This window comes from Pseudomonas pudica (assembly GCF_015680405.1).
GTDB classification, from domain to species: Bacteria; Pseudomonadota; Gammaproteobacteria; order Pseudomonadales; family Pseudomonadaceae; genus Aquipseudomonas; species Aquipseudomonas pudica.
The window spans coordinates 1-57,275 of sequence record NZ_JADLJS010000036.1 but is presented as its reverse complement, the minus strand read 5'-3'; the positions used below and the strand labels follow the sequence as shown (position 1 = coordinate 57,275).

The window sequence follows — 57,275 nt, the reverse complement described above, 5'->3', positions numbered from 1 at the left end:
CCCACACAAAATATTTCTTCCCCCCCCGCCCCGCGGCCGGCGCCCCCCCCCCCGCCCCCCCCCGGGCCTGCCTTACTCGGCCTTGGCCGGTTCGGCCTGCTGCGACAGGCTGTAAACATACGCCGCCAGCAAGTGCACCTTGTCATTCCCCTGCAACTGCTCCTGGGCCGGCATCTGCCCCTGGCGACCGTAGCGGATGGTCTGCTGCAACTGGGCAAAGCTCGAACCGTAGATGAACGCCTGCGGATGGGTCAGGTTCGGCGCGCCCATGGCTGGCGTACCCTTGCCCTCTGGCCCGTGGCAGGCCACGCAGTTGGCGGCGAAGATCTTTTGCCCGTTCTCGGCATCGGCCTTCACGCCCTCTGGCAGGGTGCGGCCATCGAGCTTGCTGACCACGAATGCGGCCACATCGGCCACGCCCTGGTCACCGATCACTTCGGCCCAGGCCGGCATCACGCCGTGGCGACCGCCCATGATGGTGGTCTTGATGGTGTCTGGCTCGCCGCCCCAGCGCCAGTCGTTGTCGGTGAGGTTGGGGAAGCCGAAGGCACCCTTGGCGTCGGAGCCGTGGCACACCGAGCAGTTGGAAGCGAACAGCCGCGCGCCCATCTTCAGTGCCTGTGGGTCCTTGGCCACCTCGGTGATGGGCATGGCGGCGAACTTGGCGAAGATCGGCCCGAAGCGGGCGTCGGCCTTGGCCATTTCCTTTTCCCATTCGTGCACGCCGGTCCAGCCCGGCTGGCCGTTGGAAAACTCTGTCTGCTTGTCGTTATCCAGGTACGAGTAGCCCGGCAGGACGCCTTTCCAGTTGCCCAGGCCTGGGTACAGCACCAGGTAGCCGAGGGCGAAGACGATGGTGCCGACGAACAGCCAGAACCACCATTTCGGCAGCGGGTTGTCGTACTCCTCGATGCCATCGAAGGCATGCCCGACGGTTTCGTCGGTGACCTCTTCGCGCTGGCCCTTGCGGGTCGACAGCAGCAGCCAGGTCAACGAGAAGATGGTGCCCAGGGTCAGGACGGTAACGTACAGACTCCAGAAGGTTGTCATTGTTTTTTGCTCCCAGAAGCTTTTGCTTGCTCGACGTGCCGGCTGGCTTCGGGGTCATCCGCGAAGGGCAGTTGGGTCGCTTCGTCGAAGTCCTTCTTGCGCCGGGGGTTGAATACCCACAGCGCCAGGCCCACGAAGGCCACCATCACCACGACGGTGCCCAGGCCGCGAATCATCCCGATATCCATCAGCGTCACCGTTTGCTCTTGATGATGGTGCCAAGACCCTGCAGGTACGCGACGATGGCGTCCATTTCGGTCTTGCCCTTGACCGCGTCGCGGGCCCCGGCGATGTCGGCGTCGGTGTACGGCACGCCGAGGGTGCGCAGCACTTCCATCTTCTTCGCGGTGTCCTTGCCGTCGAGCTTGTTCTCGACCAGCCACGGGTACGACGGCATCTTCGATTCCGGTACGACGTTGCGCGGGTTGTACAGGTGCGCACGGTGCCAGTCATCGGAGTAGCGGCCACCGACCCGCGCCAGGTCCGGCCCGGTGCGCTTGGAACCCCACAGGAACGGGTGGTCCCACACGCTCTCGCCGGCCACCGAGTAATGGCCGTAGCGTTCGGTTTCGGCACGGAACGGGCGGATCATCTGCGAGTGGCAGCCCACGCAGCCTTCGCGGATGTAGATATCGCGGCCTTCAAGTTCCAGCGCGGTGCGCGGCTTCATGCCTTCCACGGGTTTGTTGGTGACGTCCTGGAAAAACAGCGGGACGATCTGGGTCAGGCCACCGACGCTCACGGCGATGACCATGAAGAAGGCCAGCAGGCCTATGTTCTTCTCGACGGCTTCATGCTTCATCAGTGCGCTCCCACTACGACGATCTTGGCGGCTTCCTCGGCCTGTGCCGGGTTGGCGGCACGTACGGTACGGAACACGTTGTAGGCCATCAGCAGCATGCCGGTGGCGAAGAACGCACCGCCCAGGGCGCGGACGATATAGCCAGGATGGCTGGCCTGCAGGGCTTCGACGAAGGAGTAGGTGAGGGTGCCGTCATCGTTGATGGCGCGCCACATCAGGCCCTGGGTGATGCCGTTTACCCACATCGAGGCGATGTACAGCACGGTACCGATGGTAGCCAGCCAGAAGTGCGCGTTGATCAGGCCTACGCTGTGCATCTGCTCGCGGCCATACAGGCGCGGGATCATGTGGTACACGGCGCCGATCGAGATCATCGCCACCCAGCCGAGGGCGCCGGCGTGGACGTGGCCGATGGTCCAGTCGGTGTAGTGAGACAGCGAGTTCACGGTCTTGATGGCCATCATCGGGCCTTCGAAGGTGGACATGCCGTAGAACGCCAGCGATACCACCAGGAAGCGCAGGATCGGGTCGGTGCGCAGTTTGTGCCAGGCACCGGACAGGGTCATCATGCCGTTGATCATGCCGCCCCAGCTTGGCGCCAGCAGGATGATCGACATGACCATGCCCAGCGACTGTGCCCAGTCAGGCAGGGCGGTGTAGTGCAGGTGGTGCGGGCCGGCCCAGATGTACAGGGTGATCAGCGCCCAGAAGTGCACGATCGACAGGCGATACGAGTAGATCGGGCGTTCGGCCTGCTTGGGTACGAAGTAGTACATCATCCCCAGAAAACCGGTGGTGAGGAAGAAGCCCACGGCGTTGTGGCCGTACCACCACTGAATCATAGCGTCGGTGGCGCCGGAGTAGGCCGAGTACGACTTGAACAGGCTTACCGGCAGCGATATGTGGTTGACGATGTGCAGCATCGCCGTAACCACGATGAAGGCGCCGTAGAACCAGTTGCCGACATAGATGTGCTTGGTCTTGCGCTTGACGATGGTGCCGAAGAACACCAGCCCGTAGGTGACCCAGACGATGGCCAGCAGGATCGCCAGCGGCCACTCGAGCTCGGCGTATTCCTTGGTGGTGGTATAGCCCATCGGCAGGGTGATCAGCGCCCCGACGATCACCGCCTGCCAACCCCAGAAGGTGAAGGCGGCCATGCTGTCGGAAATCAGCCGGGTCTGGCAGGTGCGTTGCACCACGTAGTAGCTGGTGCCGAACAGCGCACAGCCCCCGAAGGCGAAGATCACCAGGTTGGTGTGCAGCGGGCGCAGGCGGCCGAAGCTGGTCCAGGGCAGGTCCAGGTTCAGTTGCGGCCATACCAGCTGCGAGGCGATGAAGACGCCGAGGCCCATGCCAAGGATCCCCCAGACCACCGTCATGATGGCGAACTGGCGGACGACCTTATAGTTATAAGCAGTCGGACTGATTGCTGTGCTCATTGCTAAGGTTCCACGGTTTTGATGTTCTTGTTGGTCGAAAAATCGGCGCCAGTATTGATAACCACCGAGGTTACCGCAACGCAACTTTGGTACGCCGACCCGTGCCCGAGCCCGTTCACTGATGTCCCGCAGTAATCGGGTCTTGGCGATTGTACACAAATAAATATTTGTAATGTGTACCGTTTTTCGCCTTTTTCTGATCGATCGGTCAAGCTTTTTATCGGGACGGCGACAGGCTACGCGCCGCGTCTGCTTCGGTCCTTTCGGAGCGAGGCCCACTGAGGCAACAAGCTTAGTTCTGTTCGGAGGGGGTGCAAGGAGGGGTAGAGCGGGGAGAGGGGCTGCTTTGCAGCCCTTCGCGGGCTTGCCCGCTCCCACAGGTTCACCACAATACTTGAAATCTGTGGTTAACCTGTGGGAGCGGGCGAGCCCGCGAATGGGTGCTACTTGGCAGTCAGGTCTGGCGAAGCTTGATCCTGCGACAGGCTATACACGTACGCCGCCAGCAGGTGCACCTTGTCGTTGCCCTGGATCTCCGCCTGCGCCGGCATCTGACCCTGGCGACCATAGCGAATGGTCTGCTGCAGCTGGGCAAAGCTCGAACCGTAGATGAACGCCTGCGGGTGGGTCAGGTCTGGCGCGCCCATGGCCGGGGTGCCCTTGCCTTCAGGCCCGTGGCAGGCCACGCAATTGCCGGCGAAGATTTCCTTGCCCTTGGCGGCGTCGGCCTTGACCCCTTCCGGCAGGGGGCGGCCATCGAGGTTGGTGAGCACGAACGCGGCCACATCCGCTACACCCTGCTCGCCGATCACTTCGGCCCAGGCTGGCATCACGCCGTGACGACCGTTCATGATCGACGCCTTGATGGTTTCCGCCTCGCCGCCCCAGCGCCAGTCCTTGTCGGTGAGGTTGGGGAAGCCATAGGCACCCTTGGCATCCGAGCCATGGCACACCGAGCAGTTGGAGGCGAACAGGCGGCTGCCCATCTTCAGTGCCTGCGGATCCTTGGCCACTTCTTCCACGGGCATGGCGGCGTACTTGGCGAAGATCGGGCCGAATCTTGCGTCAGCCTTTTCCATCTCCTTCTGCCATTCGTTGGCGCCGGTCCAGCCATTTTCATAGCCCGGCAGGATGCCCTTCCAGTTGCCCAGGCCGGGGTAGAGGATCAGGTAGCCGACCGAGAACACCAGGGTGCCGACGAACAGCCAGAACCACCACTTGGGCAGCGGGTTGTCGTATTCCTCGATGCCGTCGAAGCTGTGGCCCATGGTCTGGTCGGTGGTGTTGCTGCTCTGGCCCTTGCGGGTGGCGAGCAGCAGCCAGGTCAGGCCAATCAGGCTACCGATGGTCAGTACGCAGATGTACGTACTCCAGAAGGTGGTCATTGCCCGTTACTCCTTTTTGCAGCAGGTTCCTGTCCGGCAGAGGGCAGGCGGTCGTCGACGAAGGGCAGCAGGCGCGCTTCGGCGAAATCACGGTCGCGGCGGCGATTGAATACCCACAGGGTGAGGCCGATGAAGGCGATCATCACCACAAGGGTGCCCAGGCCGCGGATCATGCCGATGTCCATTCCCATCGCATTCACCTCTTGTTCTTGATCGCGGTGCCGAGCACCTGCAGGTAGGCGACCAGGGCGTCCATTTCGGTCTTGCCCTTGACCGCGTCGCGGGCCCCGGCGATGTCATCGTCGGTGTACGGCACGCCCAAGGTGCGCAGGGTGCGCATCTTGGTGTCGGTATGGCTGTTGTCGACCTGCTGGGCGACCAGCCATGGGTACGACGGCATCTTCGATTCCGGTACCACGTTGCGCGGGTTGTACAGGTGCGCACGGTGCCAGTCGTCCGAGTAGCGGCCACCGACCCGGGCCAGGTCCGGCCCGGTGCGCTTGGAACCCCACAGGAACGGGTGGTCCCATACGCTTTCACCTGCCACCGAGTAGTGGCCATAGCGCTCGGTTTCGGCACGGAACGGGCGGATCATCTGCGAATGGCAGCCCACGCAGCCTTCGCGGATGTAGATATCGCGGCCTTCCAGTTGCAGCGCGGTGTAGGGCTTCATGCCCTCCACCGGCTTGTTGGTGACGTCCTGGAAGAACAGCGGGACGATCTGGGTCAGGCCGCCGATACTGACGGCAAATACCATCAGCAGGGCCAGCAGGCCGACGTTTTTCTCGATGACTTCATGTTTCATCAGGCAGGTCTCCTCAAGCCAGCTGGGCGTTCGCAGGGGCGACATCGAGCGCCGGCGAACGCACGGTGCGCCAGGTGTTCCAGGCCATCAGGAACATGCCGCTGAGGAAGATCGCACCGCCGACGAAGCGCACGATGAAGCCTGGGTGGCTGGCCACCAGGGTTTCCACGAATGAGTAAGTGAGCGTGCCGTCGCTGTTGACCGCGCGCCACATCAGGCCCTGGGCGATGCCATTGACCCACATCGAGGCGATGTAAAGCACGGTGCCGATGGTGGCCAGCCAGAAGTGGGCGTTGATCAGGCCGATGCTGTACATGCGCTCCTTGCCGAACACTTTCGGGATGGTGTGGTACAACGCACCAATCGAAATCATCGCCACCCAGCCGAGGGCGCCGGCGTGCACGTGGCCGATGGTCCAGTCGGTGTAGTGGGACAGGGCGTTGACCGTCTTGATGGCCATCATCGGGCCTTCGAAGGTGGACATGCCATAGAACGCCAGCGACACCACCAGGAAGCGCAGGATCGGGTCGCTGCGCAGTTTGTGCCAGGCGCCGGACAGGGTCATCATGCCGTTGATCATGCCGCCCCAGCTTGGTGCCAGCAGGATCAGCGACATCACCATGCCCAGCGACTGCGCCCAGTCGGGCAGCGCGGTGTAGTGCAGGTGGTGCGGGCCGGCCCAGATGTACAGGGTGATCAGCGCCCAGAAGTGCACGATCGACAGGCGATAGGAATACACCGGGCGTTCGGCCTGCTTGGGCACGTAGTAGTACATCATCCCCAGGAAGCCCGCGGTCAGGAAGAAGCCCACGGCGTTGTGGCCGTACCACCACTGCACCATGGCATCGGTGGCGCCGGCATAGACCGAGTAGGACTTGGTCAGGCTGACCGGCAGTTCCAGGTTGTTGACGACGTGCAGCATCGCCACGGTGAGGATGAAGCCGCCGAAGAACCAGTTACCGACGTAGATGTGCTTGGTGTTGCGCTTCATCAGCGTGCCGAAGAACACGATGGCGTAGCTCACCCAGACGATGGTGATAAGGATGTCGATCGGCCATTCCAGTTCGGCGTATTCCTTGGAGCTGGTGTAGCCCAGCGGCAGGCTGATGGCCGCCAGCAGGATCACCAGTTGCCAGCCCCAGAAGGTGAACGCGGCCAGGCCCGGTGCGAACAGGGTGGTCTGGCAGGTGCGTTGCACCGAATAATAGGAGGTGGCGAACAGCGCACAGCCGCCGAAGGCGAAGATCACCGCATTGGTATGCAGGGGGCGCAGGCGGCCGAAGCTGGTCCAGGGGAGGTCGAAGTTGAGGGAAGGCCAGGCGAGCTGGGCGGCGATGAAGACGCCGAGCCCCATCCCGACGATTCCCCACACCACCGTCATGATGGTGAATTGGCGGACCACCTTGTAGTTATAGGCGGTACTGCTGGTTGTGTTCATGTATGGGTTCCCATCCACGGTTATTTGGCAGGCTTTACAGCGAGGCAAGCATGATTAATGGGCAATGTGCCGGTATTGACGGGGATCAATGGGCGAAGGTCGGAAATGTCCCAGGCTTGCGCTGCAATCCCCCGCACGTTCGGGGCAAGGACGGCTACAGGGGCTGCCTGATCCTGGCGCATGGCGCAGGTGCGCCGATGGACAGCGGGTTCATGGACGAAATGGCGCAAAGGCTTGCGGCGCTTGGGGTGGCGGTAGTGCGCTTCGAATTCCCGTACATGGCCGAACGCAGGGTTACCGGCGGCAAGCGGCCGCCGAACCCGCAGAAGGTATTGCTGGAATGCTGGCGCGAGGTGTACCGGCAGGTGCGACCTTTGGTCGCGGGCAAGCTGGCGGTGGGTGGCAAGTCCATGGGCGGGCGCATGGCCAGCCTGCTGGCCGATGAGCTGGGGGCGGATGCATTGGTGTGCCTGGGCTATCCGTTCTATGCGGTGGGCAAGCCGGAGAAGCCACGGGTCGAGCACCTGGCCGAATTGAAGACGCCGACGTTGATCGTGCAGGGTGAGCGAGATGCGCTGGGTAACCGCGAGGCGGTGGCAGGGTATGCGTTATCGCCGGCGATCGAAGTGAGCTGGCTGTTGGCAGGGGACCATGACCTGAAGCCGCTGAAGGCCTCGGGGTTCAGCCATGAGCAGCATTTGCAGGCGGCGGCTGAGAAGGTTGCGGCATTCCTGTCCCGATAGTGCTGGGTTCTTCGCGGGTGAACCCGCTCCCACCGGCTCACTGGAGCTCAGAAAGCCGTACAGTACCTGTGGGGGCGGGTTTACCCGCGAGAGGCCGGACCAGGCTGATGCTTAGTCGCGGTACTCGCACAGGTAAGCGGTATCCACCTTCACCTGCAGCTGGAACTTGCTGTCAGCCGGCACGTTGAACTTGTCGCCCGCCTTGAAGGTTTCCCAGTTGTCGCTACCTGGCAGCTTCACGGTCAGCGCACCCGAAACCACGTGCATGATCTCGCGCTTGGCAGTGCCGAACTCGTATTCGCCCGGGGCCATCACGCCGACAGTGGCCGGGCCTTCTTCGCCCGCGAATGCGATCGACTTGACGGTGCCGTTGAAGTACTCGTTGACCTGGAACATGGGCGACTCCTGAAAAGGGGGGGGAGGAAAAAGGGCTGGCCAGTATGCCCAAGGCCACGGGCCCCGTCATCTGCTTTCAGGTAGCGTCCACCGGCAGGCTCAACGGCAGCAGCCGCGCAGTATTGCGCGCATCTTCCAGGGCCCGGTGCTGCTGCCCGCAAAAGTGCATGCCGGCCAGCTGCAGTGCACCATTGAGCCCGGCAGGGCGCTGCAGGTGGCGGGCCTTGGCGAAGCGTTGCTTGAGGTTGATGTGCGGCAGGGTCCGCAGCATGCTGTCCAGCCCATGCTGCTGCCACTCCTGGTGCAACTGCTGGCGGTCGTAGTCGCCCCAGCTGACCCAGGCCTGAAGCTGCCCGCGGTGGTGCCCGAGCCAGTGCTCGAAGCTTGCCCACACCTCGCGGAACGGCGCGGCACTGTCCACGCTGGCCTGGCTGATGTGGGTCAGTTCACGGCAGAATGGGGTCAGCTGCGGCCGCCGTCGGGGCTTCACGAAGCGCTGGAAGTGGTCGACCTCGCGGCCGTCGCGGGTAACCAGGCTTGCGCCGATTTCAATGACTTCCATCTCTGTGACCGGCCACCCACCATCGTCGGTGGTGGCTTCCAGGTCGATCACCAACCAGTGGCCCATATCAGGCTCCCTTGCAGATCCTGCTAGAGCGTAGCCAAACTCAGGGCATCCGGCACCCCCTGGCAATTTGCCCGCAGCTTTGGCGCAAAGGGCCATTAACCGGCAGTTGTGCCCGGCCCCGAAAACGCCTAGCTTAGGCGAACCCAGGCATGAACCGTGATGAGTGTCCGTCTTGACTCCAGCGCCCGGCCTCAAGGCCCTGTCTTCCCTGATGCTGCTGGCCGTGTTCTGGCTGGCGGTGCCGGCATGGGCGGCAAGTACTGTTGAAGTGAAGATTGGCGCGGCGCATTTTCCGCCCTACACCGTGCGCCCGGAGCAGGGTGCCGACACCGGTCTTCTGCCGCAGTTGGTCGACGCGCTCAACCGCGCGCAGCAGCACTACCGTTTCGTTCTGGTACCCACGTCCATTCAGCGGCGTTTCGGCGACTTCCAGCAAGGCCGTACCGACATGGCCATTTTCGAGAACCCGCAATGGGGCTGGCAGCAGATTCCCCACAAGACCGTGGACATGGGCCTGGAAGATGCCGAGGTGTTCGTCGCTCGCCAAGCCAATGGCGGTGACCCGCATTACTTCGACGACCTGAACGGCAAGCGCCTGGCGTTGTTCAATGGTTATCACTATGCGTTCGCCGGCTTCAACTCCGACCCTGAATACCTGCGCACCGCCTACAACGCGACCCTGACCTACTCCCACGACAGCAACCTGCTGATGGTACAGGCAGGGCGCGCCGACATCGCTCTGGTCACGCGTTCCTACCTCAGCGATTTCCTGGCACGCAACCCGGCCAGCCGGGAGCGGTTGGTGCCCTCGCAACGCATTGACCAGGTCTACCATCACTACGCCTTGTTGCGCCCGGGGGCGCCCATCGGCGAGCAGTCGTTCGCGGCGCTGCTGCGGGCCCTGCGCGACAGTGGCGAGCTGGCGCGCATCTTCGAGCCCTACCGCATCACGGTGGCGGCCCCACGCGAGTAAATTCCCGTGGTGCGGCAACGTTCACAGCAGTGAGCCTTTTCTTCATTGCCGTGAGTAAAGCCCATGCCGTTCGATAACGCTTTGCAGCCCCGGTCAGCGCCACGCTGGCGCAGCCTCAGTGCCGAGGAGGGCGACAGCTGGCTGAGCCTTTCCCTCGAAGGCCGCCCGCTGATCCAGTTGCGCCTGGAGGTGGGCGCTTCCCTGCATGTTCACCTGGAGCGGCTGTGCCCCGAGCGCCCCTATCAGGCCTTGTGGGCCGCCTGTTATTGGCTGCTGGCCCGCGACACCGCCTGCCAGCGCCTGGCCTGGTACCTGCCCGAGGCGTTGCCCCAGGCATTGACCAGTGGCTTGCTGCTGGCCGGCGAGCAGCCTGGCCAATACCTGTGCGAGCGGGCGCTGTTCTGGCAGTTGCCGCAGCCATGGCTGGGTGAATCAGCCAGCGTGGCTTACCCGCAGCAGATGCAGATCAGCAACGGCAAGCGCCACCCACGCCGCGCGCCCAAGCCTCGTGGCGAGGTGTACCGGCGCTTCGATACGCGCCTGGGCAGCTGGGTATCGCTGCGTACCTTGGAAATCGAGCATGACCTGGAGCGCTTCAACCGTTGGCAGAACAACCCACGGGTGGAGGCGTTCTGGCAGGAGGCTGGCACCCTGGCGCAGCACCGCGAATACCTGGGCAAGCTCGAGGCCGACCCGCATGCCCTGACGCTGATCGGCTGCTTCGATGACCAGCCGTTTGCCTACTTTGAAGCGTATTGGGCCAAGGAAGACCGCATTGCGCCGTTCTACCCGGCCAATGACTACGACCGTGGCATCCACATGCTGGTAGGGGAAGAGAGCCACCGCGGGCCGCACAAGGTGGCCAGCTGGTTATCGGCGCTGGTGCACTACCTGTTCCTGGATGACCCGCGCACCCAGCGGGTGGTGGCCGAACCGCGTGCCGACAACGGCAAGATGATCGGCTACATGCACGACCAGTGCTTCCATTGCGACAAGGAGTTCGACTTCCCGCACAAGCGTGCGGCGTTGATGATTCTGGGGCGGGAGCGGTTTTTCGATCGCTGCAAACTGGCTTGATATCGAGGTGGCTTCTTCGCGGGCGCGCCCGCGAAGAAGCAGACTCTGCCTGATCAGGCCTGCCGACTGGCCGTCTTGCGGCAATGCACCAGCGCATCGCGGATCATGAAGTTGACCAGTGTCGGCGACACTCCCAGCTCCTTGGCAATGTCCTTCTGCGGCACGCCATGCAGGCGGTACATCTCGAAGGCATAGCGGGTGCGCTGGGGCAGTTCGTTCAGCGCCTTGGCAATGTCATCCAGCGCGGCAAGGTTGATGTGGGTGGCTTCGGGGGAGGCGTTTTGCACAACCACGTTCAGGCCTTCCTCCTCGCTGCCGGAGTACTTCAACTCCATCGCCTGCTTGCGATAGTGGTCGATGGCCAGGTTGCGCACGATCTGGAACAGATAGCTCAGCTGCGCCTTGAACGACGAGGTGATCTGCGGGGCGGCGCTGAGCCGGAAAAAGGCGTCCTGCACCACATCTTCGGCGCGCGACCGGCAGCCGGTGATGCGGGCAGCGATCTTGACCAGGATGCTGCGGTTGTCGACGAAGGCCTGCAGTAATGGTGAATCGCACTTACTTGTGGATAGTTGTTCCGCCATGGAAATCACCTTGTCACAGAGGGGAAAGGACGCACCCAAATTTGGGAAGCTTCCTACGACGGGCGACAAGCTATTCAGAATGATAATGATTGTCAAATGCGAAATGTAATTGGTTTCATGTGATTTCAGTTCTAAGGCGTGAGGGTGGCTGGGTGCATGTCAGGGCGTTTTCATCGCCTGGGAGATCGAGCGCTGCCCGGGCGGCGCTCGGTCTCACAGGCGCAACATCTCTCATGGCAAACACCTGGCAACCCTCACGCGCCCCCAAAGCCTCACCGCCGCTAATTTCTCCCCCCGCCCATCCGTTCCCCTGTGTACACCTCAGGCCGCCACATGCCGCTGCGCCCACGTTCGTGCAGCAGCCGGCCCGACCCAACCAGACACTGGCAGGAACACCCCATGACGGACGCCTTCGAACTCCCGCTCTCGCTGGTCCAGGCCCTGGCGCAACGCGCCGTGCAGACCCCGGACAAAGTCGCCTTGCGCTTTCTGGCCGACGCTCCCGGCGAGCAGGCCGTGCTCAGCTACCGGGACCTCGATCAGCGTGCGCGCACCATCGCTGCTGCCTTGCAAACCCGTGCTGGCTTCGGCGACCGCGCGGTGCTGTTGTTCCCCAGCGGGCCTGACTATGTGGCGGCATTCTTCGGCTGCCTGTATGCCGGCGTGATTGCGGTGCCGGCCTACCCACCGGAGTCCGCGCGCCCGCACCACCAGCAGCGCTTGCTGTCGATCATCGACGACGCCGAGCCGCGCCTGCTGCTGACCGTCGCGGCCCTGCACGACAGCCTGCAGGGCCTGGAGGCCCTGACGGCGGCCAACGCCCCTGAACTGCTGGCGGTGGATGGTCTGGACCCGGCACTGGCTGCAAACTGGCGCGAGTCCGCGCTCAAGGGTGATGACATCGCCTTCCTGCAGTACACCTCTGGCTCCACCGCGCTGCCCAAGGGCGTGCAGGTCAGCCATGGCAACCTGGTGGCCAACGAACAACTGATCCGCCAAGGCTTTGGCATCGACCTCAACCCCGACGACGTGATCGTCAGCTGGCTACCGCTGTACCACGACATGGGCCTGATCGGCGGCCTGTTGCAGCCGATCTTCAGCGGTGTGCCCTGCGTACTGATGTCGCCGGGCTACTTCCTGGCCCGGCCGCTGCGCTGGTTGCAGGCCATCAGCGAATACGGCGGCACCATCAGCGGCGGCCCCGACTTCGCCTACCGGCTGTGCAGCGAGCGGGTCAGCGAGGCCTCCCTGGCCGGGCTCGACCTAAGCCGCTGGCGGGTGGCCTATTCGGGCTCCGAGCCGATCCGCCAGGACAGCCTGGCGGCCTTTGCCCACAAGTTTCAGGCCTGCGGCTTCGACCCGCAGAGCTTCTTCGCCAGTTACGGCCTGGCCGAGGCGACCCTGTTCGTCAGCGGCAGCCGCCGGGGCCAGGGTATCGCCGCGCTGGAGCTGGACGCCGAAGCCTTCGCCGCCAACCGTGCCGAACCTGGCAAGGGCAGTGTGCTGATGAGCTGTGGCTACCCGCAGCCCGGGCATGCCGTGCGCATTGTCGAACCACAAAGCCTGCAGGTGCTGGGCGACAACCAGGTGGGCGAGATCTGGGCCGGTGGCCCGAGCATCGCGCAGGGCTACTGGCGCAACCCCGAGGCCAGCGCTCGCACCTTCGTCGAGATGGACGGCCAGACCTGGCTGCGTACCGGCGACCTGGGCTTCATGCGCCAAGGCGAAGTGTTCGTCACCGGGCGCCTGAAGGACATGCTGATCGTGCGTGGGCAGAACCTGTACCCGCAGGACCTGGAAAAGACCCTCGAGCGCGAAGTGGATGTGCTGCGCAAAGGCCGCGTGGCAGTGTTCGCCGTCGAGCAGCAAGGCGAGGAGGGCATTGGCGTGGCGGTGGAAGTCAGCCGCAACGTGCAGAAGGCGATCAAACCCCGGGAACTGATCAGGACCCTGCGCCAGGTGATCGCCGACGCCTGCCGCCAGGCCCCGGCCGTTGTCCTGCTGCTGAACCCGGGGGCGCTGCCCAAGACCTCCAGCGGCAAGCTGCAGCGTTCGGCCTGCCGCCTGCGCATGGACGATGGCAGCCTGGACTGCTACGCCCGCTTCCCTGAGGTGGGCGAGCCCGTTGCCGCGGATGCCGCCGGCGGTGAGCTGCAGGTGCGCATCGCCGGGGTGTGGCGCGACATCCTCAAGGTCGAGGCGGTAGCGGCAGACGACCACTTCCTGCTGCTGGGCGGCAACTCCATCGCCGCCACCCACGCCACTGCACGCCTGGCCGATGAACTGGGCATCGAGCTGGGCCTGCGCACCCTGTTCGAGGCGCCGATACTGGCTGACTACGCCAAGGCCGTGGCCGCGATCATCGCCGAAGGCGGTGGCCGGGTCGGCGCCATCGCTACTCTGGAGCGCACCCAGGCGCTGCCCCAGTCGCTGGCGCAAAACCGCCTGTGGCTGCTATGGCAATTGGACCCGCAGTCGGCGGCCTACAACATTCCGGCTGGCCTGCAGTTGCGCGGCGAGCTGGACGAAAACGCACTGGAAGCGGCCTTCCAGGCGCTGGTGGCGCGCCATGAATCGCTGCGTACCCTGTTTGCCGAAGAGAACGGCCAGGCCCTGCAGCGCATCCAGGCGCAGCAGCCGTTCGACCTTCGCCGCCTGGACCTCGAAGGCCAGGCCGCCGAACAGGTCGCCGCCCAACGTGAAACCGAAGCTCGCCAGCCGTTCGACCTGACCCGGGGGCCGTTGCTGCGCGTGACGCTGGCGCGTCTGGACGATGAACACCATCAACTGTGGGTGACCCTGCACCATATCGTCGCCGACGGCTGGTCGCTGAACATCCTGCTCGACGAATTCGCCAAACTGTACGCCGCCCATTGCCAGGGCATCGAGGCCAACCTGGCACCGCTGACCCTGGGTTATGCCGACTACGGTACCTGGCAGCGACAGTGGCTGGCCGCAGGCGAAGCCGAGCGGCAACTGCAGCACTGGAAGGAGTGTCTGGGGGATGAACTGCCGGTGCTCGACCTGTGCACCGACCACCCGCGCACCAGCCAGCGCGACCACCGCGCCGTCCGCTTCAACCTCAAGGTACCGGCCAGGCTAACCGAAGCACTCAAGGGCCTGGCCCGCGAACAGCAGGCCAGCCTGTTCATGGTGCTGCTGGCCGGCTGGCAGGCGCTGCTGCATCGCTACAGTGGGCAGGCAGATATCCGTGTCGGCGTGCCCAACGCCAACCGCCCGCGCCTTGAAACCCAAGGCATGGTTGGCTTCTTCATCAACACCCAGGTGCTGCGTGCGCAACTCGATGGCCGCCTGCCGTTCGACCAGTTGCTGGCCCAGGTGCGCCAGGCCACCCTGGATGCCCAGGCCAACCAGGATCTGCCGTTCGAGCAACTGCTCGAAGCCTTGCCCGAGGCTCGCGAGCAAGGTCTGTTCCAGGTCATGTTCAACCACCAGCAACGTGACCTGTCCGCCTTGCGCCGCTTGCCGGGCCTGCTCGCCGAAGAGCTGCCTTGGCACAGCCGTGAAGCCAAGTTCGACTTGCAGTTGCACAGTGAAGAAGACCACCAGGGCCGCCTGAGCCTGGCCTTCGACTATGCCGCCGAACTGTTCGATACCAGCACCATCAAGCGCCTGGCCCAACACCTGCTGGCCCTGCTCGAGCAGGTGTGCGCCAGGCCGCAGCGGGCGTTGGGCGAGGTGCAATTGCTCGACGAGCCTGGCCGCGCGCAATTGCTGAGCTGGGGCGAGGCACCCGCTGCGGCGCCCCAGCGCCTGCTGGTCGAGCAGCTCAATGACCAGGCATGCCTGACCCCGCAGCGTACCGCCCTGGTGTGGGACGGTGGCAGCCTGGATTACGCCGAGTTGCACCAGCAAGCCAACCGTCTGGCCCACTACCTGCGTGACAAAGGCGTGGGCCCCGACACTTGCGTGGCCATCGCCGTCGAGCGTTCGCCGCAACTGCTGGTGGGCCTGCTGGCCATTCTCAAGGCCGGTGGTGCCTATGTGCCGCTGGACGTCGATTACCCGGCCGAGCGCCTGGCCTACATGCTCGCCGACTGCAACGCAGGCCTGCTGCTGAGCCACAGCACCCTGCTGGGCAAGCTGCCACAGGTTGACGGCGTCAGCGCCATCGCCCTCGACCAGCTGCACCTGGACAGCTGGCCAAGCCATGCCCCTGGCCTGCACCTGCATGGCGACAACCTGGCCTATGTGATCTACACCTCCGGTTCCACCGGCCAGCCCAAGGGCGTGGGCAATACTCATGCGGCACTGGCCGAGCGCCTGCAATGGATGCAGGCCAGCTATGCGCTGGACGACAGCGACGTGCTGATGCTGAAGGCGCCGATCAGCTTCGACGTTTCGGTGTGGGAATGCTTCTGGCCACTGGTGACTGGTTGCAAGTTGGTGCTCGCCGGCCCTGGCGAGCACCGCGACCCGCAGCGCATCGCCGCGTTGGTGCAGTCCCATGGCGTGACCACGCTGCACTTCGTGCCGCCGCTGTTGCAGGTGTTCGTCCAGGAGCCGCAGGCGGGTGCCTGCAGCAGCCTGCGTCGGCTGTTCTCCGGTGGCGAAGCGCTGTCCGCTGCGCTGCGTGACCGGGTGCTGCAGGTGCTGCCACAGGTGCAACTGCACAACCGCTATGGCCCGACCGAAACCGCCATCAACGTCACCCACTGGCACTGCCAGGCCACCGATGGCGAACGCTCGCCGATCGGCCGCCCGCTGGGCAATGTGCTGTGCCGAGTGCTGGACGACGAACTGGAGCTGACCGCCCCCGGTGTACCGGGCGAGTTGTACCTCGGCGGTGCCGGCCTGGCCCGTGGCTATCTGGGTCGTCCGGGGCTCACCGCCGAACGTTTCGTGCCCCGCGCCGACGGCAATGGCGAGCGCCTGTACCGCAGTGGCGACCGCGCCCGCTGGCAGGTACAGACCGAGGCGCTGGAGTACCTTGGCCGCCTCGACCAGCAGGTCAAGGTGCGTGGCTTCCGTGTCGAACCCGAGGAAGTCCAGGCCTGCCTGCTGGCGCAAGCTGGGGTCGAACAGGCACTGGTGCTGATTCACAGGGATGCCATCGGCGCGCAACTGGTCGGCTACTACAGTGGCAGCGCCCAGCCTGATGCATTGCTGACGGTGCTGGCTGAACAACTACCGACCTACATGGTGCCGGCACAACTTATCCCGTTGACGCAGATGCCACTGGGCCCCAGCGGCAAGGTCGATCGCAAGGCGTTGCCGGCCCCGGTGTGGCAGCAGCGGGAGCACGTCGAGCCGCAAACCGGGTTGCAGCAGCAGGTCGCTGCCATCTGGCGTGAGGTGCTGAACCTGCCGCGCGTTGGCCTGCAGGACGACTTCTTCGCCCTCGGTGGCCATTCGCTGCTGGCCACTCAAATTGTTTCGCGCACACGCCAGGCCTGCGATGTCGAGCTGCCGCTCAAGGCCTTGTTCGAAGCCAGCGAGCTGGGCGCCTTCTGTGCCGAGATCGCGCGTATCCGCGCTGCCGGTGAGCGCAACCTGCAAGGTGCAATCGCCCGCGTCGACCGCCGCCAGGCGGTGCCGCTGTCGTACTCGCAGCAGCGCATGTGGTTCCTCTGGCAAATGGAGCCAGGTAGCCCGGCGTACAACGTCGGCGGCATGGCGCGCCTGCGCGGCACCCTGCATGTGGATGCCTTCGAGCGTGCGCTGCAGGCGCTGGTGGTACGGCATGAAACCCTGCGCACCACCTTCCCAAGCATCGATGGTGTGCCGTATCAGTGCGTAGCCGAAGACAGCAGCCTGCACCTCGATTGGCAGGACTTCAGCGCCTTGCCCGCCGATGCCCGCCAGCAACGCCTGCAACAACTGGCCGACGACCAGGCGCACCAGCCGTTCGACCTGGAGCGCGGTCCGTTGCTGCGTGCCTGTCTGGTCAAAGCCCAGGAGCGCGAGCATTTCTTCGTGCTGACCCTGCACCATATCGTCACCGAAGGCTGGGCCATGGACATCTTCGCCCGCGAACTGGGCGAGCTGTACGAGGCCTTCGTCGATGACCGCGAATCGCCGCTGGCGCCGCTGCCGGTGCAGTACCTGGACTACAGCGTGTGGCAACGGCAATGGCTGGAAAGCGGCGAGGGTGAACGACAGCTGGCCTACTGGCAGGCCCGCCTGGGTGATGAGCATCCGGTACTGGCGCTGCCTGCCGACCGCCCGCGCCCGGCAGTGCAGAGCTACCGTGGCGGGCTGTACCGCTTCGAGCTCGACCCGGCGCTGGTTGCCCGCGTACATGCCTTCAACAGCCAGCGCGGCCTGACGCTGTTCATGACCATGACTGCCACCCTGGCCGCCATGCTGCACCGCTACAGCGGCCAGCGTGACTTGCGCATTGGCGCGCCGGTGGCCAACCGCATCCGCCCGGAAAGCGAAGGGCTGATTGGCGCGTTCCTCAACACCCAGGTGCTGCGTTGCGAGCTGGACGGCCAGATGACCGCCGCACTGTTGCTGGAGCAGGTACGGCAGGCTGCCATCGAAGGCCAGTCGCACCAGGACCTGCCGTTCGACCAGTTGGTGGAAGCCCTGCAGCCACCGCGCAGCAGCGCCTATAACCCGCTGTTCCAGGTGATGTGCAACGTGCAGCGCTGGGCCTTCCAGCAAAGCCGTCAACTTGCCGGCATGCAGGTGGATTACCTGGTCAACGACGCCAGCGCCACCAAGTTCGACCTGTACCTGGAGGTGACCGACCTCGACGGCCGCCTGGGTTGCTGCCTGACCTACAGCCGCGACCTGTTCGACGAACCACGTATCGCACGCATGGCCGAGCACTGGCAGCAACTGCTGGCCGGCATGCTCGACAACCCGCACCAGCGCCTGTGCGAGCTGCCGATGCTGAGCGGCGCCGAGCAGCAGGTGCTGGCGGGCCAGTTGCAGGGCGAGCTGGATTTCGCTCTCGACCAGACCGTGCATGGCCTGTTCGCCGCGCAGGCTGCGCGCACGCCACACGCTGGCGCGTTGACCTTTGCCGGCCGGCACATGACCTATGCCGAACTCGACCAGCAGGCCAACCGCCTGGCCCGCGCCCTGCGCGAGCGTGGCGTCGGCCCGCAGGTGCGCGTGGGCCTGGCGCTGGAGCGTTCGCTGGAAATGGTCGTCGGCCTGCTGGCCATCCTCAAGGCCGGTGGCGCCTACGTGCCGCTCGACCCCGAGTACCCACTCGACCGCCTGCGCTACATGATCGAAGACAGCTGCATCGGCCTGCTGCTCAGCCAGCGCGCGCTACTGCAAACCTTGGGGCAGTTGCCTGAAGGCGTGGCGCTTTGGAGCCTGGAGGACGACAGCGCCAGCCTGTCGGCCTACAGCGATGCGCCGCTGGACAACCTCAACCTGCCGCAGCACCAGGCTTACCTGATCTACACCTCTGGCTCCACCGGCAAGCCCAAGGGCGTGGTAGTCAGCCACGGCGAGTTCGCCATGCATTGCCAGGCGGTGATCGACGCGTTCGGCATGCGCAGCGAGGACTGCGAGCTGCACTTCTATTCGATCAATTTCGACGCTGCCAGCGAACGCCTGTGGGTGCCGCTGCTGTGCGGCGCCCGCGTGGTGCTGCGCGCCCAGGGGCAGTGGGGCGCCGAAGACATCTGCCAGCTGGTGCGCGAGCAGCAGGTGAGCATCCTCGGCTTCACGCCCAGCTACGGCAGCCAGTTGGCGCAGTACCTGGCCGGGCAGGGCGAGCAGTTGCCAGTGCGCCTGGTCATTACCGGTGGTGAAGCGCTGACCGGTGAACACCTGCAGCGCATCCGCCAGGCCTTCGCGCCGCAGCAGTTCTTCAACGCCTACGGGCCGACCGAAACCGTGGTCATGCCGCTGGCCTGCCTGGCACCACAGACACTGCCGGCGGAGTTGGGCAGCGTGCCGATCGGCCGCGTCATCGGTAAGCGCACGGCCTACATTCTCGACGAAGACCTTGCCCTGTTGCCGCAAGGCGGTATTGGCGAGCTGTATGTCGGCGGTGCCGGCCTGGCCCAGGGCTACCACGACCGCCCGGGCCTCAGCGCCGAGCGCTTCGTCGCCGACCCGTTCGGCAGCGAAGGCGGACGCCTGTATCGCACCGGTGACCTGGTGCGCCTGGGCAGCGATGGCCTGGTCGAGTACGTCGGCCGCGCCGATCAGCAGGTGAAAATCCGCGGTTTCCGGATCGAGCTGGGCGAAATCGAAAGCCGCCTGCAGGCGCATGCCGATGTCGACGAGGCTGTGGTACTGGCCCTCGACCTGCCGGGCGGCAAGCAACTGGTGGGTTACCTGGTGTGCAGGCAGGCCGCTGCCGACAGCGAGGCCCAGGGCCTGCTGCGCGACGCGGTGAAAGCCGAAGCCCGCCAGCACCTGCCGGACTACATGGTGCCGGCGCACCTGGTGCTGCTCGACAGCCTGCCACTGATGGGCAACGGCAAGCTCGACCGCCGTGCGCTGCCGCTGCCGGACCTGGAACAGGCACGCCAGCAGTACCAGGCGCCTGGCAACGAGGTGCAAGCGCAACTGGCGCAGATCTGGCGCGACGTGCTCAACGTTGCCCAGGTCGGCGTGCAGGACAACTTCTTCGAACTGGGCGGCGACTCGATCCTGTCGATCCAGGTGGTCAGCCGGGCTCGTCAGGCCGGCTTGCAGTTCACCCCGCGCGACCTGTTCCAGCATCAGACCATCCAGACCCTGGCCGCCATCGTTCAGCGCAGCGAAGCCGCCAGCAGCATCGAACAGGGCCAGCGCCAGGGGCAGGCCGGCCTCACGCCGATCCAGCACTGGTTCTTCGACAGTGAAGTGCCACAGCCGCAACACTGGAACCAGGCTGTTCTGCTGGAGGCGCGAAAGCCGCTGGATGAGGGGGTACTGGAGCGCGCCTTGGCCGCCCTGGTGCAGCACCACGACAGCCTGCGCCTGCGCTTCAGCCGGGCCCAGGGCCGCTGGCAGGCCGAATATGCTTCGCCTGCCTCCGGGCAGTTGCTGTGGACAGCCACCGTCGCCGATTTCGCCGATTGCCAGCCGCTGTACACCGACCTGCAACGCAGCCTCGACCTGGAGCAGGGCCCACTGTTGCGTGCCTTGCTGGTAAATGACGGGCAGGGCGGCCAGCGCCTGTTGCTGGCGATCCATCACCTGGTGGTCGATGGCGTGTCGTGGCGCGTGCTGCTGGAAGACCTGCAGGCGCTGTACCGCGGCCAGCCGCTGCCGGCCAAGACCCACGCCATGGGCGACTGGGCCGCACGCCTGGCCAGCTATGCCGGCAGCGATTCGCTGCGCGACGAGCTGGGCTGGTGGCAGGGCCAGTTGGGTGGCGTGCGCCGCGAACTGCCATGCGATCACCCGCAGGGCGGCAACCTGCACCGCCACGCCCGTACCCTGGCCATCGGCCTGGATGTGGCGCAGACCCGGCAGTTGCTGCAACAGGCCCCGGCGGCCTACCACACCCAGGTCAACGATCTGCTGCTGACCGCGCTGGCGCGTGCCTTGTGCCGCTGGAGCGGCGATGAAGAAGTGCTGGTACAGCTTGAAGGCCATGGCCGTGACGGGCTGTTCGAAGACATGGACCTGACCCGCAGCGTCGGCTGGTTCACCAACGCCTACCCGCTGAGCCTGCGCCCGCTGCCTGGCGAGGACGACGCGGCGCGGGCCGGTTCGATCAAGCGCATAAAGGAGCAGCTGCGCCAGGTACCGCACAAAGGCCTGGGTTACGGCGTGCTGCGCTACCTGGCCGATACGGCAGGGCGCGAGCAGATGGCGGCCCTGCCGCAGGCACGCATCACCTTCAACTACCTGGGCCAGTTCGACCAGCAGTTCGACAGCACAGCCCTGCTCCAGCCGCTGGACGCCCCAGCCGGCCTGGCCCATGACCTGGATGCGCCGCTGCCCAACTGGTTGAGTGTCGATGGCCAGGTGTATGGCGGCGCCCTGCAGCTGCGCTGGACCTTCAGCACCGAGCGCTATGACGAGCGGACCATCGCCGGCCTGGCCGAAGCCTACCGCCAGGAGCTGCTGGCGCTGGTCGAGCATTGCCTGGCTGATGGCAACGGCAGTTTCACCCCCTCGGACTTCCCGCTGGCGCACCTGACCCAGGCGCAGATCGACGCGCTGCCGGTACCGGCAGTACAGATCGAGGACGTCTACCCGCTGACGCCTATGCAGGAGGGCATGCTGCTGCACACCCTGCTGGAGCCGGGCACTGGCCTCTACTACATGCAGGACCGCTACCGCATCAACAGCGCGCTCGACCCCGAACGCTTCGCCCAGGCGTGGCAGGCGGTGGTGGCGCGCCACGAAGCGCTACGCGCATCGTTCAGCTGGAACACCGGCGAGGCGATGCTGCAGATCATCCACAAGCCGGGCAACACGCCGGTGGACTACCAGGACTGGCGTGGCCTCGACGACGACGCCCAGGAGCAGCGCCTGCAGGCGCTGCACAAGCAGGAGCGCGAGGCAGGTTTCGCCCTGCTCAGCGAGGCGCCGTTCCACCTGCGCCTGGTGCGTGTGGCCGACGAGCGCTACTGGTTCATGATGAGCAACCACCACATCCTCATCGATGCCTGGTGCCGTTCGCTGTTGATGAACGATTTCTTCGAGATCTACCAGGCCCTCGGCGAGGGGCGCCAGGCCCGCTTGCCGGTGCCACCGCGTTACCGCGACTACATTGGTTGGCTGCAACGCCAAGGCCTGGACGACGCGCGAGCCTGGTGGCAGGCGAACCTGGCCGGCTTCGAACGCGCCACCACCATCCCCAGCGACCGCCCGCTGCGCCACGACCATGCCGGTAGCGGCATGATCGTCGGCGACTGTTACACCCGCCTGGCGGTGAGCGACGGCGTGCGCCTGCGTGAACTGGCCCAGGCCCACCAGCTCACCGTCAACACCTTCGCCCAGGCGGCCTGGGCCCTGGTGCTGGCGCGCCACAGCGGCGACCGCGACGTGATCTTTGGCGTGACCGTGGCCGGGCGCCCGGTGAGCATGCCGCAGATGCAGCGTACCGTCGGCCTGTTCATCAACAGCATCGCCTTGCGCGTGCAGTTGCCGATGGCGGGTGAGCGCTGCAGTGTGCGCCAGTGGTTGCAAGGCCTGCTGGAGCGCAACATGGAGCTGCGTGAGTACGAATACCTGCCGCTGGTGGCGATCCAGGAATGCAGCGAACTGCCCAAGGGCCAGCCGCTGTTCGACAGCCTGTTCGTGTTCGAGAACGCGCCGGTGGAAACTGCCGTGCTCGACCACGCCCAGCACCTGAATGCCAGTTCCGACTCGGGCCGTACCCACACCAACTTCCCGCTGACAGCGGTGTGCTACCCGGGCGATGACCTTGGCCTGCATCTGTCGTTCGACCAGCGCTACTTCGACTACCCGACCGTCGAGCGCCTGCTGGCCGAGTTCAAGCGCCTGCTGCTGGCGCTGGTGCAAGGCTTCGAAGGGGAGATGAGCGCATTGCCATTGCTGAGCGCAGAGGAGCAGCGCTTCCTGCTCAAAGACTGCAACCACACTGCGCGCGCCTACCCGTTGGAACAGAGCTACATCGCGCAGTTCGAGGCACAGGTGGCCGCACATCCGCAACGTATCGTGGCCCGGTGCCTGGACGCGTCCTACGACTACGCCGGCTTGAACCTGGCGGCCAACCGCCTGGGCCATGCCTTGATCGCGGCGGATGTGAACGTGGACCAGCCGGTAGCTCTGCTGGCCGAGCGTGGGCTACCGCTGCTGGGCATGATCGTCGGCAGCTTCAAGGCCGGCGCCGGCTACCTGCCACTGGACCCGGGCCTGCCGGCGGCGCGCCTGCAAAGCATCATCCAGCTAAGCCGTACACCCGTGCTGGTGTGCAGCGCGGCCTGTGCCGGGCAAGGGCGGCAGTTGCTGGGCGAGCTGGAGGCAGCGGTGCGGCCGCAGCTGCTGATCTGGGAAGACATCCAGGCCAGCCCGGTGGCCAGCCACAACCCCGGCATTCACAGCGGGCCGGATAACCTCGCCTATGTGATCTACACCTCAGGCTCCACTGGCCTGCCGAAGGGTGTAATGGTCGAGCAGCGCGGCATGCTCAACAACCAGCTGAGCAAGGTGCCGTACCTGGCGCTTGGCGAGCACGACGTGATTGCCCAGACGGCTTCGCAGAGCTTCGACATTTCGGTTTGGCAGTTCCTTGCCGCGCCGCTGTTCGGCGCCAGGGTGGAGATCGTGCCGAACGCCATCGCCCATGACCCGCACGGCCTGCTGGCGCATGTGCAGGCCACCGGCATCAGCGTGCTGGAGAGCGTGCCGTCGCTGATCCAGGGCATGCTGGCCAACGATCACCAGGCCCTCGATGGCCTGCGCTGGATGCTGCCGACCGGCGAGGCCATGCCTCCGGAGCTGGCGGCGCAGTGGTTGCAGCGCTACCCGCAGATCGGCCTGGTCAACGCCTACGGCCCGGCGGAGTGCTCCGATGACGTGGCGTTCTTCTGCGTCGATGCCGCCTCGACCCGTGGCAGCTACCTGCCGATCGGCACGCCAACCGACAACAACCGCCTGTATCTGTACGGCGAGGACCAGACGCTGGTACCGCTGGGGGCGACGGGTGAGTTGTGCGTGGCTGGCACCGGGGTGGGCCGTGGCTATGTCGGCGACCCGGTGCGCACGGCGCTGGCGTTCATTCCCCATCCTCATGGTGCACCGGGCGAACGCCTGTATCGCACGGGCGACCTGGCGCGGCAGCGCCCGGACGGGGTGCTGGAGTATGTCGGTCGCATCGACCATCAGGTGAAGATTCGCGGTTACCGCATCGAACTGGGCGAAATCGAAGCCCGCCTGCACGAACAGCCGGAGATCCGCGACGCTGCCATTGGCGTGCAGGAGGGCACCAATGGCAAGCACCTGGTGGGTTACCTGGTGGCGCATCAGGGCGTTGCTGCCGACGCTGCGTTGCTGGAACAGCTAAAGCAGCGCCTGCGTGCCGAGTTACCGGAGTACATGGTCCCACTGCACTGGGGCTGGTTCGACAGCCTGCCGCACAACGCCAACGGCAAGCTCGACCGCAAGGCCCTGCCGGTCATCGACATCGGTGGCCAGCACAGCCAGGCTTACCAGGCGCCGCGCAATGAACTGGAAGAGGTACTGGCCGGTATCTGGGCAGACGTGCTCAAGGCCGAGCGGGTCGGGGTGCACGACAACTTCTTCGAGCTGGGCGGGCATTCGCTGCTGGCCACGCAAATCGCCTCGCGGGTGCAGAAGCAGTTGCAGTTGAACGTGCCGCTGCGGGCGATGTTCGAGTGCAGCACGGTGGAGGAACTGGCGGTGTATGTGCAGGGGCTGCAGGGCAGTGTGCTGGATGACGACAAGGTCGACCGGCTCAGCGACCTGATGGCTGAGCTGGAGGGCTTGTGACCTGAGCAGGTGAGGCCAGCACCACTCCTGGATTGGTGCACAAAAGTTGAAATTGCTGGGGCCGCTATGCGGCCCTTTCGCGACACAAGGCCGCTCCTACAGCTACGGCGTTGTTCTCGAGGTTTGGCGCAGTACCTGTGGGAGCGGGCATGCCCGCGAACACCGGCGCAGCCGGTGCCATAAACCGCGTTGAGTTCTTCGCGGGCTTGCCCTCTCCCACAGGGCCGCCACAGCCTTGTGCTGCTAATGGGCTGCAAGGCAGCCCCGGCGATTTCACATCAGCGCTTGCCGAGAATCTTCCCAAGCAACTCCGGCCGCGGCGCGCCTTGCTGGCTCTGCAGGTTGCCCTGGTCATCCTGATAGAAGATCGCCGGGGTCGCCTGCAAGCCCATTTCTTCCATCAGCGCCATGTTCGCCGCCAGCTTTTGCTGCACCGCCTCCGGTACCTGCTCCAGTGCTTTCAACTTGCTGGCCTTGCCCGCTTTTTCATGCTCGTGCAGTGCCTTGGCCGGGTCTTTCGCCGCCAGCAGCGCCGCCGACTTGCCCGGGCTGTCCTCGCGGATGATGCCGACCATGATATGGCGCAACTGCACCTTGCCCGACTCGACCCACGGCCGCGCCTGCTCCCAGAACATGTTGCAGTACGGGCAGTTGGGGTCGCTGAACAGGTACACCTTGCGCGGCGCATCGTCCTTGCCGTCGGCGATCCAGGAGGTTTTTTCCATCTTCGCCCATATTTCCTTGCTCATCGGCGCATACACCAGCTTTTTCAGCGGCTCGGCACTGAGGTCGTTGCCCTGTTCGTCGAACAGGCTGCCTACCAGTACATGCTTGCCGTCAGGGGTGAGGTACAGGGCCAGGCCGTTATTCTGGTACTCGGCGGCATACCCGCGCAGGCCGTTGGGGGCGTCGAAGCTGCCTTTGATCACGGCGCCCTTGGCTTGCAGTTGCGCAATCGCCTTGGGCAGCTCTTCGGCTTGCAGGGTGGGGGCAGCCAGCAGGGCCAGGGACAGGGGCAGCAGTGCAGTCAGTCGCATGTCAGTTTCCTTGTGCGGCAGGGGCGGGCGCGGTGGCCCGGTCGAAAGGCTCCAGGGCGTGGCGCAGGCTGGCCCGGGAAAGCTCGCCCAGATGGCTGCCGACCAGGCGCCCGTCGGCGTCGTAGAACAAAGTGGTGGGCAGGGCCATGGAGCCGACGCGCTGGGCCAGCAGACCGGTGCCATCGAACAGCACGTGGGTCAGGCTCAAGCCGGTGGTGGCGAGAAAGGTGCTGACGTTTTCCGGGGTCTCGCCCTGGTTGACGAACAGGAAGGTCACGTGCGGGTAAGCGCTTTGCGCCTGTTGCAGCACCGGCATTTCGCGTCGGCAGGGTGGGCACCAGGTGGCCCAGATGTTGATGACCAGCGGTTTGCCGCGGTAGCTGTGCAACGCTACGGATTGGCCGTTGGCCTTGCGCAGGCTCAGCTCGGGCAGTTCGGTGCCCTTGCTGTACAGGTGGCCACCGAGGCTGGCCAGGCCCCAGAACAGCGCGCCGCTGAACAGCGCCCAGCCCAGCGGGCGGCGCAGGCCCGGATGGCGCCAGCCCTGCCACAGGGCGCCGAGCACGATGCCGGCGAGGCCCGACCAGAACAGGAAGCCGCCATCCCGGATATCGATGATCTGCAGCGGGTCGTCCTGGTACATCGGCCAGTAGGCCAGCACGAAGCCGGCGCGTGCGCACAGCAAGCCGATCAGGAACAGGTTGAACAGTGCCGATTCCGGGCTCTCGCCGCCACGCCGGGCGACCCACCAGCCGACCATGCTGGCGATCACCAGGGCAGTGAGCATCAGCAGGTGGTTGAGGGCCATGGTCAGTGGCCCGAGGGTTACGGTCAGCATCAGCCTTGGCTCCTGGTCTGGGTCCAGTGTTGCAGGAAGGCGGCTGCATCTACCTCACCGGTGATGCGCCGCGCGCGGCGTTCGTCGCCTTCCGGGCCGACCCAGATGATGCTGGGCGGGCCGGGTACCTGGTAGCGCTGGAGCAGGGCCTGGCTGGCCGGGGTGTCGGCGGTAACGTCCAGGCGCAGCAGGTGCACACCGGCCAGGCCGGCCTGCACGTCGCTGCGGGCGAACACCTGTTTTTCCATGACCTTGCACGACACGCACCAGTCGGCATAGTAGTCGAGCATCACCCACTGGCCACGGGCCTTGGCCGCATCCAGTTCGCGTTGCAGGTCTTCGGGGCGGCTGACGGTGACGAAGGCGTCCTCGGTGTGCTGGCCGCTGGCCTGCGTGGCGCCGCCACCGGCGAACGGGCGCAGTGGCTGCCAGAGGTCGTCGCCACCGGCCGCCGCTCCCACCAGCAGCAGGCCGCCCCACAGGGCACCCAGCAGCGGCAAGGCTCGCAGTGCCGGCAACCGCTGCAGGGCCGGCCAGGCAGCCCAGGCCAGGGCGATCAGCAAGGCGCCGCTCAGGGCCAGCAGCAATGCTGCGGGCAGCAGGCTGCGCAAGGTGTATAGCGCCATGCCCAGGAACACGAAACCGAACACGCCCTTGACCCGGTTCATCCAGGCGCCCGGGCGGGGCAGGTAGCGGTTGCCGAGGGTAACCAGCAACAGCAGCGGCACGCCCATGCCCAGGCCGAGGCTGAACAGCACCAGCGCCCCTTGCAGCACATCGCCGCTCTGGGCGATGTACAGCAGCGCGCCGGCCAACGGTGCGGTCATGCATGGGCCCATCAGCAGGCCGGACAGCGCGCCAAGTAGCGCCGCGCCATACAGGTTGCCGCCACGGGTACCTTGCCCGGCGCGGTCGAGGCGGTCACGCACGGCGGCGGGCAGTTGCAGTTCGAAGGCGCCGAACATCGGCAGGGCCAGCAGCACGAACAGCCCCGCCAGGCTGCCCAGCAGCCAGGGTTGTTGCAGCCAGGCCTGCAGGCTGGCACCCAGCAGCGCGGCGACCACCCCCAGGGCGGCATACACCAGGGCCATGCTCAGTACATAGACCCCGGCCAGGATCCAGCCGCGCCTGGCGCTGGCGCCATTGCCCAGTACCAGCCCGGCGAGGATCGGCAGCATCGGCAGGGAGCAGGGGGTAAAGGCCAGCAACAGGCCCAGGCCGAAGAACGCCAGCAGGCTCCAGGCCAGGTGGCCTTGTTGCAGGTCGCTGGCCAGGGCTTGGTCACTGGCTTGTTCGGCCGCCGGGGCCACACTGCCGCCCAGGTCGATCAGCGTGGTTTGCGGCGGGTAGCACAGGCCCGCATCGGCACAGCCCTGCCAGCCCAGGCGCAACTGACCCTGGGCACTGGCCGGGAGCAGCAGTTCGAGCTGGTCGCGGTACACCGCGCTGTCGCCGAAGAACTCGTCGTGATGGTTGAGGGCGGCTGGCAGTTGCGGGTGCTGCTCGGCAGGCAGGCCGTCGAACTTCAGGCGCTTCTGATACAGGTAGTAGCCAGGCTGGATCTGGAAGAACAGGCGCATTTGGCCGTCGGCCTGGCGGTCGTGGGTAAGCACGAAGGCTTGGCTGACCGGCAGGAAGTCCGGTTTGACATCGAACGGGTTGGCCTGCAATGAGCCGGCCAGCAGCAGAGTCAGTAAGAGCAGGAGGACGCGCATGTCTTCGCCTTGGCAGTACGTTGAAAGGGGTCATGCTGGCTTGGGTCGATTAACCCAAGGTTAACTCTGGTTTTTGGTCAGGGGGCGCTCAGGGCTTGGAGGTGTATGCCGTGGGATTGTTTGCGCCTGGGAGATCCCAAGACAACCACCTACCAGCCCCAGAGCAAATTCCCCCCCAGATCCCAGACATGTCGCGACATATTGTCGACTTGACTTTGCCTGCGCCAACACAATTGCTGTAAAGTTGACGTACGGGTCAGCTTTTCGGGCTGGTACCAGAATCAAAAAAAGGGCAGATCCCCAGCTGCCCAGAGGATCAAGCATGTCCAACCGTGATATTTCCCGGCGCGCCTTCTTGCAAGGCGGCCTGATCGCTGGTGTCGGCGTGACCATGGCGCCGCTCGGCAGCCAAGCGTTCGCCGCGCTGATGGAAGAACGCGTCACCACCTCGCCGCAGAAGTGGATGAACCATGATGGCAAGGCGCGTTTCCGTAACGACGCCCTGTCCAAGGTCTGTGGCGACAAGGTGTTCGCCCGCGACATCCGTGCCAAGGACATGCCTGGCTGGCCCGCGCAGCAGGGCCATGCGCTGCTGCTCAAGGCGACCAAGGCCGACCGTATCTATGCCGGTCATGACCTAAGCCTGCTTGGCGCCGACCTGCAGCCGGACCGCATCGTCACCGCTGCCGACCTGGAAAAGGACGGCATCGCCTGGCCCGAGGCCCACTCGCCCGACCCGCTGCTGCCGCCCGGCAAGGTGCCGATGTTCATCGGCCACCCGGTGGCGATCCTGATCTGGCACGACTTCGAGCGTTTCCGCCAGGCCAAGCGCAAGCTGCAGTTCAACGACCAGGCGATCCGCTATGGCGCCCAGGCGCCGCTGTACCAGCGCGACCCTTACGGGAGCTTCCGCTTCGTGCGTGTGGGCGGTGCCACGCCGTTCGACGACGATGAATTCTCCAGCCTGAAGAACTCCATGCTGTTCCCCACCATCCTCAACCGCAAGCCGGTGTGGTCGAAGCAGCCCAACCAGCATGGCGACCTGACCGAGCAGGGCCTTTTCCATGCCAGGCGCATGGCCGAGCAGCTGGACAATCCGCCCGAGGATTGGCTGGTGTTCGACGAGCGCTACAAGACGCCGTCCATCGAGCCGGCCGCACTGGAACCGGACAACGGCAACGGCTGCTACGACCCGGCCAGCGGCACGCTGCACTTCGTGGTCGCGACCCAGTGTCCGTTCGAAGTGGCGCAGGAATGCGTGCACATGATCAAGCCGTCGCGCTTCGCCCTGAACACCCTGAACATGCACCCGGGCTATACCGTGGGCTACGGCTCGAAAGACAACAACATCTTCGTCTTCTACGCCGCCGTGGCCGCGCTGTATGGCGCTGGTGTGCCGATCCGCCTGGCCAACGACCGCTACGAGCAGTTCCAGAGTGGCATCAAGCGCCACGCATTCGATATCCGCTACCAGTTGGCGGTGGACAAGAAGGACAACAGCTTCAAGATCTTCCGCGCCGACATGACTTGCGACGGCGGCGGGCGTATCAACTACAGCCCCTCGGTGGCGGCGGTCGGCGCCACGGCGGCGCAGTCGATCTACTACATGCCGCAGAACGACCTGTCGGTCACTGCCTATCACTCCCGTGGCGTCGAGGCCGGCTCCATGCGCGGCTACGGCACCCTGCAGACCATGGCCGCCACCGAAATGATGGTGGATGAGATCGCCGGGCGCCTGGGCGTCGATGCCATCGACCTGCGCCGCGCCAACGCGCTGAAGTCGGGCATGAAGAACACCCAGGGCGCGGTCCCGGCCGGCGCCCTGCGCCTTTACGAGATTCTCGACAAGGCCGCCGTGCACGACTGGTGGCGCAACCGCGACGCGCGCAAGCAGCAGATGGATGCCAAGGACCCGGACCACTGGTATGGCGTGGGCTTTGCCATCTGCCAGAAAGACTTCGGCACCGGCTCCGAAGCACCCATGGCCAGCATCGAGTTCAGCCGCGACGGGCGAATCAGCCTGCGCCACATCGGCACCGAGCTGGGGACTGGCATGTCCACCTCCCAAGCCCTGGTGGTCAGCGATTTCCTCGGCCGCTCGGCCGACGAGGTCAAGACCGCGGTCACCGAATGGCCGGAGCTGCAGCTGACCACCAGCGGCAACCCGTACCTGATCAGCCAGCCCGAGCAGGACGCCGCGCTGCGCAACCCGCGTTGGGTCGGCAAGCTCGCTTCGCCGTCGTCGGCGACCAACTCGGCCTTCTACTTCAGCCATGCCACCCGCGAAGCGGCGCGCGTGCTGTTCAACCACGGTCTGTGGCCGGCGGCCATGGCCATCTGGAGCCAGGGCCCGTACGGCGGCCAGGCCAACCCGCTGGTGGTGCGCCGCGAGAATGCGGTATGGGTCAACGGCGAGCTGACCGGCAACGGCCTGTCACCGATCCCGTTCGCCCAGCTGGCCCAGAAGGCCCACGACATGGGGCTGGTAACCGGCGTCAGCGTGCACGGTTTCAACCGCTGGAGCTGGGCCGAAGCCGACTTCGTCATCGACGGCGTGCGCGAACGCTTCCCGCTCGACGCGGTGGCAGTGAAGTACGGCGATGGCGCGGTGAATGCCAAGAAGGCGCAGATGAGCAGCCACGGCTACCACCTGCTCGACCGGCAGAACGCCGCCTACCCCGACACCCAGCTGAACAACGCCATGGTCACCTACTACAGCCCGGTGGCGACCATTGTCGAAGTCAAGGTGAACAAGGGCACTCACGAAGTGCAGGTACTCAACCACCACAGCTGGGTCGAGTGCGGCCGGGTGCTGGTGCCGGAACTGGTCAAGGGCCAGCTCGAGGGCGGTATCGCCATGGGCATCGGCCATGCCTTGACCGAAGAAATGCCGTTGTACGAGGGCGGGCCAGGGGAGGGCGACTGGAACTTCAACCGCTACCGCCTGCCGCATGCACGCGACGTGGCGGTGTGGCAGCAGACCAGCGAAATCCTCCCGCCGCTGTCACCGACCGACCCGTCCAAGGGTATTGCCGAGGTGGTGATGATCCCGGTCGTCGGTGCCATCGGCAATGCCGTCGCGCATGCCATCGGCAAGCGCGTTCGCGATCTCCCCATCACCCCAGCCCGTATCAAGGAGGCCCTCAATGGCTAACCGTCCACTGCAACTGACCCTCAACGGTCAACCGGTCGGCCCGGTCGAGGTCCCTGACGACCTGGCGATGATCGACTACCTGCACGAACACCAGAACCTCACCGGCTCGCGCCTGGGCTGCGGCCAGGGCATCTGCCACGCCTGCGTGGTGATCGTCGACAACCCCGACGGCACCTGCGAGGAGGTGCGTACCTGCATTACCGGCGCGCATTACTTCGAGGGCAAGAAGGTCCGCACCATCGAGGGCCATGCCAAACAGGACGAGGCCGGCAACCTCACGCTGAACCCGATCCAGCAGAAGTTCGTCGACCTGTTCGCCTTCCAGTGCAGCTACTGCGCGCCGGGCTTCGTCAATGCCGCCACGGTGCTGGTGGAAACCGCCCAGCGCCAGCCGCTGAAGAAGAGCGAGGTGGAAGACCGCATCGAGGCGAGCCTGGGCCACCACATCTGCCGTTGCACCGGCTACGTGCGTTACTACGACGCCACCCGCACGGTGCTCAACGACCTCGGCCTGGTCAAGGAGGGTTGAGCATGGGTCTTGTTCGTAGCGCACTGGCGCTGGCTCTCGGCCTTGCCTTTACCTCGCTTGCCCAGGCGGCCGACCAGGCGCAGGTCAAGCGCGGTGAATACCTGGCCCGTGCGGCCGACTGCATGGCCTGCCACACCGCCGAAGGCGGCGCGCCGTACGCCGGCGGCCTGCCGATCCATTCGCCGTTCGGCACCATTTACGGCAGCAACATCACCCCGGACAAGCAGTACGGCATCGGCAACTACAGCGCCGACGAATTCTTCGCCGCGGTAACCGAGGGCAAGCGCAAGGACGGTGCCAACCTCTACCCGGCGATGCCGTACACCTCGTACCACCTGATCAAGCGTGAAGATTCGGACGCGATCCTCGCTTACCTGATGACCGTGCCGCCAATCAACCGCCCGGCACCGCAGACTGCGTTGCGTTTTCCTTTCAACGTGCGCCAGGGACTTAGCGGCTGGAACATGCTCTACGGCAAGAGCGTGCAGTTGCAACCGACCGAAGGCAAAAGCACGGCCTGGCAGCGTGGGCAGTACATGGTCGAAGTCATGGGCCATTGCGGCGAGTGCCATACCCCGCGCAACCCGATCGGTGCGTTGCAGCAGGACCAGCGTCTGAGCGGTGGCCTGCTGGGGGGCTACCTGGCCCCGAGCCTGCTGGCCCAGGACCTGGCCGATCGCGGCTGGACCCAGCCGGACCTGACCACCTTCCTCAAGCACGGCATCAGCGCCCAGGGCAGCATGTTCAACGAAATGTTCCCGGTGGTGCACCACAGCACCCAACATCTGGAAGATGCCGATCTGGCGGCCATGGCCACCTACCTGCTGGGCGACCAGCCACCGCCGGCCAAGGCCATCCAGGCGGTGGCGCTGGAGCAGATGAGCGACAGCGCCAGGCGTGGCCGCCAGCAGTACCTGAATGTCTGCGCCGGCTGCCATGGAGTGGACGGCGAGGGCAAGCCGCACATCGCCGTGGCCATGCGCGGCAACACGGTGCTGCGCCAGGCCGACTCGCGCAACCTGGTCAAGGTGATCCTCGAAGGCATCCGTGAACAGCAGTTCACCGGCTTCGAGCGCATGCAGCCGATGCCGGGCTTTGCAGACAAGCTCGATGACCAGCAGGTGACGGATATGGTCAACTACCTGCGGCAGGCCTGGGGTGGATTGCCCGGTGACCTGAGCGTACAGCAGCTCGCAGAGCTGAAGGCGGAGTAAAGGGTGCAGCATCTCGATCTACAGGTGGTCCGCCAGGCGTTGCAGTGGTCGTGCGGTGGCCAGCGGGTGTGGTTGTGCACGGTGCTTGCCACCTATGGCTCGGCGCCCCGTGCGCCGGGCTCGCTGCTGGCGGTGAACGCCAGCGGGCAGTGGCTGGGTTCACTGTCCGGTGGCTGCGTCGAAGACGACTTTCTCGAGCGCGTGGGCCGGGGGGAGTTTCCCGAGCCAGTGGCCATCGTGCGTTATGGCGATGGCAGTGACTCACGTTCGAGCATCCGCCTGCCCTGTGGCGGCGTGCTGGAGGTGCTGGTGGAGAACCTGCCGGCCGAATGCGAGGTGCAGGCGCACCTGCGTGAGCTGGAAAGCGCATTGCAGGGCCAGCGCCGCGTGCTGCGTGAAGTGAGCCTGCCCGAGGGCAGGCGCCTGCTTGCCGATGACCACAGCCAGGGGCCGCGTGTGGAGCGTGAAAGTGCCCGTGTACGCTTGCGAGTGGGGGCCGCCCAGCGTCTGCTGCTGGCCGGGTACTCCAGCGTCGCGCATTTCTGTGCCGAGTTCGGCAAGGGCATGGGCTTCGAAGTCATCCTCTGCGAGCCGCGTGACGAAGTGCTCGACGGCGTGCGGCTGGATGGCATCGAGGTGCGCCGCGAGCTGCCATCGGAGTTCATCGCCCATGGTGGTTGCCATGCCGACACTGCGGTGGTGGCGCTGACCCACGACCCGAAGATCGATGACCTGGCGATGCTCGAAGCGGTGCGCACCGAGGCGTTCTATATCGGTGTGATGGGCTCCCGGGCGACCTCCGACAAGCGCCGTGAACGCCTGCGGCGGATCGGTGGCCTGGGCGAGGTCGAACTGAGTCGCATCCACGCCCCGATCGGCCTCAACCTGGGCAGCAAGACCCCGGCCGAGATCGCTTTGGCGGTGCTGGCCGACATCCTGCGGGTGCGCAACGGCATCGAGCGGGGGGCGCTGTGAGCGTGGTTGCGCTGGTATTGGCGGCAGGCCGCGGCATGCGTTTTGGTTCAGACAAGCGCCGGGCGACCTTGGCTGATGGTCGCAGCCTGCTGGTACATAGCGTGGAACGGGCCCAAGCGGTGTTCGATGATGTGCGGGTGGTGTTGCGCGCGGGCGAATGGAGCGAGGATTTTGCCTTGCCTGCCGATTGCCCGATTGTCGCCAGCCCGGATGCGGCGTCGGGGATGGGGCATAGCCTGGCTGCCGGGGCCAGGTCGTTGGGTAACAGCCAGGCGCAGGCGGTGGCGATCTTGCTGGGTGATATGCCTTGGATCGAATCGGCAACCTTGCGTCGGTTGGCCGAGGCGGCCAGTGCCTCGACCATCGTGTTGCCGCACCATGCGGGGCAGCAGGGGCACCCGGTGATTTTCGGGCGCGACTTCTGGCCGGCGCTGGGGCAGCTTGCCGGGGATGAAGGAGCTCGGTCGGTGGTGCAAGCGCATCGGGATCGTTGCGTGGTGGTTGAAGTGGAGGATGCTGGGGTGTTGCTGGATGTAGATACGCCGCAGGGATTGATTTAGGCACTGGTGTTCGCCACAACATCTTCAGCGCCTGTCAGATCGAGCGCCGCGCGGGCGGCGCTCGATTTCGCAGGCGCTGCAAGGTGAACAACCCTCCACCCCACAAAAGGTCCATAATCCCCACTTAATCTGCCCAAGGTGCAATGCCAGCCACACCATTCCGGGAGCCCCACCATGCACGTTCTGCTCTGCGAGGACGACGACCTGATCGCCGCCGGCATTTGCGCCGGCCTTACCGCCCAGGGCCTGACCGTGGACCGTGTGAGCAACGCCGCCGATGCACGGGCGATGCTGCAGGCCGCGCAGTTCGACGTGATGATCCTCGACCTTGGCCTGCCAGACGAAGACGGACTGAAGCTGTTGCGTCGCCTGCGCGAGAAAGGCGAGACGCTGCCAGTGCTGGTGCTCACCGCCCGTGATGCGGTCACCGACCGGGTCGATGGCCTGCAGGCCGGTGCCGACGATTACCTGCTCAAGCCGTTCGACCTGCGCGAGCTGGCTGCTCGCCTGCACACCCTGCTGCGGCGGGTGGCCGGGCGGGCGGTGAATGTGATCGAACATGGCCCGCTGCGCTATGACCCGAGCAGCTGCGAGGCAACCCTGGCCGGCCAGCCGGTCGACCTGTCCCGGCGTGAACAGGCGTTGCTCCAGGCGTTGCTGCAGAACCCCGGGCGGGTGCTGTCCAGCGAGCAGCTCAAAGATTGCGTGTACGGCTTCAGCGACGAAGTCGAAAGCAATGCCCTGAACGTGCATATTCACCACCTGCGGCGCAAGCTGGGCAACGGCATCGTCGAGACCGTGCGCGGCCTGGGCTACCGGCTGGGCCCGGCGCAAGCGCCGGAGGAGGCGGCGTCATGAGCCTGCGGGTACGCCTGAGCCTGATCCTGGGCAGCGCCTTCGTGATCATCTGGGCGCTGGCCGCCGCGTGGATGCTGCGCGACCTGCGCCAGCAGATGATGTTTTCCCTCGACCAGCGGCTGGTGGCTTCGGCACGCATGGTCGCCGGGCTGATCGACCAGCTGCCGCAGCCGCTGACCGCCAAGGGCGGGGAAGCGCACTTTTCCGCCGACCAGTTCAGCGTGCCGGACGGCATGGCCTGCCAGGTCAGCTCGCTGCGTGGCGAGATTCTCGCCAGCAACCACAAGCACGATGGCGTCATGGACGATGAACGCAGCGGTTTCCGTGACCAGACCATCGACGACGCACTGTGGCGCACCTTCACCTACAACCATGGCGATGTGCGTATCACCACCGCTGACCGGCACATGGAGCGCGAGGCGCTGAACCAGTCGATCCTGCTGGCGGCCTCGGCGCCGGTGCTGATGGCCCTCCTTGGCAGCCTGGGGTTGTTGTGGATCGGCCTGGGCAAGGGGCTGGAGCCTCTCAACCGCATGCGCGATGCCCTGCGCCGCCGGCGCGCGGACAGCGTCGAGCCGCTGCAGGTGGCGGGCATGCCCAGCGAACTGCAACCGTTGCTGGAAACCCAGAACCAGCTGTTCCTGCGTATTGCCCAGACCATCGAGCGTGAGCGGCGCCTGACTGACGATGCCGCGCATGAACTGCGCAGTCCGCTGACGGCGATCAAGACCCACTTGCAGGTAGCGCGGATGACCGATGGCACCGTGCGCGAGCAGGCGCTGGAACATGCAGAGCAGGGGGCCGACCGCATGCATCGCACACTGGAGCAGTTGTTGATGCTGGCGCGGGTGGAAGGCAGCCTGTCGTTCGAGGATGGCGTGCAGTGCAGCGCCGAGCAGGTGGCCCGGCAGGCAGTGCAGGATGCCGGCGGCGGTGACAACCGGCGCATCGTGCTGCGCTTGCCTGAAGCAGCTACGCAGGTCTACCTGGGCATGCCGGCCCCCTTGGCGGTTGCGGCGCTGCGCAACCTGCTGGACAACGCCTTGCGCCATGGCGGCGACGAGGCGGTGGAGCTTGAGGTGCAGATGGCTGACGGCCAGGTGGGCTTCATGGTGCGGGACCATGGGCCGGGGATTGCCGAGGCGGACCTGGAGCACCTGACCGAGCGCTTCTGGCGTAACGGGCAGAGTGGTGGATGCGGGTTGGGGCTGGCGATCGTGCAGGCGATCGTGCAGCGTTGTGCCGGTAGCCTGAAGTTCGACAGTCGCAGTGATGGGTTGCGGGTGTTGTTGCAAGTGCCGGCGCGCTCGGCCAGCTGATCTTCACTGTCTGTGCCGGCCCTTTCGCGGGCTTGCCCGCTCCCACAGGTACTGCACAGGGTCTGAGATGCATGCGATCCCTGTGGGAGCGGGCAAGCCCGCGAAAGTGCCGGCACAGGCAGAGTAAAATAGAGTAACAACCGCTAAATCCTCCCCGCACTCAAGCGTTTTCCAAGCGACGAACACCCGCACTTTCGCTTGCTTGCGAGGATTCACCCATGTCCACCGCTTCCTGCCTTGCCCAGGTCCCGCCGGCCAGCGCGCCGCGTGCCTTGTACGAGTTCACCGATTCACCCTTGCTGCAACGCCAGCAACAACAGGAGTCCAACGCCCGCAGCTACCCGCGGCGCATCCCGCTGGCACTCAAGCGCGCCCGTGGCATCCATGTGGAGGATGTTGAAGGGCGCCAGTTCATCGACTGCCTGGCCGGCGCCGGCACCCTGGCGCTGGGCCACAACCACCCGGTGGTGGTCGAGGCGATCCAGCGGGTACTGGCCGATGAGCTGCCGTTGCACACCCTGGACCTGACCACGCCAGTCAAGGACCGCTTCGTCCAGGACCTGTTCGGCGTGCTGCCCGAGGCGTTGCGCCGTGAAGCCAAGGTCCAGTTCTGCGGCCCGACAGGCACCGATGCGGTGGAAGCAGCGCTGAAACTTGTACGCACCGCCACCGGCCGCAGCACCGTGCTGGCCTTCCATGGCGCCTACCATGGCATGAGCCAGGGTGCGCTGAGCCTGATGGGCAGCCATGGGCCGAAGCAGCCGCTGGGGGCCTTGCTCGGCAACGGTGTGCAGTTCATGCCGTACCCCTACGACTACCGTTGCCCGTTCGGCTTGGGCGGTGAAGCCGGGGTCAGGGCCAACCTGCATTACCTGGAAGCCCTGCTGCTCGACCCGGAAAGCGGCGTGCCGCTGCCGGCGGCGGTGATCCTCGAGGTGGTGCAGGGCGAGGGCGGCGTGATCCCGGCCGATATCGAGTGGCTCAAGGGGGTACGCCGTATCACCGAGCAGGCCGGCGTGGCGTTGATCGTCGATGAGATCCAGAGCGGGTTCGCCCGCACCGGGCGAATGTTCGCCTTCGAACATGCCGGCATCGTCCCGGACGTGGTCACCCTGTCCAAGGCCATTGGCGGCAGCCTGCCGCTGGCAGTGGTGGTGTACCGCGACTGGCTGGACACCTGGAAACCGGGCGCCCACGCCGGCACTTTCCGTGGTAACCAGATGGCCATGGCGGCGGGCTCGGCGGTGATCGACTACCTGGTCGAGCATCGCCTGGCCGAGCATGCCGAGGCCATGGGGCAGTGCCTGCGCCAACATCTGCAGCAGTTGCAGCGGGATTACCCGCAGTTGGGTGATGTTCGCGGGCGTGGGCTGATGCTCGGGGTGGAGCTGGTGGACCCGCAAGGCCAGCGGGATGCGCTCGGTCATCCGGCGGCCAACCGAGAGTTGGCGGCGAAGGTGCAGCGCGAGTGCCTCAAGCGCGGGCTGATTCTGGAACTCGGTGGGCGGCATGGGGCGGTGGTGCGCTTCCTGCCGCCGTTGATCATCAGTGGCGAGCAGATCGATGAGGTCGCGCAGCGCTTTGCCGAGGCGTTGATCGCGGCGGTCTGATCGATTGCCGAGGCCGCTGCGCGGCTCAATCGTCGACAAGCCGGCTCCCACAGGTACAGCGCCAGCCTTCCGGTTGGCGCAGTCCCTGTGGGAGCCGGCTTGCCGGCGATTGGGGCCCAAAGCGCCCCGTGATAATCCCGGCTACCAGCCGCGCCCGGAATTCACCCAGAAGTTCACCGACAGCGAGGTGGTCACAGACTCCACCTGGTGGAACCATCCTTCGGGCAGGAATAGCAGGTCACCTGCCTGCAGCACCACGCGCAGGAAAGGCACTTCGCGCGCCGTCGGGAAACGCTGGTAGTCCGGGGCGTCAGGGTTGAAGTCGCAGCCGTCCAGGCCGCCCTTGGGGCTGGTCGACCAGGTGCCCAGAGCCGGGCGATGGTGCGGTGCGGCAAGGATGAACGACTTCTGCCCCCATACCTGTGCGAACAGGTTATCGGTGTCGTCGCGGTGCAGCGGCGTCAGTGTGCCCTTGGGGCCGATCCAGATACGCGGCGCAATGAACTTCTCGCGAGCGAAGTACTGCGGGTAGCGAATCAGCTTCAGCAGCTTTTCCGGCACGATGTTGTTGCCCATGTAGGCCGGGGTTTCGCCGGGTTTGGCAGGGGCATCGAGCGAGGCGATGAAGTCTGCCATGGAGGTGGAACGGAAGTCGCGGTCGGTGGAAAAGGTCTTCTTCACGTAGTCGCCGTGCCGGGTGATGCCCTGCAGTTCGGCAAAATGCTCCAGCGAGGCTTCGCGGCCCATGCTGAACAGCGGCCAGTCCTGCAGGGCATCGCTGATGACCACCGGTGTCCCGTGCTCCAGGTATTCGCCCTGGAAGCGTGCCAGCGGCATGTCGGCGCGGGCAATGCGTGTTACCTCGCGCTGTACCGGTTGTGCGGCCGATACCCGTTCGCTGAGGCGTGCCGGTGTCGGGTAACGTTGGTTCATCGATACCTTGGTCGCCGGTGCGCCGCGCCGGGCGTTGCTGATGATCTGTGGTAGCAGGGTGGCCAGGCCCATGTTGCCACTGATCTTCAGGCGGGCGCTGGCGAACAGCTCTTCTACGTTGGCAGTGCCGCCCATGATGCCCATGAAGTCACGCTCGGCCACCTCGATGGTAACGTCCGGAGCGCTGTGCCGGCCGGCACCGGTGCGGCTGCTGTCGCGCACCTCGGACCAGAAGGCCCGGTCCTGGCTGAAAACGAACTGGAAAACGCCTTCGATGCCGACGGCATGGGCGTTGGCGAACAGTTTGCTGAGGATGCTCTGAAGGTCCACGGTATGCCTCTGGCGGTCTTTCGTTGTGCAGGGATAACGAGTGCCTGCACCAACGATTTAGCCGTGTGGGCGGCTAATTTTTCGGCGTGCTGCTACGTCCCGTAGGGAGGCTCGAGTCACATTGTTCACCCAAGGAACCCACATGGCACTGCATCCTGATCTGGCGGCATTTCTGGAACTGGTCGAATTTGGCCGACTGACGGGCAGGAGCCTGCCCATGCACGCAATGGACGTGGCCCAGGCCCGTGCCGAGTTCGAAGGCAGCTCGCAGGTACTCGACCCGAGCCCGCCCGGCAACGTCACGGCCAGCGAGCTGCAGATAACCGCGCGCGATGGTGCTCGCCTGGCTGCTCGCCTGTACCGTCAGGGCGATGCTGGTGCTGCCTTGCAGCCGGTGATCCTGTACCTGCATGGTGGCGGCTATGTGGTCGGCAGCCTCGATTCGCATGACTCGGTGTGCCGTCGCCTGGCGGCCCTGGGTGAGTTTGCGGTGCTGGCGGCGGACTACCGGCTGGCACCGGAGCAGCAGTTCCCGAAGGCCCTGCACGATGTGCTGGACGCCGCCAACTGGCTGGCTGAGCAGGCGGCGTCGCTGGGCCTGGACAACCGCCGGGTGGTGCTGGCAGGGGACAGTGTGGGCGCCAGCCTGGCGGCGGTGCTGGCCATTACGTCGGTGCAGCAGCCCGAGGCGCTGGCGTTCAAGCCGCTGGCACAGTTGCTGTTCTACCCGGTGACCGACATCTCCTGCCAGCGTGAGTCCCATCGCGAGCATGCCGAGGGTTACCTGCTGGAGACGCCCACGCTGGAGTGGTTCTACCAGCACTATGCACCGCAGCGCGAGCAGCGCCTGGACTGGCGGGTGTCGCCGTTGCTGTCGACGCTGCGCCAGCCTTTGCCACCGGCTTACCTGTCCGTGGCCGAGTATGACCCGTTGCATGATGAGGGCATGGCCTATCGTGACTGGCTGGTGGCGGGCGGGACGGCGGTGACCTTCGTCCGGGTGGAGGGGTTGACCCATGACTTCTTGCGCATGTCGGGGATCGTGGGGCAGGTGGAGGGGATTTACCGGGATGTCGGGGAGTGGTTGAAGCGGGTCGGCGGCCAGTCCTGAGTTGAGCTCGCCGGGGGCGCGTTGCGCCCCTTTCGCGACACAAGGCCGCTCCCACAAAAGCACTGCGCCCACCGAACCATGGAGCGGCCTTGTGTCGCGATGGGCCGCACAGCGGCCCCAGGGCCTCACCCGCGAAGGTGCTTCTTCAACACATCGACCAATCGCTCGATCTCCGCCTCGGTATTCAACAGCCCAGGCGCCGTCCGCACCACCGGCCCGACATCCCGCGATACCGCATCGACCACGATGCGCTGGCTGTTGAGATATCGGGCCACCTCGTCAGCATCCTGCCCCGTGACCCGGAAGAAGGTGAACCCCGCCGAATATTGCGCACTGCGCGGTGTCACCAACTCTATCCCTGGCAATGCCTCGAGCCGCTGCCTGAGATAGCCATTGAGCCCATGAATCCGCGCCTGCACTGCCGCCTTGCCCAGCTGCAGGTGCAGCTCGAACGCCTTGCCCAATGCCCAGCGATGCTCGAACGCGTGGTAGCCCCCGGGCGTCATCACCGTGGCGAAGTCCTCGTTCTCGGAAAACGTGGCAATGGTCGGGTTCAGCTGCTTCAGTTCGGTGGACGCCGCACAGATGATCCCGGTACCCCGCGGCCCGAACATCCACTTGTGCGTGCCGGCGATGAAGTAATCACAGTTGAGATCGGCAAAGCGCATGTCTTCGACGCCGAAGCCATGCACACCGTCGATCACATAAATGATCTGGTCCTGCTCGTCACGCTGGCGATTGACCTCGCGCACCAGCGCGCCGATCTCGCCCACGGGCAGTTTCACGCCACTGCCCGAGTGCACCCAGGTCATGCCCAGCACCCGGGTTTTCGGCCCGATGGCCGCCGCGATGGTGGCCAGTACCTGGTCGCTGTTGACCTTGGCGGGGTCTTCGAACAGGCGCAACCGGTGCACCGGTGTGCCATCGCGCGTGGTGCGAAAGCCCATGGTATGGCGGGCGGCCGAATGCTCGTGCACGGTGGTGAGAATTTCCTGCCCCGGGGCAATCTTCAGCCCGCCATAGATCAGCCCCAGGCCTTCGGTGGTGCTGCCGGTCAGGGCGATTTGCCGGGGCGTCACTTCGAGGTAGCGGGCCGCCCATTCACGCACGACGGCTTCGTGCTTCCACTCCGACTGGCTGTCCCAGTCGACCATGCGGGCCGGGTGGCGGTCGAAGCGGGCACGCAGCGCCTCGATGGCTTCTCGCACGGGCCGTGGGTGCGAGGTGATCAGGAAGTTGGCAAAGTGCGCGTACGCCGGGTCCAGCTCGAACAGGTTGCGAAACGCGGCCCAGTCGCTGGCGGTGGCTGGCTGCGCAGCCGCCGCTTGGGCGGCAGGCGGCAGTGGGCCGGTGAGGGGCAGGGCGGCCGCAAGCAGGCCGACCTGCTTGAGAAAGGTGCGACGATCGTTCATCAAATGGCTCGCAACGGTCAGGGGGATGAGGTGGCGACAGGTTGCGCGGCGCGCTGCACCTGCTCCCACACCCGCAGAAAATTGCCGCCCCAGAGCTTGGCGATATCCGCTTCGGAGTAGCCGCGGCTGATCAGTTCGGCGGTGACGTTGCGTGCTTCACTGGCGTTCTGCCAACCGTCGATGCCGCCGCCTTCGTTGAAGTCCGAACTCAGGCCGACATGGTCGATGCCGACCTTGCGCACGGTGTAGTCGATGGCGTCGCCATAGTTCTTGAGCGTGGCTGGCGGCTCTTCCTCGAGAATGCCGTACAGCGCGTTGGCGTACTGGCCGACCTTCTGCTCGGGCCAGCCGGCGATCACCGGGTCACCTGGCATCAGTGCGTAGTCTAGGTTTGCCAGTGGCGGCAGGTCGTAGCGGGCGCGCAGGGCGTTGAGTTTGTCCTGGGTCTTGCTGCTCAAGGGCTTGAGGTAGGTGGAGAAGGCCACCAGCTGGACCACGCCGCCGCTGTCCTTGATCAGCTGCAGCTCCTTGTCGGAGAGGTTGCGCCTGATGTCGACCATCGCCCGCGGCGCCGAGTGCGAGGCCACCACCGGCGCGCGGCTGAGGGCAACGGCCTGGGCCAGCGCCTTGCTGGACATTTGCGACACATCGATGATCACGCCCAGGTCGTTCAGCCGCTGCACGGCGCGCTTGCCGAGCGGCGACAGGCCGTCCAGGGCATCGGCGGTGTCATTGAAGAACGGCAGCGGGCGCGAAGAGTCGGCCCAGCTGTTGTTGCCCACGTAGCTGAAGCCGAACATGCGCACCCCGCGCGCGGCCCAGCGGTCGAGCTGGTCGATGTCATCGCCCAGCGCATAGGCGTTGAGCATGCTGAGGAACACCGCGAACTTGCCTTCGCCGTGCAGGCGCCGCATGTCTTGCGGGGTATAGGCAATGCCCACCTGCTGCGGGAAGTCGCGGACCATGGCGGTGATGGCGTTGTAGCGTACCTCCTGGGTGTGGCGGGCCGCTTCGACGAAGCCTGGGGTAGGGCGGTGCGGCCCACCGTCACCGGTCCAGGACTCTGGCCAGGCGAAGATGGTCAGGGCCGCGCCAGATAACCGCCCGCGTGCGGCCTTGGCCAGGTCGAAGCGGCCACCGCCATCCTTGTCGGCCTCGCTGCCTTCGGTGCCGAAGGTCAGCGGCAAGGTGACATGGCTGTCGAACGAGAGAATGCGTTCCTGCAGGTCGTTGGCCTGGCGGGTCACCTCCCTGGAATAGCCGGCGGATGTGGCGAAGTAGTGCCAGGCTGCAAACCCGGCGCCAGCGGCAACCGCCGCGGCCAGGCTGATAAACAGGGCTTTCTTCCAGCGTGGAGTCGTCATCTTTGTCTCAGTAGGTTCACCGTCGAGGGATGGGCACAGAGGCCGCCGCTACTTGCAGTGAACGAGCTCGCACCCGGGAAATTTAGCTGCTATCTGGTCGCTGGCGCAGGGCCCTGTAGGAGCGGCCTTGTGTCGCGATAGGGGTGCGCAGCGCCCCCAGGATCTTCGCACCCCTGCAAAATTGCCGGGGCCGCCTTGCGGCCCTTTCGCGACACAAGGCCGCTCCTACATTGACCGAGTTGCCCTCAGGGCGGGGGTGGCAAGCCGCTAAATTTCGCCTGCCGTGCAACGTTCTAGCCTTGGACGGGCCGTGCTCCATGGCCGCAATGAATGCACAGGTATGCAATGACGATTTCCCGACGCGGTTTTATCGCCAGTGTGGCATTGACGGGTGTGGTGGTGCCCGGTGCGCTGGGGGCGCTGTATGTGCAGCGCCAGCGTGCCGCCGAGGAATTCCCGGAAACCCCTGGCGAGGCCGTCGTCGAGTTGGCCGATACCCGCCTGCAGCAGTTGGGCGATACCCTGCGCGGCATCTGGCGCTGGACCCTGCAGGGCAAGGATGCGGGGCTGGATGGCCTGCCAACAGGTGAACTGGAGCTGTTCCTGGATGTGGCAACCAACGGGCGCGCCTTGCGCGGCTATCTGGATACCCCCGAGCGCCTGCGTGGGCGGGAGGAGCCACGCTACCGCGTGATAGGCGACCTGTTGGCGGACAAGCCGGGTACCCTGCGCTGGCGCCTGTTTTCGGCCCAGGCCCGCTATGAATGCCATATCGTGCTCGACGAGGTCTGGGGCCGGTTCGGCAACGCCGGGCCGGCGACTCTCAACGGGCGCATTGCGCGCCTGGACCGCGCGCTGACATTGCCCGTGGAGGACAACCAGTTCCTGGCCCTGAAGCGTACCTTCCCCGAGGCGCGCGAGCGTACCCCGCTGAAACCGCAACTGCTGGCCTGGCTGACCGCCCCGGAGCATCGTCTGTTCCACCAGCTGTGGCACTCGTCGCGGGACAAATGGCACAAGCTGGGCAAGGACAAGCAGGACGCCCTGCGTGGTCTGGGCTGGCAGCCCGGGCCGCGTGACCGCGAGCGTGATGCGCGGGGCCGGCACAAGGACCGCAACGGCTCGGGCGAGGACTTTTTCTTCATGCACCGGCACATGCTTGGTAACGCCCGTGCCTTGCAGGACCTGCCGTCATGGACGCGCTTCCCGCTGCCGCAGCCGGAGCTGGAGCGCGACCGGGCCGGATTCGCCCGCTACTTCGACAACCATGACGGCAATGCCCTGCCGCCCACCTGGCTGGCCAGCGGTGATGCGGAATACACCCAGTGGGTGCGCGACATCAAGACGCCGGATACCTTCCATGGCAACTTCCAGGTCTGGGAGTCACGCTACACCGACCCGGAGTACCTGAGCACCTTGACCCTGGGCCAGTTCGGTTCGGAAGTGGAGCTGGGCCTGCACGACTGGCTGCACATGCGCTGGGCATCGGTGCCGCGCGACCCCTCCAACGGCATGCCGGTGCCGACGGCGCGCACCCCGGATGATTTTGCCGAACGCTGGTTCGCCGAGCAGAACGATTTTCTCGGCGACCCGTTTTCATCCCATGTGAACCCGGTGTTCTGGCACTTTCATGGTTGGATCGACGACCGCATCGAGGACTGGTTCCACGCGCATGAGCGGCTGCATCCGGGCGAGGTGCGGCGCCTGGAAGTCAATGGCGTGCCATGGTTTGCGCCAGGGCGCTGGGTGGAGGTGGCCGACCCGTGGTTGGGGCCGGATACCCATGGCTGCTCGACGGTGCCGGGTTTGCGGCCCGGGCGCAGTGTAGAGATGGACCCGGAGACCATGAAGCTGGCGTTGCGCATCATCTACAGCGATGACGACCTGCTCGACAAGCTGCGGCCCAAGGTACCGCAGCGGCCGTGGTATGCGCGCAACCTGAAGGTGGCGCAGCGCTCGCTTTGACTGGGGGCGCTCTGCGCCCCTTTCGCGACACAAGGCCGCTCCCACATGACGGCGCATGGCTTGAAAACGGAGCGAACTGTAGAAGCTCTACCTGTGGGAGCGGCTTGCGTCGCGATGGGCTGCGCAGCAGCCCCAGAAGACAACACGGTTTACTGCCCGAGCTGCCACCCACCCCCCAATGCCTTGTACAACGCCACGCTACCCTGCAACCGGGCCAGGCGCAGTTGCGCCTGCTGGTCCTGCGCCACATACAAGGTGCGCTGGGTCTCCAGCACGCTCAACAGCGTCTCTGCTCCCGCGCCATAACGCTGCTGCGCCAGGTTGAACGCCAGGCGCGCCTGCTCCACCTCTTCATCCTGCCACTGCCGCTGGCGGTCAACGCCCTGGATCGCATTGAGCGCTTTCTCGACATCGGCAAAACCGGCCAGGATGCTGCTGCGGTAGGTCTCCAGCAACTCCATCTGTTGCGCCTCGGCCAGTTCACGCGCGGCACGCAGCCGGCCGTTGTTGAAGATTGGGGCAACCAGGCCGCTGGTGAGTGTGTAGTAGGAGCTGTCGAACAAATGGGCAAAGGTATTGGCGCCAGCTCCCAGATTGGCCCCGAGGGTGAGCTTGGGCAGCATGGCGGCGCGGGCGACCTGCACGTTGGCGCTGGCGGCGGCAAGCCGCGCTTCTGCTGCGGCAATGTCTGGACGGCGGGTGAGCAGCTCGCTGGGCACGCCGCTGCCAATGGCGGGCCATTGCAGGGTGTCGATCGCGTCCTGGCTGGTGGGTAGCGACTGCACCGGGTCGCCGAGCAGGGTCGCCAAGGTAACGCGGCTGTCTTGCCACTTCTGTTCCAGTAACGGTAGCTGGCGTTGCTGTGCGGCCACCAGGCTGCGTTGCTGGGCCAGTTCCAGGCGCGTGGCGGAGCCGCTGCGCTGGCGTGCCTCGACCAGGCCCAGCACGTTCTGGGCATTGCGCAGGTTGAGGCGGGCAATGCGCAACTGTTCCCGCAGGGCCAGGCCCTGCAGGTAACTGTCGGCTACCGCGCTGACCAGGGTCAGCTCCACGGTCTGACGGTCGAAGCGGCTGGCATCCAGGCTGCGCAGGGCGCTGTCACGGGTCGCGCGCAGGCCGCCCCAGAAGTCGATTTCATAGCTGGCGCTGAGCTGCATGTCGAACGAGGTGCTGGTAGGTTCGCTGCGGCTGACATCCAGCTGGTCATAGCCGTCACCGTGCAGCAGGCGTTGGCGGCTGCCGTCCAGGCCCAGCTTCAGCTCCGGCAGCAGCGGCGCGCCGGCGATGACTGCGCGTGCCTGGGCCTGGCGTACCCGCGCCGTGGCGGCAGCCAGGTCGTGGGCATTGTGCAGGGCGTGCTGTACCAGGCGGTCGAGTTCGCGGCTGGCGAAGGCTTGCCACCACTGTGTCGTTGGCAGCTGGGCCGAGGGTGATGCGGCCTCGCCTTGCCAGGCGGATGGCGTGGCGATGCCGCTGGTGGGGGGTGGCGGCGTGCTGCAGGCGGCGAGGCATACGCATAAGGTCAACAGGCTGATGCGGCTAGGCAGAGTCATGGGTTATTCGCTGGTAAGGGCTTTGACCGGGTCTAGGCGGGCGGCCTTGCGCGCTGGCATGAAGCCGAACACGATGCCGGTGACGACGGCGCAGGCGAAGGCGCCGAGCATCGCGGGCAGGGCAAAGGCCACCGCCACTTCGGCCAGCATCAGGCCGCCACCGATGGCCAGGGCCAGGACGATGCCGGCCAGGCCGCCGACCATCGACAGCATTACCGCCTCGCTGAGAAATTGCCGCAGGATGTCGCGCTGGCGCGCACCGGTGGCCATGCGGATGCCGATTTCACGGGTGCGCTCGCGTACGGTCATCAACATGATGTTCATCACGCCGATGCCGCCCACCAGCAGCGAGATCGCGGCGATCGCCCCCAGCATCAGCGACAGGCTGTTCTGCGTGCGCGCTTCGGCCTGGATCAACGCCGCGTCATTGGTCAGCTCGAAGTCCCGGCGGCCGTTGTGACGCTGGCGCAGCAGCTTGTCGATGGCTGCTTCGGCCTCGTCGACCCGCGTGGAGTCGAGGGCGGCAACGGCGATGTAGTCCGGGTCGCGCTGGCCGAACAGGCGGATGGCTGCGGCGGAGTAGGGCACCACGATGCGCCCGTCGCTGTCCTGGTCGCCAGAGCTGGCGCCCTTGCCGGCCAGGATACCGACCACCTGAAACGGCACATTGCCAATCAACAGGTACTGCCCCAGCGGGTCGCGCCCAGGGTCGAGCATCTTTTCCCGCACTTTCTGGCCGATCACCGCCACCGCGGCAGCGTTGGCTTCATCGGCATCGGTGTAGAAGCTGCCTTGCACCGCCGGCCAGTTGAAAATCTCGGGGAAGCCGGTGTTGTTACCACCCACATAGAACCGCTGGCTGTTGTTGCCGTGGCGCACCATCATCTTTTTGCCGATCACCGGCATCACGTGCTTGACCTGCGGCAGTTGGCCGATGGCGGCGACATCGTCGAGGGTGATGGTGCCGGCCTGCTCGCCCAGGCTCGCCGGCTTGCCGTTGAGGTAGAGGATATTCGACCCGAAGGCTGCCATCTGCGCCATGACCTGGCGCTTGCTACCTTCGCCCACTGCCAGCATCACCACCACCGAGGCCACGCCGATGACGATGCCCAGCAGGGTCAGGGCGGTGCGGAAGCGGTTGACCCACATCACCCGCCAGGCCGCTTGCAGGGCTTCGAGCAATTCGCCTTTCCACGCCCCGTGCAAGGTCGCGCCACGGTCCAGGCGCTGGCGCAACTGGTCGGCCTGCAGCCCACGACCGTCGTCGACCGTGGGCTTGTCGGCGGCCGAGTCGCTGATGATCAGGCCGTCGCGAATTTCGATCACGCGCTGCGCCCGCGCCGCGACGTTGCGGTCATGGGTGATCAGGATGATCACGTGGCCCTGGCTGGCCAGCTCGTCGAGCAACGCCATCACTTCGGTGCCGCTGTGGCTGTCGAGGGCGCCGGTGGGTTCGTCGGCGAGAATGATATGGCCGCCATTCATCAACGCCCGGGCAATCGACACCCGTTGCTGCTGGCCGCCAGACAACTGGTGAGGGCGGTTGCCGGTGCGGCTGGCCAGGCCCAGGCGGCCGAGCAGGGCGCTGGCACGGGCGTGGCGTTCGTTGGCGGCGATGCCGGCATAGATGGCCGGCATTTCGACGTTTTCCTGGGCCGAACCCGAGGGGATCAGGTGGTAGCCCTGGAACACGAAGCCGAACGCTTCGCGGCGCAGCCAGGCCAGTTCGTCGCTGCCCAGTTCGGCCACATCCTTGCCGGCGAAGCGGTAGCTGCCGGAAGTGGGGCGGTCGAGGCAGCCGAGAATATTCATCAAGGTCGACTTGCCGGAGCCGGAGGCGCCGACGATGGCGACGAACTCGCCGGGATGGATGCGCAGGCTGATGCCATGCAGGATATCGACCTGGGGCGTTTCGACCCCGCCGTAGGATTTACGGATGTCGACCAGCTCGATCAGGGGTGTGCTCATTCAACCTCCGCTGACGCCAGAGGCGCCGATCACCAGGCGTTCGCCTTCGTTGAGGCCTTCCAGCACCTGCACCCGCAGGCGGTCGCTGAGGCCGGTGCGCACCTGGCGCTGTTCCACCTTGCCATCGCGGGTCAGCACATGCGCCAGGCGCAGGCCATCGCCGTCGTCCAGCGCAGCCAGGGGTACGGTCAGCACCTGGCTGGCTTTGCCTGCGACAAAGAACACCTGCGTGGTCATCTCGGCCATCAGCGCGCCGTCCGGGTTGTCGACATCCAGCAGCACGCTGTACTGCACCACCTGGCTGCCAGCACTGCCATTGCTGACGCTGGCCGGGCTGCCGCCGCCCTGGCTGGCCTGCTCCAGGGGCTTGGGCGGGATCGGCAGCACTTGCCGCACGGTGCTGGTCCAGCGGCGCTTGCCGCCGGCCAGGGTGGTGAAGTAGGCGGTCATGCCCGGGGTGACCTTGCCGATGTCGGCCTCCGACACCTGGGCCCACACGGTCATCGGCGAGAGCTTGGCGATGCGCAGGATCAACGGGGTTTGCTGTTGGGCATTGAGGGTTTGCCCTTCACGGGCATCCACCGCCACTACCGTGCCGTCCATCGGCGCATAGATGCGCGTGTAGCCCAGCTCGGCCTCGTCGCTGCGCAGGCTGGCCTGGGCCTGGCGGATCTGCGCCTGGAACATGTCGATGCGCGCCTGGGTGACCTTCAGCTGCGCGGCGGCCGTTTGCACGTCCTCGTCGCGGGTAGCGCCGGCGGCGGCCAGGTCCCGTTGGCGTTCGAGCTGCTGTCGGGCCAGTTGGAACTGCGCGCGTTGTTCGGCCAGCTGGGCCTTGAGGTTGTCGATCGAGTAGCGGCCGGCATCCAGCCGGGCCTGCTGGGTCGAAGGGTCGATCTCGACCAGCAGCTGGCCTTTGCGCACCGTGTCGCCGACCTCCACATGCAGGGTATGGATCTGCCCCGACGCCTGGGCACCGACGTCCACGTAGCGCCTTGGTTGCAGGGTGCCCAGTGCAGTGACGCTGCTTTCGATGTCGGCGCGGGTCACGGCAACCGTGCTGAGCGGCTGTGCGCCGTAGGGCAGGGTCTTCCAGGCCAGCAGGCAACCCAGGCCGAGCAGGCACAGGCCGCTGAGCAGCAGCCGGCGACGGGTGTTGGTTAAAGGTCTCATGCAGACATCCAGCCGAGGGGGTGCCAGATAGACGAAAGCGGCAGGGGGGGATTTAGCGGATATCGGATTGGGGCTGGCAGGTGTATGGCGGGAGGGGTGTGGCGCTAGGTCTCCCAGGCGCTGAAGCCCTCCAGCCATTCCCCTCTTGTTGCTGAGAATAATTATAATTTGTAAGATCGCACGCTGACATCACTCGGTCCCGCGTCGCTGCCTGAAAGGGCTTTCTGGCATAGGCTGGCAGGACGATCTCAGGTAACGTCGTGGAACATTACTATCGCGAACTGGTGGGCTTCCTTTCCGCGCGCCTGGGCAATCGTCAGGCCGCCGAAGATGTGGCGCACGATGCCTACCTGCGGGTGCTGGAACGCACCGACGCCGAGCGCATCGAGCACCCGCGTGCCTTCCTTTACCGCACCGCGCTCAATCTGGTGGTCGACCGCCACCGGCGGCATCAGGTACGTCAGGCCGAGCCGCTGGAGGTACTGGACAACGACGAGCGCTGGCACACCCCGGCGCCGACCCACGACATGCAGCTCGACCAGCGCCTTGCGCTGATGCAGCGCGCTCTGGAAGAGCTGAGCAAGGTCTGCCGCGACTGCTTCCTGCTGCGCAAGCTCGAAGGCCTGTCGCACCAGCAGATTGCCGAGCACCTGGGTATTTCCCGCAGCCTGGTGGAGAAGCACATCGTCAATGCCATGAAGCACTGCCGGGTGCGCATGCGCGAGTGGGAATCCTGATCGCCGGGTTGAATGCAGATGAAAATTCCGTCAGTCGATCACTTGATTTCCACGGTTTTCCCGACTTCTATCAAAGAAGACCCCTGCCAGGCGTAGCCTTGGCAGCAGCCGTTACTGGCGCAGTATGGTCATGGAGCCTACCCATCACCCAACTGCCCAGGTCCCACCATGGCCAACAAGACCCTGCGCATCCTCATCGCCGACGCACACCCGTGTCAGCGCCTGCAACTGGAGCGGCTGCTCAACGGCCTGGGCTACTACCGGATAGCGCCAGTGGACAGCTTCGAGGAGCTGCAGCGCCTGGTCCTGAGTGCCTTGCAGCCTTTCCACTTGCTGTTGGGCAATATCGAGCTGGCCAGCCATGTCGGGGTCGACCTAGCGCGCTTCTGTCGCGTCAGCACGCAGATCCAGCACGCCCTCCTTTATCACTCCAACCAGTTGCAAGTGCCCCTGGTGCCGCAGACCGAGCGCCAGGCCGTCAGCCTGAGCCTGCCCCAGGTGCCCGACAACGAGGCACTGGAGGCGTTCATGGCGATCATCGATACGCCACTGCTGGTCGGCAAGCTGCCGCTGCCGGGCACCATGCCGGTTGCCACGGCTCGGCCGCGGCCACGGGCCAATTTCGTCAACACCATGTTCAACCGCTAAAGCGGCGACGTACGGGGCACGGGGGCCGCTATTTGCTATCCTCTTGCCCTTTGCCGATTTGCGGACCCTGCCATGACTGCCATCGATACCGCTCGCCCGCCCCGGTTCAGCCGCGGCGACCACCGGACCCTGGGCCTGGCGGCGTTGGGCGGCGCGCTGGAAATCTACGACTTCATCATCTTCGTATTCTTTGCGCTTACCCTCAGCCAGCTGTTCTTCCCACCCGAGATGCCCGAATGGTTGCGCCTGCTGCAAAGCTTCGGAATCTTCGTCACCGGCTACCTGGCGCGGCCGCTAGGCGGCATCCTGATGGCGCACTTCGCCGACCACCTGGGACGCAAACGGGTCTTCAGCCTGAGCATCCTGATGATGGCCCTGCCGTGCCTGTTGATCGGGGTGATGCCGACCTACGCCGACATCGGCTATGCCGCGCCGCTGATCCTGCTGGCACTGCGTATCCTGCAGGGCGCGGCGGTGGGTGGCGAGGTGCCGAGCGCCTGGACCTTCGTCGCCGAGCACGCGCCAGCCGGGCGGCGCGGTTATGCCCTGGGTTTCCTGCAGGCCGGCCTGACCTTTGGCTATCTGCTGGGGGCACTGACCGCGACCTTGCTGGCGCAGTTGTTCACCCCGCAGGAAATCCTCGACTACGCCTGGCGCTACCCGTTCCTGCTCGGCGGGGTATTCGGCGTGATCGGCGTGTGGCTGCGTCGTTGGCTCAGCGAAACACCGGTGTTCCTTGCCCTGCGCGCGCGCCAGGAGCAGCCGGTGAGCTTCCCGCTGCGGCGGGTGCTGGGTGAACACCGTCGGGCGTTGATCCCGGCGGCGCTGCTGACCTGCGTGCTGACTTCCGCCGTCGTGGTGCTGGTGGTGATTACCCCGACAGTGATGCAGCAGCGCTTCGGCATGACTGCCGGGCACACCTTTGCCCTCAGCAGCGTGGGTATCGTCTTCCTCAACATCGGTTGCGTGCTGGCTGGGCTGCTGGTCGACCGCGTAGGCGCCTGGCGCGCGCTGATGCTCTACAGCCTGCTGCTGCCGGTGGGCATCGGCGCGTTGTATGCCAGCCTGGTGGGGCAGTGGGGCATGACCTGGCTGGCCTATGCGCTGGCGGGGCTGTCCTGCGGCGTGGTGGGCGTGGTGCCGTCAGTAATGGTCGGGTTGTTCCCGGCCGAGATTCGCGTGTCGGGCATCTCCTTTACCTATAACGTGGCCTACGCGCTTTGGGCCAGCACCACACCGCTGGCGCTGATTGCGCTGATGCCCTGGAGCCCGTGGGTGTGTGTCGGCTTTTGTCTGGTCATGGGCACAGTGGGGTTGCTGACGGCCTTGTATTTCGGGCGTCGGGAGCCATTGGCGTTTGCCCCGGAGCCGATGCCCATCATGTGTGGTGACAAATGAGCGTGTAATGGTCGGGGGGCTGAGACAGACTTCCTGAGCCGGCACCACAGTGGGATGGCACGCGGACTTTGTAGGAGCGGCCAGTACAGCCAGAACAGGTAAAACAAAAAGCCCTCGGCTCGTGAGAACCGGGGGCTTTTCGTTAGCGCAGGGCAGGGGCCTTACATGTTCGGGTAGTTCGGCCCGCCAGCGCCTTCAGGGGTGACCCAGGTGATGTTCTGGGCCGGGTCCTTGATGTCGCAGGTCTTGCAGTGCACGCAGTTCTGCGCGTTGATCTGGAAGCGCTTGCTGCCGTCTTCCTGGGTGACCACTTCGTACACGCCTGCCGGGCAGTAACGCTGTGCCGGCTCGTCGTAAAGCGGCAGGTTGCTGGCGATCGGCACGTTCGGGTCGGTCAGCTTCAGGTGGCAGGGTTGTTCCTCTTCGTGGTTGGTGCTGGAGAGGAATACCGAGCTGAGCTTGTCGAAGCTGAGCTTGCCGTCGGGTTTCGGGTAATCGATCTTCTGCGACTCTGCCGCCAGCTTCAGGCAGGCGTAGTCCGGCTTGGTGTCGTGCAGGGTGAACGGCAGCTTGCCACCGAACCAGTTCTGGTCCACATAGTTGAACGCCGCGCCCAGCAGCGGGCCGAACTTGTGCATGGCCGGGCCGAAGTTGCGGCTGGCGAACAGCTCTTCGTACAGCCAGCTGGCCTTGAAGGCGCTGACGTAGCCGTTGAGCTGGTCACCGCCTTCGCTGCCGGCGCTCAGTGCGTCAGCCACCGCTTCGGCGGCCAGCATGCCGGACTTCATCGCGGTGTGGCTGCCCTTGATCTTGGCGAAGTTCAGGGTGCCCAGGTCGCAGCCGATCAGCGCGCCGCCGTTGAACACCATCTTCGGCAGCGAGTTGAAGCCGCCCTTGCAGATGGCACGGGCACCGTAGCTGATGCGCTTGCCGCCTTCGAGGTACTGGCTCATTATCGGGTGGTGCTTGAGACGCTGGAACTCGTCGAACGGCGACAGGTACGGGTTGGCGTAGGACAGGTCGACTATCAGGCCGACCACCACCTGGTTGTTTTCCAGGTGGTAGAGGAACGAACCACCGGTGTTGTCCTTGGCCATCACGTCCAGCGGCCAGCCGGCGGTATGCACCACCAGGCCCTGCTCGTGCTTGGCCGGGTCGATTTCCCAGATTTCCTTCAGGCCGATGCCGTAATGCTGGACGTCGGCTTCGCTGTCGAGGTTGAAGCGCTTGATCAGCTGTTTGCCGATATGGCCGCGGCAGCCTTCGGCGAACAGGGTGTACTTGGCACGCAGTTCCATGCCAGGGGTGTACATGCCGTCTTTCTGGTTGCCTTCGCGGTCGACGCCCATGTCGCCGGTGACGATGCCACGGACCACGCCGTTTTCGTCGAACAATGCTTCCTGTGCGGCGAAGCCTGGGTAGATTTCCACGCCCAGGTTCTCGGCCTGCTGGGCCAGCCAGCGGCACAGGTTGCCCAGCGAGATGATGTAGTTGCCCTGGTTGTGCATGGTCTTGGGCACGAACAGGTCAGGCACCTTGGTCGAACTGGCGGCATCCTTGAGTACGTAGATGTCGTCACGCTTCACTTCGGTGTTCAGCGGCGCACCGAGCTCTTTCCAGTCTGGGAACAGCTCGTTCAGGGCGCGGGGTTCGAACACCGCGCCGGAGAGGATGTGGGCGCCGACTTCAGAGCCTTTTTCCACCACGCAGACGCTGATTTCGCTACCGGTTTCGGCGGCCTTCTGCTTCAGGCGGCAGGCGGCGGACAGGCCCGCCGGGCCGGCGCCGACGATGACCACGTCGAATTCCATGTATTCGCGTTCCACTGGTTCTCTCCTACTCATCAAGGCTCGTGCTGTTGCTTTGTCTTATGGGTGCGCGGGGCATTCGCGGCGGTTCTACGCAACGGCGGAACTGTAGCTGGGCAAATGACGGACTACACCGTTTTGTCTTGGCCGCGCATTATATCTACACCACTTGGCGGGTCCAATACAAACGTTTGTTTGAATTTGCCGCAGGCCAGTAAAATCACAGGAACGCGGCTGGAGGGTGACCGATTTGCCGTATTGACCGGATTGGGTGTTACGGTCAAGATACGAGCGGTTTTACGTTCGCCGTAGGCTTGCAGCCGGGCGCAGGTACACCTCTAAAGACCAGGTGTGGAGCAGGGTTTTGCGGCCTTGGGCCGGTTTGTAGTGGAGTTTACACGCCACGACAGGAAATGACCCGTGAGTATTTGTCGCAAGAGTCCGGACAAGACTGTTCGGTCACTGTGAAGTTACCGCCTCCCGGTACGTTTTTAGAGGTGCCCTTGTACCCACGCGCATCGCAGGGCTCTGCCCCTGGCGACTATCTATTCACCGGAGAGTAACGAGGAATCCATGAAGGTTCTTGTAGCTGTCAAACGAGTGGTCGACTACAACGTCAAGGTTCGCGTCAAGGCGGACAACTCCGGCGTCGACCTTGCTAACGTCAAGATGTCCATGAACCCCTTCTGCGAAATCGCCGTGGAAGAAGCCGTACGCCTGAAGGAAAAGGGCGTCGCGTCCGAGATCGTCGTCGTTTCCGTCGGCCCGGCCACTGCCCAGGAGCAACTGCGTACCGCCCTGGCCCTGGGTGCCGACCGTGCCATCCTGGTCGAAGCCGCTGACGAACTGAATTCCCTGGCCGTGGCCAAGGCGCTGAAAGCCGTTGTCGACAAAGAGCAGCCGCAGCTGGTCATCCTCGGCAAGCAGGCCATCGACAGCGACAACAACCAGACCGGCCAGATGCTGGCTGCGCTGACCGGCTTCGCCCAGGGCACCTTCGCCTCCAAGGTGGAAGTGGCTGGCGACAAGCTGAACGTCACCCGTGAAATCGACGGCGGCCTGCAGACCGTTGCACTGAACCTGCCGGCTATCGTCACCACCGACCTGCGCCTGAACGAGCCACGCTACGCATCGCTGCCGAACATCATGAAGGCCAAGAAGAAGCCGCTGGAGACCGTTACTCCAGACGCGCTGGGCGTGTCCCTCGCCTCCACCAACAAGACCCTGAAGGTTGAAGCCCCGGCTGCCCGCAGCGCTGGCATCAAGGTCAAATCGGTGGCCGAACTGGTCGAGAAGCTGAAGAACGAAGCGAAGGTAATCTAAATGACTATCCTGGTTGTCGCTGAATACGAAAACGGTGCCGTAGCCCCGGCCACCCTGAATACTGTTGCTGCTGCCGCCAAGATCGGTGGTGATGTGCACGTGCTGGTCGCTGGCCAGAACGTGGGCGGCATTGCCGAGTCCGCAGCCAAGATCGCTGGCGTGGCCAAAGTGCTGGTTGCCGATAACGCTGCCTACGCCCACGTGCTGCCGGAAAACGTCGCGCCGCTGATCGTCGAGCTGGCCAAGGGCTACAGCCACGTGCTGGCCCCGGCCACCACCAACGGCAAGAACATCCTGCCGCGCGTTGCCGCGCTGCTGGACGTGGACCAGATTTCCGAGATCATCTCGGTCGAGTCCGCCGACACCTTCAAGCGCCCGATCTATGCCGGTAACGCCATTGCCACCGTGCAATCGAGCGCTGCCATCAAGGTCATCACCGTGCGTACCACCGGCTTCGACGCCGTGGCCGCCGAAGGTGGTTCGGCTGCCATCGAAGCCGTCGGCGCTGCGCACGACGCTGGCATTTCGGCCTTCGTTGGCGAAGAGCTGGCCAAGTCCGACCGCCCAGAGCTGACCGCTGCCAAGATCGTCGTTTCCGGCGGCCGTGGCATGGGCAACGGTGACAACTTCAAGCACCTGTACAGCCTGGCCGACAAGCTCGGTGCTGCCGTCGGTGCCTCGCGCGCCGCGGTCGACGCCGGCTTCGTGCCGAACGACATGCAGGTCGGCCAGACCGGCAAGATCGTTGCGCCACAGCTGTACATCGCCGTCGGTATCTCCGGCGCGATCCAGCACCTGGCCGGCATGAAGGACTCCAAGGTGATCGTGGCGATCAACAAGGACGAAGAGGCGCCGATCTTCCAGGTAGCCGACTACGGCCTGGTCGCTGACCTGTTCGAAGCGGTTCCGGAGCTGGAAAAGCTGGTCTGATCCGCCTGCTTCACTTATAAAGAACCCGGCCCTCGTACAGGGGGCCGGGTTTTTTTTGGTCAGTTTCCGCCCAATCGCCGGCAAGCCAGCTCCCACAGGTACAGCGCAGTTCTCAAGGGCGGTGCTGTACCTGTGGG

Annotated in this window: 40 protein-coding genes; 19 read left to right on the top strand and 21 right to left on the bottom strand. The window is 65.3% G+C overall.

Features of this window, described 5'->3' with window-relative positions; translation table 11 throughout:
- Positions 1-72: 72 nt before the first annotated feature.
- From ccoP (IRZ77_RS20795) to ccoN (IRZ77_RS20760), 8 genes are all read right to left on the bottom strand, one after another.
- On the bottom strand, positions 73-1,050 hold the full coding sequence (gene ccoP, locus IRZ77_RS20795; protein WP_046615057.1) for a cytochrome-c oxidase, cbb3-type subunit III: 978 nt from the start codon (positions 1,048-1,050) through the stop codon (positions 73-75).
- Positions 1,047-1,238 (bottom strand): CcoQ/FixQ family Cbb3-type cytochrome c oxidase assembly chaperone, encoded by a 192-nt coding sequence (locus tag IRZ77_RS20790; protein WP_003259925.1) that lies wholly within the window; start codon positions 1,236-1,238, stop codon positions 1,047-1,049. Before IRZ77_RS20790 ends, ccoP (IRZ77_RS20795) begins: the two co-directional genes overlap by 4 nt.
- A gap of 5 nt (positions 1,239-1,243) precedes the next feature.
- The gene (ccoO, locus tag IRZ77_RS20785; RefSeq protein ID WP_023381407.1) at positions 1,244-1,852 is read right to left on the bottom strand and encodes a cytochrome-c oxidase, cbb3-type subunit II; all 609 of its coding nucleotides are present in this window, start codon (positions 1,850-1,852) and stop codon (positions 1,244-1,246) included.
- The gene (gene ccoN, locus IRZ77_RS20780; protein WP_015271137.1) at positions 1,852-3,294 is read right to left on the bottom strand and encodes a cytochrome-c oxidase, cbb3-type subunit I; all 1,443 of its coding nucleotides are present in this window, start codon (positions 3,292-3,294) and stop codon (positions 1,852-1,854) included. Before ccoN (IRZ77_RS20780) ends, ccoO (IRZ77_RS20785) begins: the two co-directional genes overlap by 1 nt.
- Positions 3,295-3,737: 443 nt before the next feature.
- A complete protein-coding gene (ccoP, locus tag IRZ77_RS20775; RefSeq protein WP_085601249.1) occupies positions 3,738-4,679 on the bottom strand; it encodes a cytochrome-c oxidase, cbb3-type subunit III in 942 nt (313 codons plus the stop codon).
- Positions 4,676-4,870: a cbb3-type cytochrome oxidase subunit 3 gene (locus IRZ77_RS20770; protein ID WP_023661030.1), complete on the bottom strand. Its 195-nt coding sequence runs from the start codon at positions 4,868-4,870 to the stop codon at positions 4,676-4,678. The genes ccoP (IRZ77_RS20775) and IRZ77_RS20770 overlap by 4 nt, the downstream gene beginning before the upstream one ends.
- A 5-nt stretch (positions 4,871-4,875) precedes the next feature.
- Complete coding sequence (ccoO, locus tag IRZ77_RS20765; RefSeq protein WP_013973492.1) at positions 4,876-5,484, bottom strand: cytochrome-c oxidase, cbb3-type subunit II; 609 nt, start codon at positions 5,482-5,484, stop codon at positions 4,876-4,878.
- Positions 5,485-5,497: 13 nt separating this feature from the next.
- Complete coding sequence (ccoN, locus tag IRZ77_RS20760; protein ID WP_108479806.1) at positions 5,498-6,922, bottom strand: cytochrome-c oxidase, cbb3-type subunit I; 1,425 nt, start codon at positions 6,920-6,922, stop codon at positions 5,498-5,500.
- Positions 6,923-6,972: 50 nt separating this feature from the next.
- On the opposite strand from ccoN (IRZ77_RS20760), the gene IRZ77_RS20755 reads away from it, so the two are divergent.
- A complete protein-coding gene (locus IRZ77_RS20755; RefSeq protein ID WP_108479805.1) occupies positions 6,973-7,665 on the top strand; it encodes an alpha/beta family hydrolase in 693 nt (230 codons plus the stop codon).
- 111 nt (positions 7,666-7,776) lie between these two features.
- On the opposite strand, the gene ppnP is transcribed toward IRZ77_RS20755, so the two are convergent.
- Both ppnP and IRZ77_RS20745 read right to left on the bottom strand, forming a co-directional pair.
- Positions 7,777-8,061, bottom strand: a complete 285-nt coding sequence (ppnP, locus tag IRZ77_RS20750) for a pyrimidine/purine nucleoside phosphorylase (protein WP_003259920.1) — start codon at positions 8,059-8,061, stop codon at positions 7,777-7,779.
- Between the two features lie 76 nt (positions 8,062-8,137).
- Positions 8,138-8,689, bottom strand: a complete 552-nt coding sequence (locus IRZ77_RS20745; RefSeq protein ID WP_046615061.1) for an exonuclease domain-containing protein — start codon at positions 8,687-8,689, stop codon at positions 8,138-8,140.
- A gap of 172 nt (positions 8,690-8,861) precedes the next feature.
- Here IRZ77_RS20745 and IRZ77_RS20740 point away from each other — a divergent pair, with 172 nt between their 5' ends.
- Together IRZ77_RS20740 and IRZ77_RS20735 are read left to right on the top strand one after the other, a co-directional pair.
- Positions 8,862-9,662 carry a substrate-binding periplasmic protein gene (locus IRZ77_RS20740; protein WP_046615062.1) on the top strand — a complete coding sequence of 267 codons (801 nt, stop codon included), beginning with the start codon at positions 8,862-8,864 and terminating at the stop codon, positions 9,660-9,662.
- A 63-nt stretch (positions 9,663-9,725) separates the two neighbouring features.
- Positions 9,726-10,739, top strand: coding sequence for a GNAT family N-acetyltransferase (locus tag IRZ77_RS20735; protein WP_108479804.1), 1,014 nt, complete (start codon positions 9,726-9,728; stop codon positions 10,737-10,739).
- Between the two features lie 53 nt (positions 10,740-10,792).
- Here the strand turns inward: IRZ77_RS20735 and IRZ77_RS20730 are convergent, their stop codons facing one another.
- Entirely contained in the window at positions 10,793-11,323 is a 531-nt protein-coding gene (locus tag IRZ77_RS20730; RefSeq protein WP_046615064.1) for an RNA polymerase factor sigma-70, read from the bottom strand.
- A 399-nt stretch (positions 11,324-11,722) separates the two neighbouring features.
- Here IRZ77_RS20730 and IRZ77_RS20725 point away from each other — a divergent pair, with 399 nt between their 5' ends.
- Positions 11,723-24,676 carry a non-ribosomal peptide synthetase gene (locus IRZ77_RS20725; RefSeq protein ID WP_196174323.1) on the top strand — a complete coding sequence of 4,318 codons (12,954 nt, stop codon included), beginning with the start codon at positions 11,723-11,725 and terminating at the stop codon, positions 24,674-24,676.
- A 278-nt stretch (positions 24,677-24,954) separates the two neighbouring features.
- Here IRZ77_RS20725 and dsbG read toward each other — a convergent pair whose 3' ends face one another.
- The 3 genes from dsbG to dsbD are packed head-to-tail and all read right to left on the bottom strand — an operon-like array spanning position 24,955 to position 28,266.
- Positions 24,955-25,713, bottom strand: coding sequence for a thiol:disulfide interchange protein DsbG (dsbG, locus tag IRZ77_RS20720; RefSeq protein WP_046615068.1), 759 nt, complete (start codon positions 25,711-25,713; stop codon positions 24,955-24,957).
- A 1-nt stretch (position 25,714) separates the two neighbouring features.
- Complete coding sequence (locus IRZ77_RS20715) at positions 25,715-26,551, bottom strand: TlpA disulfide reductase family protein (protein WP_025340001.1); 837 nt, start codon at positions 26,549-26,551, stop codon at positions 25,715-25,717.
- Positions 26,551-28,266: a protein-disulfide reductase DsbD gene (gene dsbD / locus IRZ77_RS20710; protein ID WP_196174321.1), complete on the bottom strand. Its 1,716-nt coding sequence runs from the start codon at positions 28,264-28,266 to the stop codon at positions 26,551-26,553. Before dsbD ends, IRZ77_RS20715 begins: the two co-directional genes overlap by 1 nt.
- Positions 28,267-28,588: 322 nt before the next feature.
- On the opposite strand from dsbD, the gene IRZ77_RS20705 reads away from it, so the two are divergent.
- The 8 genes from IRZ77_RS20705 to IRZ77_RS20670 all read left to right on the top strand — a co-directional run bounded on the left by IRZ77_RS20705 (position 28,589) and on the right by IRZ77_RS20670 (position 38,485).
- Positions 28,589-31,420 carry a xanthine dehydrogenase family protein molybdopterin-binding subunit gene (locus tag IRZ77_RS20705; RefSeq protein ID WP_196174318.1) on the top strand — a complete coding sequence of 944 codons (2,832 nt, stop codon included), beginning with the start codon at positions 28,589-28,591 and terminating at the stop codon, positions 31,418-31,420.
- Positions 31,413-31,949: a (2Fe-2S)-binding protein gene (locus IRZ77_RS20700; RefSeq protein ID WP_046615071.1), complete on the top strand. Its 537-nt coding sequence runs from the start codon at positions 31,413-31,415 to the stop codon at positions 31,947-31,949. Before IRZ77_RS20705 ends, IRZ77_RS20700 begins: the two co-directional genes overlap by 8 nt.
- Positions 31,950-31,951: 2 nt before the next feature.
- Positions 31,952-33,163: a cytochrome c gene (locus IRZ77_RS20695; RefSeq protein WP_046615072.1), complete on the top strand. Its 1,212-nt coding sequence runs from the start codon at positions 31,952-31,954 to the stop codon at positions 33,161-33,163.
- Positions 33,164-33,166: 3 nt separating this feature from the next.
- Positions 33,167-34,138 carry an XdhC family protein gene (locus tag IRZ77_RS20690; protein WP_046615073.1) on the top strand — a complete coding sequence of 324 codons (972 nt, stop codon included), beginning with the start codon at positions 33,167-33,169 and terminating at the stop codon, positions 34,136-34,138.
- A complete protein-coding gene (locus IRZ77_RS20685) occupies positions 34,135-34,698 on the top strand; it encodes a nucleotidyltransferase family protein (protein ID WP_046615074.1) in 564 nt (187 codons plus the stop codon). The genes IRZ77_RS20690 and IRZ77_RS20685 overlap by 4 nt, the downstream gene beginning before the upstream one ends.
- Before the next feature lie 174 nt (positions 34,699-34,872).
- A complete protein-coding gene (locus IRZ77_RS20680; protein WP_046615075.1) occupies positions 34,873-35,556 on the top strand; it encodes a response regulator in 684 nt (227 codons plus the stop codon).
- Entirely contained in the window at positions 35,553-36,875 is a 1,323-nt protein-coding gene (locus IRZ77_RS20675; RefSeq protein ID WP_046615076.1) for an ATP-binding protein, read from the top strand. The genes IRZ77_RS20680 and IRZ77_RS20675 overlap by 4 nt, the downstream gene beginning before the upstream one ends.
- 218 nt (positions 36,876-37,093) lie before the next feature.
- A complete protein-coding gene (locus tag IRZ77_RS20670) occupies positions 37,094-38,485 on the top strand; it encodes an aspartate aminotransferase family protein (protein ID WP_135002645.1) in 1,392 nt (463 codons plus the stop codon).
- Positions 38,486-38,626: 141 nt separating this feature from the next.
- Here the strand turns inward: IRZ77_RS20670 and IRZ77_RS20665 are convergent, their stop codons facing one another.
- Positions 38,627-39,748 (bottom strand): cupin-like domain-containing protein, encoded by a 1,122-nt coding sequence (locus IRZ77_RS20665; protein WP_108481751.1) that lies wholly within the window; start codon positions 39,746-39,748, stop codon positions 38,627-38,629.
- A 142-nt stretch (positions 39,749-39,890) separates the two neighbouring features.
- On the opposite strand from IRZ77_RS20665, the gene IRZ77_RS20660 reads away from it, so the two are divergent.
- On the top strand, positions 39,891-40,859 hold the full coding sequence (locus IRZ77_RS20660; RefSeq protein ID WP_108481750.1) for an alpha/beta hydrolase: 969 nt from the start codon (positions 39,891-39,893) through the stop codon (positions 40,857-40,859).
- Between the two features lie 125 nt (positions 40,860-40,984).
- Here IRZ77_RS20660 and pvdN read toward each other — a convergent pair whose 3' ends face one another.
- Both pvdN and pvdM read right to left on the bottom strand, forming a co-directional pair.
- Positions 40,985-42,271, bottom strand: coding sequence for a pyoverdine-tailoring periplasmic protein PvdN (pvdN, locus tag IRZ77_RS20655; protein ID WP_196174316.1), 1,287 nt, complete (start codon positions 42,269-42,271; stop codon positions 40,985-40,987).
- Between the two features lie 17 nt (positions 42,272-42,288).
- On the bottom strand, positions 42,289-43,635 hold the full coding sequence (gene pvdM, locus IRZ77_RS20650) for a pyoverdine-tailoring dipeptidase-like protein PvdM (protein WP_108481748.1): 1,347 nt from the start codon (positions 43,633-43,635) through the stop codon (positions 42,289-42,291).
- Positions 43,636-43,980: 345 nt separating this feature from the next.
- Here pvdM and pvdP point away from each other — a divergent pair, with 345 nt between their 5' ends.
- Positions 43,981-45,600, top strand: coding sequence for a pyoverdine maturation tyrosinase PvdP (pvdP, locus tag IRZ77_RS20645; protein WP_108481747.1), 1,620 nt, complete (start codon positions 43,981-43,983; stop codon positions 45,598-45,600).
- 149 nt (positions 45,601-45,749) lie between these two features.
- Here pvdP and IRZ77_RS20640 read toward each other — a convergent pair whose 3' ends face one another.
- The 3 genes from IRZ77_RS20640 to IRZ77_RS20630 are packed head-to-tail and all read right to left on the bottom strand — an operon-like array spanning position 45,750 to position 50,294.
- On the bottom strand, positions 45,750-47,153 hold the full coding sequence (locus IRZ77_RS20640; RefSeq protein WP_108481746.1) for an efflux transporter outer membrane subunit: 1,404 nt from the start codon (positions 47,151-47,153) through the stop codon (positions 45,750-45,752).
- Positions 47,154-47,156: 3 nt separating this feature from the next.
- Positions 47,157-49,121, bottom strand: a complete 1,965-nt coding sequence (locus tag IRZ77_RS20635; RefSeq protein ID WP_196174314.1) for a MacB family efflux pump subunit — start codon at positions 49,119-49,121, stop codon at positions 47,157-47,159.
- Entirely contained in the window at positions 49,122-50,294 is a 1,173-nt protein-coding gene (locus IRZ77_RS20630; RefSeq protein WP_196174311.1) for an efflux RND transporter periplasmic adaptor subunit, read from the bottom strand.
- A 260-nt stretch (positions 50,295-50,554) separates the two neighbouring features.
- Between IRZ77_RS20630 and IRZ77_RS20625 the strand changes: the two genes are divergently transcribed.
- The 3 genes from IRZ77_RS20625 to IRZ77_RS20615 all read left to right on the top strand — a co-directional run bounded on the left by IRZ77_RS20625 (position 50,555) and on the right by IRZ77_RS20615 (position 53,077).
- Positions 50,555-51,031, top strand: coding sequence for a sigma-70 family RNA polymerase sigma factor (locus IRZ77_RS20625; protein WP_046615086.1), 477 nt, complete (start codon positions 50,555-50,557; stop codon positions 51,029-51,031).
- A gap of 168 nt (positions 51,032-51,199) precedes the next feature.
- On the top strand, positions 51,200-51,679 hold the full coding sequence (locus IRZ77_RS20620) for a response regulator (protein ID WP_046615087.1): 480 nt from the start codon (positions 51,200-51,202) through the stop codon (positions 51,677-51,679).
- 72 nt (positions 51,680-51,751) lie between these two features.
- Positions 51,752-53,077, top strand: a complete 1,326-nt coding sequence (locus IRZ77_RS20615; RefSeq protein ID WP_196174309.1) for an MFS transporter — start codon at positions 51,752-51,754, stop codon at positions 53,075-53,077.
- 161 nt (positions 53,078-53,238) lie between these two features.
- Here IRZ77_RS20615 and IRZ77_RS20610 read toward each other — a convergent pair whose 3' ends face one another.
- Positions 53,239-54,921, bottom strand: a complete 1,683-nt coding sequence (locus IRZ77_RS20610; protein WP_196174307.1) for an electron transfer flavoprotein-ubiquinone oxidoreductase — start codon at positions 54,919-54,921, stop codon at positions 53,239-53,241.
- Positions 54,922-55,458: 537 nt separating this feature from the next.
- Here IRZ77_RS20610 and IRZ77_RS20605 point away from each other — a divergent pair.
- Positions 55,459-56,208: an electron transfer flavoprotein subunit beta/FixA family protein gene (locus IRZ77_RS20605; protein ID WP_015271101.1), complete on the top strand. Its 750-nt coding sequence runs from the start codon at positions 55,459-55,461 to the stop codon at positions 56,206-56,208.
- A complete protein-coding gene (locus IRZ77_RS20600; RefSeq protein ID WP_046615091.1) occupies positions 56,209-57,138 on the top strand; it encodes an electron transfer flavoprotein subunit alpha/FixB family protein in 930 nt (309 codons plus the stop codon).
- Positions 57,139-57,275: the final 137 nt, after the last annotated feature.

What these genes read in the sequence shown, in the direction of transcription:
- IRZ77_RS20705 (WP_196174318.1), top strand. Translation starts at nt 28,589, where the DNA reads ATGTCCAACCGTGATATTTCCCGGCGCGCCTTCTTGCAAGGCGGCCTG.
- IRZ77_RS20640 (WP_108481746.1), bottom strand. Translation starts at nt 47,153, where the DNA reads ATGACTCTGCCTAGCCGCATCAGCCTGTTGACCTTATGCGTATGCCTC.
- IRZ77_RS20725 (WP_196174323.1), top strand. Translation starts at nt 11,723, where the DNA reads ATGACGGACGCCTTCGAACTCCCGCTCTCGCTGGTCCAGGCCCTGGCG.
- ccoO (WP_013973492.1), bottom strand. Translation starts at nt 5,484, where the DNA reads ATGAAACATGAAGTCATCGAGAAAAACGTCGGCCTGCTGGCCCTGCTG.
- IRZ77_RS20745 (WP_046615061.1), bottom strand. Translation starts at nt 8,689, where the DNA reads ATGGGCCACTGGTTGGTGATCGACCTGGAAGCCACCACCGACGATGGT.
- IRZ77_RS20605 (WP_015271101.1), top strand. Translation starts at nt 55,459, where the DNA reads ATGAAGGTTCTTGTAGCTGTCAAACGAGTGGTCGACTACAACGTCAAG.
- ccoN (WP_015271137.1), bottom strand. Translation starts at nt 3,294, where the DNA reads ATGAGCACAGCAATCAGTCCGACTGCTTATAACTATAAGGTCGTCCGC.
- IRZ77_RS20755 (WP_108479805.1), top strand. Translation starts at nt 6,973, where the DNA reads ATGATTAATGGGCAATGTGCCGGTATTGACGGGGATCAATGGGCGAAG.
- ccoN (WP_108479806.1), bottom strand. Translation starts at nt 6,922, where the DNA reads ATGAACACAACCAGCAGTACCGCCTATAACTACAAGGTGGTCCGCCAA.
- ccoP (WP_046615057.1), bottom strand. Translation starts at nt 1,050, where the DNA reads ATGACAACCTTCTGGAGTCTGTACGTTACCGTCCTGACCCTGGGCACC.
- IRZ77_RS20615 (WP_196174309.1), top strand. Translation starts at nt 51,752, where the DNA reads ATGACTGCCATCGATACCGCTCGCCCGCCCCGGTTCAGCCGCGGCGAC.
- pvdN (WP_196174316.1), bottom strand. Translation starts at nt 42,271, where the DNA reads ATGAACGATCGTCGCACCTTTCTCAAGCAGGTCGGCCTGCTTGCGGCC.
- IRZ77_RS20630 (WP_196174311.1), bottom strand. Translation starts at nt 50,294, where the DNA reads ATGAGACCTTTAACCAACACCCGTCGCCGGCTGCTGCTCAGCGGCCTG.
- ccoP (WP_085601249.1), bottom strand. Translation starts at nt 4,679, where the DNA reads ATGACCACCTTCTGGAGTACGTACATCTGCGTACTGACCATCGGTAGC.
- dsbD (WP_196174321.1), bottom strand. Translation starts at nt 28,266, where the DNA reads ATGCGCGTCCTCCTGCTCTTACTGACTCTGCTGCTGGCCGGCTCATTG.
- ccoO (WP_023381407.1), bottom strand. Translation starts at nt 1,852, where the DNA reads ATGAAGCATGAAGCCGTCGAGAAGAACATAGGCCTGCTGGCCTTCTTC.
- IRZ77_RS20770 (WP_023661030.1), bottom strand. Translation starts at nt 4,870, where the DNA reads ATGGGAATGGACATCGGCATGATCCGCGGCCTGGGCACCCTTGTGGTG.
- dsbG (WP_046615068.1), bottom strand. Translation starts at nt 25,713, where the DNA reads ATGCGACTGACTGCACTGCTGCCCCTGTCCCTGGCCCTGCTGGCTGCC.
- pvdM (WP_108481748.1), bottom strand. Translation starts at nt 43,635, where the DNA reads ATGACGACTCCACGCTGGAAGAAAGCCCTGTTTATCAGCCTGGCCGCG.
- IRZ77_RS20660 (WP_108481750.1), top strand. Translation starts at nt 39,891, where the DNA reads ATGGCACTGCATCCTGATCTGGCGGCATTTCTGGAACTGGTCGAATTT.
- IRZ77_RS20600 (WP_046615091.1), top strand. Translation starts at nt 56,209, where the DNA reads ATGACTATCCTGGTTGTCGCTGAATACGAAAACGGTGCCGTAGCCCCG.
- IRZ77_RS20610 (WP_196174307.1), bottom strand. Translation starts at nt 54,921, where the DNA reads ATGAGTAGGAGAGAACCAGTGGAACGCGAATACATGGAATTCGACGTG.
- IRZ77_RS20675 (WP_046615076.1), top strand. Translation starts at nt 35,553, where the DNA reads ATGAGCCTGCGGGTACGCCTGAGCCTGATCCTGGGCAGCGCCTTCGTG.
- IRZ77_RS20635 (WP_196174314.1), bottom strand. Translation starts at nt 49,121, where the DNA reads ATGAGCACACCCCTGATCGAGCTGGTCGACATCCGTAAATCCTACGGC.
- IRZ77_RS20680 (WP_046615075.1), top strand. Translation starts at nt 34,873, where the DNA reads ATGCACGTTCTGCTCTGCGAGGACGACGACCTGATCGCCGCCGGCATT.
- IRZ77_RS20715 (WP_025340001.1), bottom strand. Translation starts at nt 26,551, where the DNA reads ATGCTGACCGTAACCCTCGGGCCACTGACCATGGCCCTCAACCACCTG.
- IRZ77_RS20670 (WP_135002645.1), top strand. Translation starts at nt 37,094, where the DNA reads ATGTCCACCGCTTCCTGCCTTGCCCAGGTCCCGCCGGCCAGCGCGCCG.
- IRZ77_RS20735 (WP_108479804.1), top strand. Translation starts at nt 9,726, where the DNA reads ATGCCGTTCGATAACGCTTTGCAGCCCCGGTCAGCGCCACGCTGGCGC.
- IRZ77_RS20700 (WP_046615071.1), top strand. Translation starts at nt 31,413, where the DNA reads ATGGCTAACCGTCCACTGCAACTGACCCTCAACGGTCAACCGGTCGGC.
- IRZ77_RS20620 (WP_046615087.1), top strand. Translation starts at nt 51,200, where the DNA reads ATGGCCAACAAGACCCTGCGCATCCTCATCGCCGACGCACACCCGTGT.
- ppnP (WP_003259920.1), bottom strand. Translation starts at nt 8,061, where the DNA reads ATGTTCCAGGTCAACGAGTACTTCAACGGCACCGTCAAGTCGATCGCA.
- IRZ77_RS20730 (WP_046615064.1), bottom strand. Translation starts at nt 11,323, where the DNA reads ATGGCGGAACAACTATCCACAAGTAAGTGCGATTCACCATTACTGCAG.
- IRZ77_RS20695 (WP_046615072.1), top strand. Translation starts at nt 31,952, where the DNA reads ATGGGTCTTGTTCGTAGCGCACTGGCGCTGGCTCTCGGCCTTGCCTTT.
- IRZ77_RS20790 (WP_003259925.1), bottom strand. Translation starts at nt 1,238, where the DNA reads ATGGATATCGGGATGATTCGCGGCCTGGGCACCGTCGTGGTGATGGTG.
- pvdP (WP_108481747.1), top strand. Translation starts at nt 43,981, where the DNA reads ATGACGATTTCCCGACGCGGTTTTATCGCCAGTGTGGCATTGACGGGT.